General features: G+C 53.1%; 52 protein-coding genes, 1 tRNA gene and 1 other RNA gene (1 of these 54 cut by a window edge). 30 read left to right on the top strand and 24 right to left on the bottom strand.

All coding sequences use genetic code 11. The annotated features are described in order from the left end of the window. The 5 genes from AC1EKS_RS00005 to tcuA form a co-directional block, all read right to left on the bottom strand. Positions 1-526, bottom strand: a 526-nt coding sequence (locus AC1EKS_RS00005) for a leucine-rich repeat domain-containing protein (protein ID WP_481008223.1), incomplete at its 3' end; no start/stop codon positions are given. 506 nt (positions 527-1,032) lie between these two features. Further along, positions 1,033-2,673, bottom strand: coding sequence for a leucine-rich repeat domain-containing protein (locus tag AC1EKS_RS00010; protein ID WP_481008224.1), 1,641 nt, complete (start codon positions 2,671-2,673; stop codon positions 1,033-1,035). A gap of 885 nt (positions 2,674-3,558) precedes the next feature. Then, positions 3,559-3,937, bottom strand: a transfer-messenger RNA (tmRNA) gene (gene ssrA / locus AC1EKS_RS00015). A gap of 277 nt (positions 3,938-4,214) precedes the next feature. Next, the gene (gene tcuB / locus AC1EKS_RS00020; RefSeq protein ID WP_481008225.1) at positions 4,215-5,351 is read right to left on the bottom strand and encodes a tricarballylate utilization 4Fe-4S protein TcuB; all 1,137 of its coding nucleotides are present in this window, start codon (positions 5,349-5,351) and stop codon (positions 4,215-4,217) included. Continuing rightward, positions 5,338-6,762 carry an FAD-dependent tricarballylate dehydrogenase TcuA gene (gene tcuA, locus AC1EKS_RS00025; RefSeq protein ID WP_481008226.1) on the bottom strand — a complete coding sequence of 475 codons (1,425 nt, stop codon included), beginning with the start codon at positions 6,760-6,762 and terminating at the stop codon, positions 5,338-5,340. Before tcuA ends, tcuB begins: the two co-directional genes overlap by 14 nt. 207 nt (positions 6,763-6,969) lie before the next feature. Between tcuA and AC1EKS_RS00030 the strand changes: the two genes are divergently transcribed. Continuing rightward, complete coding sequence (locus AC1EKS_RS00030; protein WP_481008227.1) at positions 6,970-8,508, top strand: GntP family permease; 1,539 nt, start codon at positions 6,970-6,972, stop codon at positions 8,506-8,508. Between the two features lie 102 nt (positions 8,509-8,610). After that, positions 8,611-8,925: a DUF3039 domain-containing protein gene (locus tag AC1EKS_RS00035; protein ID WP_481008228.1), complete on the top strand. Its 315-nt coding sequence runs from the start codon at positions 8,611-8,613 to the stop codon at positions 8,923-8,925. A gap of 146 nt (positions 8,926-9,071) precedes the next feature. Here the strand turns inward: AC1EKS_RS00035 and AC1EKS_RS00040 are convergent, their stop codons facing one another. After that, complete coding sequence (locus tag AC1EKS_RS00040; RefSeq protein ID WP_481008229.1) at positions 9,072-10,466, bottom strand: nicotinate phosphoribosyltransferase; 1,395 nt, start codon at positions 10,464-10,466, stop codon at positions 9,072-9,074. A 144-nt stretch (positions 10,467-10,610) separates the two neighbouring features. Between AC1EKS_RS00040 and AC1EKS_RS00045 the strand changes: the two genes are divergently transcribed. Genes AC1EKS_RS00045 through AC1EKS_RS00060 form a run of 4 tightly spaced genes read left to right on the top strand, consistent with a single transcriptional unit; the run spans position 10,611 to position 13,101 of the window. After that, the gene (locus AC1EKS_RS00045; RefSeq protein WP_481008230.1) at positions 10,611-10,907 is read left to right on the top strand and encodes an ATP-dependent Clp protease adaptor ClpS; all 297 of its coding nucleotides are present in this window, start codon (positions 10,611-10,613) and stop codon (positions 10,905-10,907) included. Further along, on the top strand, positions 10,904-11,494 hold the full coding sequence (locus AC1EKS_RS00050) for a DUF2017 family protein (RefSeq protein WP_481008231.1): 591 nt from the start codon (positions 10,904-10,906) through the stop codon (positions 11,492-11,494). The genes AC1EKS_RS00045 and AC1EKS_RS00050 overlap by 4 nt, the downstream gene beginning before the upstream one ends. 9 nt (positions 11,495-11,503) lie before the next feature. Further along, on the top strand, positions 11,504-12,319 hold the full coding sequence (gene murI, locus AC1EKS_RS00055) for a glutamate racemase (protein WP_481008232.1): 816 nt from the start codon (positions 11,504-11,506) through the stop codon (positions 12,317-12,319). After that, positions 12,316-13,101 (top strand): MBL fold metallo-hydrolase, encoded by a 786-nt coding sequence (locus AC1EKS_RS00060; protein WP_481008233.1) that lies wholly within the window; start codon positions 12,316-12,318, stop codon positions 13,099-13,101. Before murI ends, AC1EKS_RS00060 begins: the two co-directional genes overlap by 4 nt. A gap of 10 nt (positions 13,102-13,111) precedes the next feature. Here AC1EKS_RS00060 and rdgB read toward each other — a convergent pair whose 3' ends face one another. Both rdgB and rph read right to left on the bottom strand, forming a co-directional pair. Then, a complete protein-coding gene (gene rdgB, locus AC1EKS_RS00065; RefSeq protein ID WP_481008234.1) occupies positions 13,112-13,771 on the bottom strand; it encodes an RdgB/HAM1 family non-canonical purine NTP pyrophosphatase in 660 nt (219 codons plus the stop codon). Next, positions 13,768-14,454 carry a ribonuclease PH gene (gene rph / locus AC1EKS_RS00070; RefSeq protein ID WP_481008496.1) on the bottom strand — a complete coding sequence of 229 codons (687 nt, stop codon included), beginning with the start codon at positions 14,452-14,454 and terminating at the stop codon, positions 13,768-13,770. The genes rdgB and rph overlap by 4 nt, the downstream gene beginning before the upstream one ends. Before the next feature lie 143 nt (positions 14,455-14,597). Between rph and nudC the strand changes: the two genes are divergently transcribed. Then, a complete protein-coding gene (gene nudC / locus AC1EKS_RS00075) occupies positions 14,598-15,617 on the top strand; it encodes an NAD(+) diphosphatase (protein WP_481008235.1) in 1,020 nt (339 codons plus the stop codon). Positions 15,618-15,627: 10 nt separating this feature from the next. Further along, on the top strand, positions 15,628-17,673 hold the full coding sequence (locus AC1EKS_RS00080) for an ATP-dependent DNA helicase UvrD2 (RefSeq protein WP_481008236.1): 2,046 nt from the start codon (positions 15,628-15,630) through the stop codon (positions 17,671-17,673). Here the strand turns inward: AC1EKS_RS00080 and AC1EKS_RS00085 are convergent. Both AC1EKS_RS00085 and AC1EKS_RS00090 read right to left on the bottom strand, forming a co-directional pair. Then, positions 17,670-18,611, bottom strand: coding sequence for a hypothetical protein (locus AC1EKS_RS00085; RefSeq protein ID WP_481008237.1), 942 nt, complete (start codon positions 18,609-18,611; stop codon positions 17,670-17,672). The two genes, AC1EKS_RS00080 and AC1EKS_RS00085, sit on opposite strands and share 4 nt — an antisense overlap. 73 nt (positions 18,612-18,684) lie before the next feature. Beyond that, positions 18,685-20,346 carry a zinc-dependent metalloprotease gene (locus AC1EKS_RS00090; RefSeq protein WP_481008238.1) on the bottom strand — a complete coding sequence of 554 codons (1,662 nt, stop codon included), beginning with the start codon at positions 20,344-20,346 and terminating at the stop codon, positions 18,685-18,687. A 92-nt stretch (positions 20,347-20,438) separates the two neighbouring features. Between AC1EKS_RS00090 and AC1EKS_RS00095 the strand changes: the two genes are divergently transcribed. After that, entirely contained in the window at positions 20,439-21,530 is a 1,092-nt protein-coding gene (locus tag AC1EKS_RS00095; protein WP_481008239.1) for a YlbL family protein, read from the top strand. Here the strand turns inward: AC1EKS_RS00095 and AC1EKS_RS00100 are convergent. Continuing rightward, the gene (locus AC1EKS_RS00100; protein ID WP_481008240.1) at positions 21,520-22,107 is read right to left on the bottom strand and encodes a PPA1309 family protein; all 588 of its coding nucleotides are present in this window, start codon (positions 22,105-22,107) and stop codon (positions 21,520-21,522) included. The genes AC1EKS_RS00095 and AC1EKS_RS00100 overlap by 11 nt on opposite strands. 140 nt (positions 22,108-22,247) lie before the next feature. Between AC1EKS_RS00100 and AC1EKS_RS00105 the strand changes: the two genes are divergently transcribed. Continuing rightward, entirely contained in the window at positions 22,248-25,358 is a 3,111-nt protein-coding gene (locus AC1EKS_RS00105; protein WP_481008241.1) for a UPF0182 family membrane protein, read from the top strand. A gap of 114 nt (positions 25,359-25,472) precedes the next feature. Here the strand turns inward: AC1EKS_RS00105 and ilvA are convergent, their stop codons facing one another. Further along, positions 25,473-26,720, bottom strand: coding sequence for a threonine ammonia-lyase IlvA (ilvA, locus tag AC1EKS_RS00110; protein ID WP_481008242.1), 1,248 nt, complete (start codon positions 26,718-26,720; stop codon positions 25,473-25,475). A gap of 105 nt (positions 26,721-26,825) precedes the next feature. On the opposite strand from ilvA, the gene orn reads away from it, so the two are divergent. Next, a complete protein-coding gene (orn, locus tag AC1EKS_RS00115; RefSeq protein WP_481008243.1) occupies positions 26,826-27,452 on the top strand; it encodes an oligoribonuclease in 627 nt (208 codons plus the stop codon). A gap of 105 nt (positions 27,453-27,557) precedes the next feature. Here orn and AC1EKS_RS00120 read toward each other — a convergent pair. Further along, a tRNA-Arg gene (locus AC1EKS_RS00120) sits at positions 27,558-27,633 on the bottom strand. A 155-nt stretch (positions 27,634-27,788) separates the two neighbouring features. Between AC1EKS_RS00120 and AC1EKS_RS00125 the strand changes: the two genes are divergently transcribed. The 3 genes from AC1EKS_RS00125 to malQ all read left to right on the top strand — a co-directional run bounded on the left by AC1EKS_RS00125 (position 27,789) and on the right by malQ (position 32,487). Next, entirely contained in the window at positions 27,789-28,487 is a 699-nt protein-coding gene (locus AC1EKS_RS00125) for a single-stranded DNA-binding protein (protein WP_481008244.1), read from the top strand. A gap of 92 nt (positions 28,488-28,579) precedes the next feature. After that, positions 28,580-30,262: an energy-dependent translational throttle protein EttA gene (gene ettA, locus AC1EKS_RS00130; RefSeq protein ID WP_481008245.1), complete on the top strand. Its 1,683-nt coding sequence runs from the start codon at positions 28,580-28,582 to the stop codon at positions 30,260-30,262. Between the two features lie 47 nt (positions 30,263-30,309). Beyond that, positions 30,310-32,487, top strand: coding sequence for a 4-alpha-glucanotransferase (gene malQ, locus AC1EKS_RS00135; protein ID WP_481008246.1), 2,178 nt, complete (start codon positions 30,310-30,312; stop codon positions 32,485-32,487). A gap of 29 nt (positions 32,488-32,516) precedes the next feature. On the opposite strand, the gene AC1EKS_RS00140 is transcribed toward malQ, so the two are convergent. Together AC1EKS_RS00140 and AC1EKS_RS00145 are read right to left on the bottom strand one after the other, a co-directional pair. Beyond that, a complete protein-coding gene (locus AC1EKS_RS00140) occupies positions 32,517-33,251 on the bottom strand; it encodes an HAD family hydrolase (protein ID WP_481008247.1) in 735 nt (244 codons plus the stop codon). Between the two features lie 13 nt (positions 33,252-33,264). Beyond that, positions 33,265-33,495: a PTS sugar transporter subunit IIB gene (locus AC1EKS_RS00145; RefSeq protein ID WP_481008248.1), complete on the bottom strand. Its 231-nt coding sequence runs from the start codon at positions 33,493-33,495 to the stop codon at positions 33,265-33,267. A 174-nt stretch (positions 33,496-33,669) separates the two neighbouring features. Between AC1EKS_RS00145 and AC1EKS_RS00150 the strand changes: the two genes are divergently transcribed. Then, positions 33,670-36,906, top strand: a complete 3,237-nt coding sequence (locus tag AC1EKS_RS00150; protein WP_481008249.1) for an InlB B-repeat-containing protein — start codon at positions 33,670-33,672, stop codon at positions 36,904-36,906. 287 nt (positions 36,907-37,193) lie between these two features. After that, positions 37,194-37,562: a hypothetical protein gene (locus AC1EKS_RS00155; protein WP_481008250.1), complete on the top strand. Its 369-nt coding sequence runs from the start codon at positions 37,194-37,196 to the stop codon at positions 37,560-37,562. 18 nt (positions 37,563-37,580) lie between these two features. Here the strand turns inward: AC1EKS_RS00155 and AC1EKS_RS00160 are convergent, their stop codons facing one another. Next, positions 37,581-38,081 (bottom strand): transposase, encoded by a 501-nt coding sequence (locus AC1EKS_RS00160; RefSeq protein ID WP_481008251.1) that lies wholly within the window; start codon positions 38,079-38,081, stop codon positions 37,581-37,583. A gap of 736 nt (positions 38,082-38,817) precedes the next feature. On the opposite strand from AC1EKS_RS00160, the gene AC1EKS_RS00165 reads away from it, so the two are divergent. From AC1EKS_RS00165 to AC1EKS_RS00175, 3 genes are all read left to right on the top strand, one after another. Further along, on the top strand, positions 38,818-39,030 hold the full coding sequence (locus tag AC1EKS_RS00165) for a hypothetical protein (RefSeq protein ID WP_481008252.1): 213 nt from the start codon (positions 38,818-38,820) through the stop codon (positions 39,028-39,030). Positions 39,031-39,332: 302 nt separating this feature from the next. Further along, the gene (locus AC1EKS_RS00170) at positions 39,333-39,539 is read left to right on the top strand and encodes a hypothetical protein (protein ID WP_481008253.1); all 207 of its coding nucleotides are present in this window, start codon (positions 39,333-39,335) and stop codon (positions 39,537-39,539) included. 8 nt (positions 39,540-39,547) lie between these two features. Further along, a complete protein-coding gene (locus AC1EKS_RS00175; RefSeq protein ID WP_481008254.1) occupies positions 39,548-40,123 on the top strand; it encodes a methylated-DNA--[protein]-cysteine S-methyltransferase in 576 nt (191 codons plus the stop codon). A 62-nt stretch (positions 40,124-40,185) separates the two neighbouring features. On the opposite strand, the gene AC1EKS_RS00180 is transcribed toward AC1EKS_RS00175, so the two are convergent. Continuing rightward, positions 40,186-40,947 (bottom strand): NADPH-dependent oxidoreductase, encoded by a 762-nt coding sequence (locus tag AC1EKS_RS00180; protein ID WP_288817156.1) that lies wholly within the window; start codon positions 40,945-40,947, stop codon positions 40,186-40,188. Between the two features lie 139 nt (positions 40,948-41,086). Here AC1EKS_RS00180 and AC1EKS_RS00185 point away from each other — a divergent pair, with 139 nt between their 5' ends. From AC1EKS_RS00185 to AC1EKS_RS00195, 3 genes are all read left to right on the top strand, one after another. Next, a complete protein-coding gene (locus AC1EKS_RS00185) occupies positions 41,087-42,643 on the top strand; it encodes a class I adenylate-forming enzyme family protein (protein ID WP_481008255.1) in 1,557 nt (518 codons plus the stop codon). A 194-nt stretch (positions 42,644-42,837) separates the two neighbouring features. Then, complete coding sequence (locus AC1EKS_RS00190) at positions 42,838-43,641, top strand: methyltransferase domain-containing protein (protein ID WP_481008256.1); 804 nt, start codon at positions 42,838-42,840, stop codon at positions 43,639-43,641. A gap of 33 nt (positions 43,642-43,674) precedes the next feature. Further along, positions 43,675-44,022 (top strand): cupin domain-containing protein, encoded by a 348-nt coding sequence (locus AC1EKS_RS00195; protein ID WP_481008257.1) that lies wholly within the window; start codon positions 43,675-43,677, stop codon positions 44,020-44,022. A gap of 513 nt (positions 44,023-44,535) precedes the next feature. Here the strand turns inward: AC1EKS_RS00195 and lipA are convergent. The 4 genes from lipA to AC1EKS_RS00215 are packed head-to-tail and all read right to left on the bottom strand — an operon-like array spanning position 44,536 to position 48,795. Then, entirely contained in the window at positions 44,536-45,552 is a 1,017-nt protein-coding gene (gene lipA, locus AC1EKS_RS00200) for a lipoyl synthase (RefSeq protein ID WP_481008258.1), read from the bottom strand. Next, positions 45,536-46,210 carry a lipoyl(octanoyl) transferase LipB gene (gene lipB, locus AC1EKS_RS00205; protein WP_481008259.1) on the bottom strand — a complete coding sequence of 225 codons (675 nt, stop codon included), beginning with the start codon at positions 46,208-46,210 and terminating at the stop codon, positions 45,536-45,538. Before lipB ends, lipA begins: the two co-directional genes overlap by 17 nt. A gap of 60 nt (positions 46,211-46,270) precedes the next feature. Continuing rightward, the gene (gene metX / locus AC1EKS_RS00210; RefSeq protein WP_481008260.1) at positions 46,271-47,458 is read right to left on the bottom strand and encodes a homoserine O-acetyltransferase MetX; all 1,188 of its coding nucleotides are present in this window, start codon (positions 47,456-47,458) and stop codon (positions 46,271-46,273) included. A 44-nt stretch (positions 47,459-47,502) separates the two neighbouring features. Continuing rightward, entirely contained in the window at positions 47,503-48,795 is a 1,293-nt protein-coding gene (locus tag AC1EKS_RS00215; RefSeq protein ID WP_481008261.1) for an O-acetylhomoserine aminocarboxypropyltransferase/cysteine synthase family protein, read from the bottom strand. A gap of 360 nt (positions 48,796-49,155) precedes the next feature. Here AC1EKS_RS00215 and AC1EKS_RS00220 point away from each other — a divergent pair, with 360 nt between their 5' ends. Then, entirely contained in the window at positions 49,156-50,385 is a 1,230-nt protein-coding gene (locus AC1EKS_RS00220) for a hypothetical protein (protein WP_481008262.1), read from the top strand. 106 nt (positions 50,386-50,491) lie between these two features. On the opposite strand, the gene AC1EKS_RS00225 is transcribed toward AC1EKS_RS00220, so the two are convergent. Beyond that, positions 50,492-51,760, bottom strand: coding sequence for a YihY/virulence factor BrkB family protein (locus AC1EKS_RS00225; RefSeq protein ID WP_481008263.1), 1,269 nt, complete (start codon positions 51,758-51,760; stop codon positions 50,492-50,494). A 129-nt stretch (positions 51,761-51,889) separates the two neighbouring features. Between AC1EKS_RS00225 and AC1EKS_RS00230 the strand changes: the two genes are divergently transcribed. Genes AC1EKS_RS00230 through AC1EKS_RS00240 form a run of 3 tightly spaced genes read left to right on the top strand, consistent with a single transcriptional unit; the run spans position 51,890 to position 55,019 of the window. Continuing rightward, positions 51,890-52,681, top strand: a complete 792-nt coding sequence (locus AC1EKS_RS00230; protein ID WP_481008264.1) for a DeoR/GlpR family DNA-binding transcription regulator — start codon at positions 51,890-51,892, stop codon at positions 52,679-52,681. 32 nt (positions 52,682-52,713) lie between these two features. Continuing rightward, the gene (locus AC1EKS_RS00235) at positions 52,714-53,811 is read left to right on the top strand and encodes a mannose-1-phosphate guanylyltransferase (RefSeq protein WP_481008497.1); all 1,098 of its coding nucleotides are present in this window, start codon (positions 52,714-52,716) and stop codon (positions 53,809-53,811) included. Next, complete coding sequence (locus AC1EKS_RS00240) at positions 53,808-55,019, top strand: BMP family lipoprotein (protein ID WP_481008265.1); 1,212 nt, start codon at positions 53,808-53,810, stop codon at positions 55,017-55,019. Before AC1EKS_RS00235 ends, AC1EKS_RS00240 begins: the two co-directional genes overlap by 4 nt. Positions 55,020-55,095: 76 nt before the next feature. Here the strand turns inward: AC1EKS_RS00240 and AC1EKS_RS00245 are convergent, their stop codons facing one another. Further along, positions 55,096-55,290 (bottom strand): DUF3117 domain-containing protein, encoded by a 195-nt coding sequence (locus AC1EKS_RS00245; RefSeq protein ID WP_481008266.1) that lies wholly within the window; start codon positions 55,288-55,290, stop codon positions 55,096-55,098. Positions 55,291-55,477: 187 nt separating this feature from the next. Between AC1EKS_RS00245 and AC1EKS_RS00250 the strand changes: the two genes are divergently transcribed. Genes AC1EKS_RS00250 through AC1EKS_RS00265 form a run of 4 tightly spaced genes read left to right on the top strand, consistent with a single transcriptional unit; the run spans position 55,478 to position 56,623 of the window. Beyond that, the gene (locus AC1EKS_RS00250) at positions 55,478-55,624 is read left to right on the top strand and encodes a hypothetical protein (RefSeq protein ID WP_481008267.1); all 147 of its coding nucleotides are present in this window, start codon (positions 55,478-55,480) and stop codon (positions 55,622-55,624) included. Positions 55,625-55,629: 5 nt separating this feature from the next. Further along, positions 55,630-55,977 carry a hypothetical protein gene (locus tag AC1EKS_RS00255; RefSeq protein ID WP_481008268.1) on the top strand — a complete coding sequence of 116 codons (348 nt, stop codon included), beginning with the start codon at positions 55,630-55,632 and terminating at the stop codon, positions 55,975-55,977. Between the two features lie 30 nt (positions 55,978-56,007). After that, complete coding sequence (locus AC1EKS_RS00260) at positions 56,008-56,400, top strand: SH3 domain-containing protein (RefSeq protein WP_481008269.1); 393 nt, start codon at positions 56,008-56,010, stop codon at positions 56,398-56,400. After that, positions 56,390-56,623, top strand: a complete 234-nt coding sequence (locus AC1EKS_RS00265) for a hypothetical protein (protein WP_481008270.1) — start codon at positions 56,390-56,392, stop codon at positions 56,621-56,623. The genes AC1EKS_RS00260 and AC1EKS_RS00265 overlap by 11 nt, the downstream gene beginning before the upstream one ends. Before the next feature lie 55 nt (positions 56,624-56,678). On the opposite strand, the gene AC1EKS_RS00270 is transcribed toward AC1EKS_RS00265, so the two are convergent. Then, positions 56,679-57,253, bottom strand: partial view of an LOG family protein gene (locus AC1EKS_RS00270; RefSeq protein ID WP_481008498.1) — the 3' portion only. Its footprint extends 121 nt past the window's final position; 575 of the gene's 696 nt are visible here — the last part of the coding sequence; its start codon lies beyond the right edge, outside the window; its stop codon occupies positions 56,679-56,681.

A 57,253-nucleotide genomic window follows, 5' to 3' on the forward strand; every position in this document is an offset into this window, starting at 1 on the left:
TCAGTTTAGTGTTGGCCTTCAAATCAACAGCTGTCAATTGATTAAAGCCTAAATCAAGCTTTGTCAGTTTAGTGTTGGCCTTCAAATCAACAGCTGTCAATTGATTAAAGCCTAAATCAAGCTCTGTCAGTTTAGTGTTGGCCTTCAAATCAACAGCTGTCAATTGATTAAAGCCTAAATCAAGCTTTGTCAGTTTAGTGTTGTGCGACAAATCAACAGCTGTCAACTTATTCATGCCTGCGTAAAGCGATTTTAGGTTGGTGAAGTGCTCCACCCCTTGCAAGCTCGTGATTGACTCGAGAGTAACATTGATTTCAGTGACGGCGTCTGCTTCATCCTGCTGCAAGATGCCATCACCACTAGTGTCAAACGTAGCTACGTAGGTACGGAAGTTAGCGTCTGGGAAGTTAGTAGCGTCTATAGTCACATTGGCAGCGTAGGCGGCGGTAGGGAACTGGAACGCCAGCGCCAGCCCAGCTAAAACAGCCACTATCCCCCCAAAAAATCGGCGTCCTACAGCAGACATCACCATCATCTCCTCATCACAATTAACCTAAAGGTGTCCCCCAACGAACCAAAAACCCCAGAAACAGGACAAACACATTGTTTCATGCCGGGGGGGCGTCAAGGCGCATACCAATATCCAAGATCAAAAACCTGAAACCGACCCTAATAGGATCAGCGCGGATAACCCCGCCCCAAACCAAGGCCCAAACAACCAAAACCAGGCCCGAAACTATGGGACAGCGCCATCGACTACAACCCCAAATACCAAGACGGATTCCTACACATCCGCAAAGGCTGGGCAGGCCACTAAACCACCCCGGCACGCCCGGAAAAAGACACACAATTCGGGCATTAGCCCGCAAAATGCGCCCAGCTATTACGCGCGTGACATCAAACAAATAGTAGGCTAATGCCCATTTGGGTATTGACCCCAGTTTTCGATATCCTCTATGAATGTCGTTAAAGGTGTCTCATAGACTATGACCGCTTTTCGGCGGCCATAGTCTATGTATTAAGAGTTCTGACTTAGATCGTGTCTTTCTTTCTGCGGCGGGCTTTAAGTCCGAGCAGTACCGCTGCTCCGATCATCATGAGGACGATCGACGTTCCGAGAGGAAAAGCAGCTCCTGTCGGAGGAAGGGCATTGTTGTCCTTCTTGTTTGCTGCCGGTTTGTTTTCGTCCTTCTGTATGGTCACGGTCGCTTCCGCGAAGATCTCTCCGTTCGCATTCGATGTTGCCCTTACTTTGAGCGTCTTTGCGTTCTCATCTTTAGCTACCGTAAGCGTTCCGTCCGCCGCGATCGACGTTCCTGCGCCTCCGCCGATAACGCTCCACGTAACCGTCTTATCGAAGTTTCCCGTTCCTTTTACATCAGCCGTAAACTTTTGCGTCTTCCCCTGTTTTACGGTCGCATTCTTAGGTGTTACGGTTATTCCTGTTACGCCGGTCACCGCTGTAGGTTCCTTTACGGTCACCGTAGCTTCTCCGAAGATCTTGTTGTTCACATTGGATGTTGCTCTTACTTTGAGCGTCTTTGCCGTTTCGTTCTTTCCTACTGTAAGCAGTCCGTTTGCATCGACGGAAGTTCCTGCGCCTCCGCCGATAACGCTCCACGTAACCGTCCTGTCAAACTCGCCCTGCCCTACGACATTGGCTGTGAACTGCTGCGTCTTGCCCTTTTCTACGGTCGCAGCTTCGGGAGTTACCATTACGCCTTTCAGGCTCACGATATTTATTTTACCGTTGAAGTGAACGTAGACTTCGCCCCAATATTCATGGGCATCGGCAGCAAATTCAACAGAGCCCGGCTTGTTCGGGTCGATCAGCTCGAACTCGTTCCCGTTCAATCTGACGTTAACGAAGTTTTTCAGGTGCTGCTCATCGTTAAGCAAAGTGCCGTCGTAGTCTTTTATGATGCTGGATACTTTGCCGTTCTTTGCAAATCTCGTGATAGTTTGATTTTGTGCCTGGTAGAAATACGGCGAGATCGGGAGACTATTATGTCTATTGATATTTCCCACCCCGGAGAGATCGCTTATATGATTTCCCGTCAATATGAAGTTCTCCACATTCTTCATGTGATTGAATACGCTCGGGTCGGTGATGTCGTTATTCGATACGTCGATATTGTTGATGTTCATGTCGCTGAACACGGCGATATCTTGATCGGTAAGATGGTTGCCGGAAGCGCTTAAGTACTCCCACTCCGTGCGCTTTTTGAGCGGTGAAAGATCTCTTATACCCGTATTGTTGATTTCGAGGTCAATCAAATCAATTTCCCCGTTTTTGATGAACGAGAGATCCTTGATCTTTGCTCCGTTGAGGTTGAGCCTTTTTAAATTTTTAAGGTTGGACAAAGCTGACGCATCCTCTATAGGGTTCCCCGCAAAATTCGCCCCTTTCAAATTCGTGCAATACTGCAGACCTTCGAGAGTGCGTATGCCTTTATTCATCCAGTAGTCACCGGTATATTCTATACGCGAAAGTTCCTGAGGGGAAAGGTTGTAATCCGCCGGTTTACCATAACGTTTATTCATCAGCTCTCGCAAAATAGGATCTTTGATCGTATACCCCTCCGCGAAAGCCTTTTGGCAATTCAGCGTCGGCGCCATCATCACGAACGCCATGATCACCGCAAAGATGATCGAAAAATGCTTTCTTTTCATATGCGCGCCCTCTTTGGTTTATAAATAATTCCGGATAGGTATCGTTCGGGAAAAAGTATTTGTAAAAGAAGACCCGAACAATTGTAGTTTGACACAATAAGCATATATATGTATATGTATATGCGCAACACGTCGGCGTACCTAACTGAAGCGTACTTGTGTGAGCTAGTTTTTCGGACCCGAGGACTTTGAGTGTGTATTCCCGTGCTAGACACCTGCGGAGTAGGAAGATGGGAAGGCGTGAAGATGTAAGAAACACATTCCTGAGCAGATTGTGGTCAGGTCGGAGCGATCCACGAGAATACGAACTAAAGATCACATCTCCACAACTGGGATCAGCATGAGCTACCAACGGATTGCAAATAAGGCCCAAGCCAACATCTAATGAAGCCCGTACTTTTTAGCGCCAGTAAGACTTTTTAGCGTCTCCGCACAGGTACGCGTCCGTGAGCTAAAACCAGCCTCAGGCGCATCATCTCGGCGACCCTCGCAGACGCATATAGACAAGCGAATAAAATCCAGAAACCTGCGCTGACAAGCCAAACCGCCCCTCCGCGCAACATAAAAATAGGACGCTCACTTTGTGTCAAAATGAGCGTCCTAATGGTGCTAGTAATCCCTGACGGGATTACGCACTATTTCGTCGTCCTTACTAATGAAAAAGCCCGAAGGCTTTTTCACCGTTCGGACTTCTCATAGTGGAGCCGCGGGGAATCGGCGGTGCTGCGCACCAGCAAGGGTTTTCGGAGCACAGCCTCCGAAAACCACTGGCGCGGGCGAACGCTCAGCCCGCGTTCGCGACCTTCCCGCGCCAGCCCTCACGGGTTCGATTCCCGGGCTTAAAATATATGCAGGCCCCAGGATAAACCTGAGACCTGCATATATTAGTGGAGCCGCGGGGAATCGAACCCCGGTCCAACTGGTACTCCTGCATTCTTCTCCGTGCGCAGTTTGCCTGAGCTTTTTCTCAGCCTGAATCTACTTGGCAAACTAGAGATTCTATAGGCTCAGTCACTGTAAAGTGTCGCTGCAATCCCATTGACGAAAACTGCAGCCAGTGGCTCCTGAAAAACGACGCCAGGAACCGAGGTAGAAGCACCCCCGGAGCTGACGGACTTTTAAAGGCTCTGCTTAAGCAGCTAGAGCGAAGTCAGTGCGGTTATGTTTAGCACTTATTGTTTTGTGAAGGACGTTAGCGAGATGACTCCACATTCTCGGCACGCTTCTCTGCAACCAATACCAGCTGTCGAAACCGATCGGCCCCTATTAAGTTGAAAAACAACCGGCGCGAACGCCGCCTTTCATTCTCAAAGATTTTTCTCCAATAGTCAATAGGTGCGGTGATACTTCACCTTCTTGAGGATGAGCGCCGCAAAGCTCGCGGAGGCCAGGAAATCAATCTTCGCTTACACTCCCAGGCTTTTCGACGTGAGCGACGCATTATCCACACAGTTACCAGGGCGCAGCAACCCCGGCTGCGTCCTAAAGCCAGTCCATCGGCGGCTGATAGTCAGCTTGAAGCCGCGCAGCTTATAGCGGTTCTAGCCTTTCTTTGCTTGCAAAGACTTTAGGTGCGCGCGGGATTCCAAGTTATCTTGATAAATGGACAGGGCGCGGAAGAACAGGTGCAAGAACTTGGTGCGTGGGAATACTAAGAACGCGGTGGCCACCATGGCTAAATGCAAAATCAGTACGGAGGGGAACACTGCACCGCCCCGAAATACCGTCACCAAGAAGCCGCTGAGCATCAGCGCCATTAGTCCGCCCAACAGCGAGTGGTCAGCTTGCCACATGCGTTCGGTGGTTTCTTTGCGATCTGATTTTGGCTTCAGCGCCATTAGCATGATGGCTCCTGCCATCGCCGCCAGACCTCCGATAGACCCCAGAATCACCGGTACTGAAAGTAGTGAATAAGGTGGCATCATTCCCAGCACGTACTGCATAAAAGCCGCGCTAACCGTAGCCAGAAAAGTGCCGATAAAACCGTACATTAGCAAGTGGTGTCCTACTTTGCGTTTGCGAGACGGCTCCCCGCCCACATAGGAACAGCCCTCTTGTCCGCCGCTCATATGGCGCAGCACCAAAATATCGCTAACGGTCTTTCCCCAGTTAGAGAAGCTGAAGAAAGTCGAATTTTCCGTGCGGATTGCCCGCCAAAAGCGCGCCATTCCCGCGATGGTGACCACTAAACCGTAAATCAAACACGCTGACATAAACAGCACTAAGGCGATATGCCCGAACACGTCGTAGATTTGCCCGCTGGAGGTAGTCAACCAATCCTCGGTACCAAAGAAATATCCGATACCGCACAGCGCCAGCAAACAGAGAATAAAAATCAGCGCCAGACCGCGAACTCCCGAGATAATCCGCGGCAGCTTATACGGGAAAATATAGCGTTCGTAGGTTTCTTGGCGTATTTCCGCAAATAATTTAGGCGGGTTAAGACCGAACTCGTGCGGGGGAGTGTACATGCAGGCGGTGTAGCAATCTCGGCAGTCGTGGCACAGGTTCGCCAGTTGCTCCATTTCCTCGCGTGAGGGCGAAGGGTGGCGTTCCATAGCCGGCCAAACCGGGCAGTAACCCGCACAGTAACGGCAGGCATTACAAATCGCTAGCTGCCGTCGTCCTTCAGCGAAAATTGCTCCGCCCTTACCGGTACTAACTTCACTTGTTGCCATTTTGCGCTGCCTCCCTACCTGAGATCCGTCCCCAAACGGTTCCGATTGCCATCCCGAATCCGGCCATATAGCCGCTGGATAATACGTTTCCTGACATGATTTCACCGGCCGCAAACAGGTTGGTGAACTCCCCGCCATCGGTCATTTGAATCCGGCCATGGGTATTAACTTTTACCCCCATGTAGGTGAAGGTAATCCCCGGTGCCATCTTGATTCCGTAGAAAGGACCGATATCGAGGGCGCGCGCCCAGTTAGTTTTCTCGGGATCTAGTCCTGAAGTTCCGACCCCATCTTTTTGTGAGGGATCAAAACGTTCATTAGCATCGGGAGAAATCCCCGCGTTGAAGCGACGAACCGCTTCCTCGGCGCGCGGGCCCTCCAATCCCATCTGCTCGGCTACGCCAGCGATAGTTTCGGATTTGAAAACCCCGTACATGGGGGGCATGAATAGTCCCTTGGCTTTGGAATCCCAGAACGCGTAGGCTACCTGATCTGGCTGTTGAGCGATATTGCGTCCCCAAATGGCATAACGTTTCGGCCAGATTTCTTCGCCTTCATTGTAAAAGCGTTGGTAGTCGCGATTTAGTACCATCCCGAAGGGAATGCAGTCCAGGCGGGTGGCGATCCCTCCATCAAACATGGGGCTGCGGGCATCGACCGCCACCGCGTGGAAGCCTTTAGGCTGGCCAGCCCGGTCAGCTCCCGCATCCAGCAACAGTCGCAAGATGGTGCCGTCATTAGTTTTCGGTCCGCGGATATGGTAGTTATAGGCGGCTGGCCCCCAATATTTGGCTAACCAGTCCACATTGGCTTCAAATCCGCCGGCGGCACACACATAAGAATTGGCTTTTACCTGGTAGCTTTGGCCTTTGTGGTTCACGGTCAAACCGGTGCAGGTGTTGCCGTCAAAGTCCATATGTTCCACACTGGATTCATAGAGCACCGGAATCCGGCGCGAACGCAGCGAACGGTAGTAGTTGTTGATTAGAGCTTTTCCTCCGCCCAGGAAGAAAGTGTTGGTACGCCCTAGGTGCAAGGTTCCCGCCAGAGGCGGCTGGAAGAGGGCGCCATGATCCATCATCCATTGCGGCACAGTTCTAGTTTCTTCTACCGTCAAGGCAGCTATTTCTTCATCGGAAGGTCCCGTCCCCACCGAACAAAGGTCTTTCCAAAGCTCTTCTTTGGTGTAAGCACCAGTGTTGTAGGGGAAATCTGCATCGTGGATACAGCGGATATTGCGGGTGTGCCGGGAGTTTCCTCCGCGGAAAGTCTTATTTGCCCTTTCTAAAATCAAAACTTTTGCGCCTTGATCTTGAGCGGACATGGCGGAAACGACTGCCGCGTTTCCCCCTCCGATAACTATCACGTCCCAAGGTTGGGTGAGTAGCTCGGTGGCGTTAGGCTGCTGCATATTTTCTCTCCCAGGTGGATAACAAACGGAGATTAACACTTTTTGTGACCCAGTTCGCGCAATGTTCACCTAAAATTAGTTTACCTTAATTTTACTTTAAATAAATTAGCTGTTCAGCACCCTATTATTATGACACTTAGTCACCCCATCGGTGACACGTTTCACAGAGTGTCTTTTTTCTTTCTTTTTAGCGTCTATACTCCCGGTATGGACGGACACACAATTTATCTTCTTGGAGTCCTATTTGGTGCCATAGTTCTCTTAGTAGTTTTGATTAACTGGCGCACCAAAATGCACCCCTTCCTAGCTCTCTATATCGTTGCTTTCCTAACTGCCCTCGCCGCGGGAGAACCGATAAAAGAAATTCCCGACACCCTGATGGCCGGGTCAGGAAAGATTCTGGGAAATACCGGCGTCCTAGTTTTCTTAGGTGCCATGCTGGGTAAACTGCTGGCGGACTCGGGCGCAGTTTCAAATATTGCAGACTTCGTCCTCGACCATGCGTCCCCGAAAGCAGCCCCCTGGGTGATAACCGGGGTGGCCTTCATCCTGGGGATCCCCATGTTCTTCGAGGTAGGTCTGGTGGTGCTAATGCCAGTAATCTACGCGGTAGCGCTCCGCCTCGAGGTGCGATCCGGACGGCCGCAACAGTGGTATCTGCGCACTTTGATTCCGGCGATTGCCGCCCTTTGTTGCCTGCACGGCATGGTTCCCCCGCACCCTGGTCCCATTATTGGGGTGCAGGCTCTGAACGCCGATATGGGACTAACTATCCTTTTAGGTCTGCTGTGTGCGATTCCTACTGTGATTTTGGCGGGCCCCATATACGGCAACTTCATTGCTCCAAGAATCAAACTCGAGCCTCCCGCTTCTCTAGTCACCCAATACGCGGGCACCACCTATGAGGAAGCAGAAAAGATTTATAAGGAAACCGGGTCCTTTGCCGAGCTGGCCCGCGATCACACCGAAATCCCGGATGCTTTTGGCGCTCCCAAAGAGGCTCCCACTCAGCGACCCGGGGCTTGGTCGCAAACTACGGCTACCGCAAAAACTGGTTTGACCAGCCCGCCTCGTCGCTCGGGAATTTCCACGCCCATGGCTTTTTGCTGCGTGCTATTGCCAGTGGTACTGATGCTAATTCAGGCAGTGGTGAAAATTGTGGCTCCCAAGAGCCATTTTGAAACTTTCGCCGGGGTAGTGGGGCAACCAAATATCGCGATGTTAATCGGGGTGTTATTTACTGGCGCGGTGATTATGATCCAAGAGAAATGGGATGGGGATCGCTTGCGTGAATCGGTGACCAAATCCCTGGCGGCGGTGGCAACCGTGGTAATGATTATTGCGGGAGGGGGCGCCTTTAACGCGGCCTTGAAAGACTCTGATCTGGGGAATGCAATCGCCAGTGCAGCGGGCTCTATCCATATGAACCTAATAATTCTCGGTTGGTTAATCGGGCTGCTGCTGTCGTTTTGTACCGGCTCAGCTACAGTCGGAATCGTATCTGCTACCGGGATCTTAGCTCCGCTGGTAATCGGCTATTCTGCACCCTATGTGTCCTTGATTGTAATTGCGATTGGTTCTGGCTCCATTGGGCTGAACTGGGTTAACCACTCCGGATTCTGGTTCGTGAAGGAATGTTTCGGGATGACCTTGGGGCAAGCTACTAAAACCCACATGATCGTGCAAACTATTGTGTCGGTGCTGGGATTGATTTTTACCTTCCTGCTTTCGCTCTTGTTTGCCTAAAACAGCTGCGCACTTTCGCGGTCAGCAAATATTCGCCCGCGCTTGCCCTTAAATCTACAGCTACTGATAATTTTTGCTTCTCGAGCCGCTAGGATTGAGGTTATGGAAATGCATAACGGCTTATCAGATCCAGACGGCGTACAGAGTGAGGGCGGCCTAGGAGTTCTGGAGCGTCCAGAAACTCGTCGGCAAGAGCCCGGGGACAAAGACCGTTATGCGCATTATGTTTCGGCGCATCGCCTGGCTGCTTCCCGGCTTACCGGACAGCCCGTAGTTGCCCTTTGCGGCAAGGTCTGGGTTCCTACTCGCGAGGTGCGAAACCACCCTATCTGTCCGCGTTGCGTAGAAATCAAGAAAGAGATGGATGCTTCCGGCGGTCCCGACTGGCCATTTCGCGGTCCCGGAGGGTCGCGCTAAGACCTGATTGGTCGGTGCTCCCACGCGCTACCGGCCCAGAAAACGCCGGCTAAGGAGCCTTAAACAGGGAGGGCGCAGCTAGCACGCAGCTAGCAAACTAGCAGCAGCGTCCTGACTGATCTAGCTAATGACCAGCTAAAGCTCTTTTAGCGACGAGGCTCTGGTTTGCTGCTAGGAGCCTCGACTTCGTCCTCACGCTCAGTTACATGAATAATCTCGGTAGGAATCGCGGCCTCTCCGGCCGATAGCCTCCAGCCGGGGTAGGGGAGTTCGTTGCGCGCCTTCACGTGGTGATCTTGGGCATCCTGCAAAGCTTGCTTGCCAACGTAACGCGGATTGGGCTCTCCATCAGTAACCAAATCCACTAACAGCGGACGGGCGTTGCGGCGCTCAAACTCCACCTCAGCCTGCTGGGCGTTATCGGCCACTACTACCAACTCTGCATTAGCGTAGCCATCTTCGCCACGGGCACGCCCCGCGAACTTGCGCCCTCCCAAAGTGGATTTAGAGGTCGAACGCTTGGCGACATCGTGAATAGAGCCGTCCTCATTCACCCGCTGCACCAGTTTATAAACCAAAGCGGCAGTCGGAATGCCAGAACCAGTCACCATCTTGGTGCCCACCCCATAGGAATCCACCGGAGCGGCGCCGAGAGCCGCAATCGCGTATTCGTCCAGGTCATTCGTAACCGTAATCTTGGTGCTGTGGGCATCCAAGGAATCCAGCAGCGCCCGGACTTTGAATGCCTCCGCCACCAGGTCCCCAGAATCCAAGCGTACGCATCCCAGTTCGCCACCGGCTTCCCGGGCTAGTTTTACCCCGAGCTCGACTGCGCGGGCCACATCATAGGTGTCCACCAGCAAAGTGGTTCCTGGCCCCAAGCTGGCCAGTTGCGCCCGGAAGGCATCCTCTTCGGAGTCGTGAATCAAAGTGAAAGAGTGCGCCGCGGTTCCGATAGTGGGAATCCCATAACGCTTACCGGCCTCCAGACAGGAAGTTCCCCTAAAACCAGCGATATAGGAGGCACGCGCGGCAGAGACCGCACTGCGCTCATGGGTGCGCCGGGCGCCCATATCCACACATGGCCTCCCGTGAGCTGCGATAGTCATCCTGGAGGCCGCGCTAGCGACCGCACAATCGTGATTTAAAATCGACAGCAGCAGGGTTTCCAAGAGAACACACTCGGCAAAAGTACCTTCTACCTGCAGTAGCGGGGAGGACTCGAAATAGCATTCCCCTTCGGTATAGCCGAAAATATTACCTTTGAATTTATAGGTTTTCAGGTAATCCAGACAGTCATCGCTAACTATTTTTTCCCTTGATAAGTAGTCAATCTCGTCAGCTGAAAATTCGAAACGCTCTAAGGCTTCGATTACGCGGGCATTGCCGGCCATCACCCCGAAACGACGCGCTGCTGGCAGTCGCCGACCGAATAGTTCAAAAATGGAGCCGCGATTCCAGGTGCCAGATTTCAAGGCGGCATCCACCATGGTCAGCTCATACATATCGGTCAACAAAGAAGTGGTTACTGAAGAACTCATATTTTTAGCATACTCAAAAATGACTGACAATCCAGTTTTCGCCTTGCGGGCGAAAACAAAAATATTGGGAAGGAAGTGACCGCGCCAATAAAATCATCTTCCAAAACAGCCCCTTGTCGGCATCCTTTTTAATACCCTGAATATATGGTTAATCATCTGGCTTCTGACCCGGGTACTCCTGCGTATTCGGGCAGTACTCGCCTGCAGCAATGGCGGGTTACTATCTCGCGAGATCCGGTTAACCAGCCGCGCTACGTGGAACAAGTTTTAGCCCACCAGTTTTCCATGTCTTCAGAAGAAGCCAGGCGCACCCGGCAAGAGATCTTCAACCAGGGGAAGACCGAGGTAGCTGCGGGTACCCGCGAAAGAATGGAAGCCTTAGTGCAGGCACTGCACGCTTATGGTTTGCGTGCCACCCTGGATGGACCGGACGTAAAATGAACGCTTTTTATCCCGTCCCCGGGGGATGGGAATGTCCCATTGGGGAAGTTGAGCGCGACCTCTTCCTAAAAGCAATTTCAGAAGTGCGCACCCTGCTGGATCCTCCGGTGTTACCTTTTGAAATCACCACTATGCTCGGGGAGAGTGAAGACGAATCCGGCTCGGATATTCATTTCGATAATGCCTCATTGGATCGGCTGCTGCCTCCGGGATCCGTCGATGAGAGAACCGCACAAACTATGCGGGACTTGACGGATTCGCAGTTACGAACCCAGAAAGCTGAGCGACTTGACCGGCTCTACCAAATGCTTTCCGAGCAGACCGGTTCGGTCTTGGTGATTAAAAGCGGACAAGAATGGGATTGGCTTGGCGGAACAAATGATGTGCGTCTGGCCATATCCGGCAAACTCAGTCCCGGAGACTCCAGCTTTGATCCCCTAGAAAAAAGACAGGTATCTTCGCAGATAAACCCGAAAACAAGGGATGAAAAATTTGAGGAAGTCCTGGTGTCATCCTTCTATGAATGGCTCTCTGGGTGGCAAGATTCACTCTTGCAGGCGATAGATAGCTGGCCGCACCCTAGTTAGGCTGTTTTTGTGACTAATGAACATGCTATCGGTATTTTCGACTCGGGGGTCGGTGGCCTAACGGTTGCGCGCGCAGTTCTGAATGTTTTGCCGCGCGAAGAAATCCGTTATGTGGGGGACACCGCCCATACTCCTTACGGGGAAAAAGATTTGGAAACCGTGCGCGGCTACTCCCTGTCTATTATGGATTCCCTGGTGGAGTCGGGAGTGAAAATGCTGGTTATCGCCTGTAATACTGCCTCGTGTGCAGTGCTCGATGAGGCGCGACGCCGCTACCAGGAGGAACAGGGGATTCCGGTCGTGGAAGTGGTGCAACCGGCAGTTGAACACGCGGTAACCCGTTCTCGAAACGGCAAGATCGGAGTTATCGGTACCCGAGCCACGATTGAATCCGGCGTTTATCAGCGTAAACTCTCTCGCATGGGGGCGGAGGTTTTTACTCAAGCTTGCCCCCGTTTCGTAGAATTTGCGGAGGAAGGGATCACCGCCTCCCAGGAATTATTTGACGTTACCGAAGAATATCTAACCCCCCTAAAAGAAGCGGGAGTAGATACCTTAGTTCTCGGTTGTACCCACTATCCGCTGCTCGAAGGACCGATCTCCTATTTCATGGGTGAAAACGTGTCCCTGATTTCTTCATCTTCGGCAGCGGCACGAAAAGTTTATGGCGAGCTGGTGGAAGAAAAAATGTTGCGTCCCTTCGGGGCAAAAAAAGCCGATCACCATTTTATTTGTACCGAAGCTAAAGATTCTTTTACCGCCCTGGCCTCCCGAATAATGGGAGCAAACTTCAATGGAATCAAAGAGGAGGTCATCACCAAATGAAAGTGACAGTGGTGGGGGTAACCGGCTCTATGTCTGGGCCCGCCTCCCCGGCGTCTTGCTATCTTTTGCAAGCAGAAGGAACCGATTCTCTAGGGCTTCCCCACACCTATTCGGTGGTTTTTGATTTAGGGCCTGGCTCTTTCGGGCAGCTGTGGAACTATACGGATCCTACGAAGCTAGATGCGGTGGTACTTTCGCACCTGCACGCTGATCACTGTTCAGATATTGTCTCTATGCAGGTACATAGGCGTTGGCATCCGCGCGGCGCCCTCGGCCCCATCCCGGTGTATGCCCCTAAGGGGATCAAGGACCGGGTGCGCGGCTTGGATGGTTTTAGCCCGCGCGATGACTTCAGCGGAGAGTTTGAATTTCACCATATAAAGCAAGGACTAGCTTTTAATATCGGCCCTATACAGATTAAACCTTTCGCCGCCTGGCACTCGGTTCCCGCGTTTTCTTTCCGAGTAATCGGCCCCGGTAAAAACGGCGAGGCAGTTTTTACTTACTCAGGGGATTCTGACGAGTGCGATACTTTAGTGCAAGCTGCTGCCAACTCGGATTTATTCCTCTCTGAATGTGGTTTTACCAGCGAGGACGAAGTCCGCGGGATTCACATGTCGGGGGAACGCGCCGGTCGGGTAGCCCAAAACTCGGGCACCAAGAAATTGGTGCTTACCCATATCCAGCCTTGGACCGACCCCGAAGTACCGCTTAGGGAAGCGAAAACTACCTGGCGGGGCGAACTGGAAATCGCTCGCTCGGGTATGTGCTTCGAGATTTAGCTTTAGTGCTTTAGGGGCGTGCCTGATCAGGGGTAACGTTACCTCCCAGCTCAATAGTGGCCGCGATCGTGGGGGCGAGGGCGCGGAAGGCTTTCCCTCGATGAGAAAGGGCGTTCTTTTCTTTAGGGGTTAACTCTGCGTTAGTGCATTCTTGCCCCTCGGCTAGGAAAATCGGATCGTATCCAAAGCCACCATCACCCCGCGGGGCATAAAGTAGCTTTCCACTCATTTTTCCGAGGCAGTGTCGTTCTAAGCCCGCCGGGGAAACTAATACCGCCGCACACACGAAGCTGGCGCCGCGATTTTCGGCGGGCACGTCTGCCAATTGGTTCAGCAGTAGTTCCAGATTGGCGCGGTCATCACCGTGATGTCCGCACCAGCGGGCCGAGAAAATCCCGGGCGCGCCTCCTAAAATATCGACGCATAGTCCCGAGTCGTCGGCGACTGTCGGCAGCCCGGTTCTTTGTGCCACCAAACGGGCCTTAATCAGTGCATTTTCAGTAAAACTTACCCCATCCTCGACGGGTTCTTCGATTCCTAATCCGCCTGCTCCCACAATCATTTCCGGGGAAAAACCGGCGATTAAAGGGGAGAGGATATCGGATAGTTCTCGCACTTTATGGGGATTATGGGTGGCGAGAATCAAACGCGCAGCAGGTGGTATCTTCACGCCAGTGCCTCCGCCTGGAGAGCAGAAATTTCCCCAATCCCTTTATCGGCCAGATCCAGCAGCTCATTCAGCTGGGTACGATCGAAAGTCTGTCCCTCGGCGGTGCCTTGGATTTCTACAAACTTACCGGAACCAGTCGCCACGATATTCATATCAACATCGGCGCGCGAATCCTCTTCGTAAGGTAGATCTAGCAGCGCGTTTCTCTCGATAAAACCAACTGAGACTGCGCATAGGGAATCCGAGAGTACCTTGCCGGGCCGTATCCACCCTTTTTCCTGCCCCACTTTAATCGCATCTACCAAAGCCACATAGGCACCGGTAATCGAGGTAGTGCGGGTGCCGCCGTCAGCGCTGAGTACGTCGCAGTCCAGCACAATCGTGTTTTCCCCTAGGGCACTCATATCTACGATTGAGCGCAGGGAGCGGCCGATTAAACGCGAGATTTCATGGGTGCGGCCTCCGATTTTTCCCCTTACCGATTCGCGTCCCGAACGGGTAGAGGTGGCGCGCGGAAGCATCGCATACTCGGCAGTTACCCATCCCAGACCGGAATCTTGCCGCCAACGCGGCACCCCCTGGGTCAGGGAAGCATTGCAGAGCACGCGGGTATTTCCGCAGTCAATCAGCACCGAGCCTTCGGCCTGTTTGGCCCAGTCACGGGTAATTTTTAGCGGTCGCATCTGGTCAAAAGCACGCCCATCGGCGCGCACAAACTTTTCTTTACTCACGCTACTGATTATAGAGGACCGCTGTTTTCCTCAGCATTCGATATTTTCTCTTCCCCCGGATGCCGCTTGCGCTTAAAACGGATAGGTTAGAGATTATGGATAGTCCTGCTCTTTCGCGCTGCCGCATCGATCTGGATACTGGCGCTCGCCAGTTCGTGCATGTACCTAGCCTGCTACGAGAGGGAGCTACGGAGGTTTTTGCGGTTGCCGATCGGCGGCGGGTGCTGTTGCCACTAACTCCCGGAGTCAGGGTGGGCCCGGAAATGGCGGCTTCCCGCTCTCACGTAGTTGCTCCTTTGGGTACGGGCAGTCTTTACCGGCTCTCTAGCGCGCAGCGGCAATTTTTGGGGCAAATCCAGTCCTGGGACGAGCGCTACCAAGCAGGTAAAGCCTGGTATTTGGGCAGAGTCGGTGCCTCCTGCCGCGTCGCCCTATTTATTACTGACGACGAACTGGCGGGGATAGCTGAGCATAGCGAAAACTCCCTGGGGTTGATTCCTTTGCGACAGGTGGGAGCATTTTTAAACGGTGAGGACGCGGCAATTGCCACCCATGCCGCTTGCTTGGCGGTGTGGCACGGCGACACCAACTATTGTTCGCGCTGCGGCACTAGGCTAGAAATCGCTGCTGCCGGCTGGGAGCTGCACTGTCCGCGGTGTAGCAATATTGTTTATCCCCGGCAAGACCCCTCGGTTATCGTGGCTATCCGGGACGAGGCAGACCGGCTACTTTTGGCACATAACACCGCCTGGAAGAGTGATTTTTATTCGGTGATTGCCGGCTATGTAGAAACCGGGGAATCTCTAGAGGGGGCGGTTCACCGCGAAGTCGGAGAAGAAGTCGGTCTCGAGGTCGATGAAGTCCGCTATCTTACCTCCCAGCCTTGGCCCTACCCCCGCTCGCTGATGTTGGGATTTTCTGCCCGCGCGCGCACCCCCTATTTTATTTTGGATGAAACCGAGATCGACCGGGCCTTATGGGTAACCCGCGCAGAGTTTGCTGAGCTAGTGGCAAGTCGAGAAATTAGTCCTCCGGGGCCGTCCACAATCGCATCAAACTTGATTGCAAACTGGTTGGGTTACCCGATTATTCGCCCGGAAGCTAACAACCTTTAAGCTGATTGACGTGGAGCAAGCAGAAGAACTTTTAAAACATTTAGACCCCGATCAAGCGAAGGCTGCCCGGGCTTTGCGGGGGCCAGTGTGTATTCGGGCGGGTGCAGGTACCGGTAAAACCCGGGCGATCACCTACCGCATTGCCTATGGGGTTCGCACCGGGGTCTACCACCCCTACTCAGTTTTAGCGGTGACTTTCACCGTGCGGGCTGCCGCCGAAATGGGGGCACGTTTGCGGTTACTGGGGGTTGAGGGGGTACAAGCACGCACTTTTCACTCTGCAGCTTTGCGACAGCTGAGGTATTTTTGGCCCACCGCCATCGGCGGACAGCTCCCCAAACTAATAGAAAACAAGTCTTCGCTAGTCGGCGCGGTAGCTTCCCGTTTGGGGTTGCCCAAAGATCGGGTGGCAGTGCGCGACTACTGCGCTGCTATTGAAACGGCGGCAGTGAGCATGGTTTCCCCCGACAACTATGGAAAGTGGGCAAAAAGTGGAGGGGTGCTGCCCCCAGCGGGTATCTCCACCTACGATATGGCTGATATTCTGCGCGGATACCTCGAGGCCAAAAGAGAACGAGCCGTTATTGATTTCGAAGACGTACTTGCTTTGACCTGTGGAATGATCGAGGAACGTCCCGATATTGCCCAGCAGATTCGTTCCCAATATCGCTTCTTCGTAGTTGATGAATATCAAGACATTTCTCCGCTGCAAAAACACCTCCTAGATCTGTGGCTCGGAGAGAGGAACCGCGATCTTTGCGTGGTCGGGGATGCGGCGCAAACCATTTATTCTTTCGCCGGAGCCAGCCCGGAATATTTAGTGAACTTTGCCCAGGAATATCCCGGGGCAAATACCATTACTCTCTCTCGAGATTATCGCTCCACCCCGCAGATAGTTTCTTTGGCAAATGGCCTGGTTAACCGGGATAAGGAAACCAAGAAACAGGCGGTTAAGCTCACGTCGATGCGCGAGTCCGGTAGCGCGGTTCATTTTACTCGCTACCCAGATGATGAGGCGGAGGCCAGCGCCATCGCAAAAATGATTAAGGAAAAAATCGACGCGGGTACTCCCGCTGGCGAAATTGCGGTTTTATTCCGCACTAACGCGCAGTCGAGCATGTTTGAGGCGGCTTTAGCGCATCTAGAAGTGAAATATTGTGTGCGCGGGGCAGAAGGCTTCTTCAAACGTCCCGAAGTGTCTGCCCTGCTAAAACAGGCCAGTATAATCGCCGGGCGCGGGGCTAAAGGAGACATCGGAGAAATCGTAGCGGAACTAGCCCGCCCTCTCGGATGGTCTCCCAAAGCTCCCTCTACTCAAGGGGCAATCCTTGATCGTTGGGAGGCCCTCAACACCTTGGTGGCCCAGGCGCAGCTTAAGCAGGTGGCCGGATTATCACTGGCGTCCTTAGTGCAAGAATGGCAAGAACTCGCTCAGGCACAGCTTGATCCTTCTGGCGGTGGCGTCACCTTGGCTTCTTTTCATTCCGCCAAAGGTTTGGAATGGAAAATAGTGTTTCTAGTGGGAGTTAGCGAGGGGTTGCTACCGATTACCCAAGCAAAATCACCAAAGGAACTGACGGAAGAACGCCGCTTGGCCTATGTAGCGGTAACCAGGGCCCGCGATGAGTTATTCCTCAGTTACGCTAAGAAACGTTCCCTGGACCGTAAGGCCACTCGTTCCTGTTCCCGCTTTTTCTCTCCGCTCTGGCCGCGGGAGGAGTCGGCGGTAAAAACCGTGCGCACCCCCAGCGCCCGCCAAGACACTAAACGGTTCTTAAACGAAGCCAGCCAGGAAGAACAAGAGCTTTTTGAGCATTTGCGCCTATGGCGACGAGAAGTATCCCAGGGGCAAGGGAAACCAGCATATACCGTGCTTTCCGATACCACCTTACGCGATATCGCTACTGCGGCCCCCCAGACCCTGAAGCAACTGTCGCTACTGAGAGGAATTGGTCCGGTTAAGTTAGAAAAGTTTGGGGCGGCGGTATTAAAAATATTGCGAGGCGCAGATCCCACGCAGGTCGCGCAAGAAAATCTACAAGCCTTGAACGATTAAACCTTCACACATCCGCACTGGGGGTGGGGCTGCCATTGCCTGACTTGAGGCAGGGGATCGGCGGGATTAAAAATCCAAGATGCGCCCGTGAGGGAGATTGGTAGACCAGACAAATAGTTTAAGATTTCTCGGACTGCAAAAGCGCTGGCATATTCGGCCAGGGAAGTATCCGCCATTACCGGATCAGCGCAGGCCAATTGGGCAGCTAGCTGCGGCCACTCCGGATCGGCTTCACATTTGGATAGATGTTGACAGTGTAGGCAACAGGTGCGTCCGGGAATAAACAGGGGCCCGACTTCAATCTCGGTTTCCCGCTTAATCAGGGGCAGGTGTGGCAGTCCTTTCTTAATACAGGCCTTTGCCCAGGCAGGATTAGTTAAGTACGAGCTAATCGCAATCTCGATACTAACCGGTTGGTTGGGGAGCTGCTTGTTTACTCCCAATACCAAAGGAGCTACGTCTTGTCGGACGGCCCCCAAGTAGGTGTCTTTGTAAACGCATAGATCGCGAGTTTTTACTTTTCCTTGGTCCCGCAATATCAAGGTTTTAATCCCGCAGGATACTAGTTTGCGGGTTAAGGTGATTCCCAAAGGGCCCAGACCGCTGATGCCGACTAATGCCTGCTGGCGAGTTTTAACTGCGGAATCCGATCCGTAGAGGTGAAAGGCGCAAGCACGATCCCCGTCCGGCACCTGTTGCTTGGCCGCTAGACCTCCATCAGCAAGTATCTGGAGAATTTCTTTAATTTCCTTTTTATTTTCGGGAAATCTGCGTTCCAAATGGGAGTTATACCAGTTTTGTTTTTCAAAAAGCCACTTGAGAATAGCGGTATGAACCGGAGTGAGTCCCTTGACTAGGAAGCCGTTGCGTCCCCCGGTACCAAATTGGGCCTTCCCCCCGGAACGAAGAAGCATTACCGATCCGTTTATTAATCTCATGCTTTAACCATCCCTTAGGAAAAGCACTGACACTAGAGGGACCTTAAAACTGTGGATGCCTAAATTTGAAGCTTTATTTACCTGTATCTGAATGTGGGGAATCGTTTTCAGGTGAGTCATTCCCCAAGTCCGAATCTTCCCCGCTTTGATCCGCGGAGGGTGGCTTCTCGTCAGCTTCTGCCGTGAGATTGTTTCCCACTAATTGATCTCCCTGGGAATCCACCTCGGGGGTTAGCCCTTGCGCCCAGCCTAAAGTACCGGAAAGCAGAGAATCTAGGTCCTTATCTACCTGGTCTTTTTCTGGTTCTTTCCCGCTGCGAGCAATAAAGTTCTCCGGGTCGGTTAAATCCTGTAGCGTCGGAATCATATCTGGATGTGACCAGAGCTGATCCCGTTTCTGCATGCCGCGCTCATCCAATAGCAGCGACCATAATGAAGCTGCTTGCCGAGAATACTTCGGACTAAGCTCCATGCCGATCAGCGGTTTTAAGACTTTTTCAATCGGGGAAGTAGTTGCCCGCCGCCGGCGCATCAACTCGCGCAACTGGATTACATGTGCCAGGTTGGGCATACATGCGCGGGTGGAAACCTCGTCCACCCAACCTTCAATCAGCGCCAGTACGGTTTGCAGATCTTCCATCGCTTGCCGTTGGGTAGCGGTTTCCTCGCTGGCAAAAATATCCACCGGTAACCCCAGCTCCAAATTGGCGGGATCGACTTTCCCTAAAGGCAGGCCGATTAAACCTTCCTGGTCCCCAAATTGTTCTTGCAAACGGTCTTGCAGATCGCGCACGGACCGGTCTATAGCTTCCGGATCGATACGAATTTCTTGTGCATACCGGGCGATCAGCTGCGATAACTTATGACGCAGCCAAGGTACGGAATGGAAAAGACGCGCATGGGCGGCTTCCCGGACCGCAATATATTGGCCCACTTCCGCCTCAGTGATCTCTAAATCTTGGGCGAAGTGAGCGATATTTACTGGCACCAATCCCATTATTTTTTCTTTCGCCAAGGGGATGCCAATATCGGTGGAACCAAAAGCAGCCTGGGCTATCTGTCCCATGGCTTGCCCGATCTGGACTGCAAATAACCCGGCCGCAAGATTCTTTAGTAAGGAATCGGGATCCATGGGGCCCAGAATCTGTCCCACCCCCGGAATCGCTGCCGAGGCTTTCATCTCTTCCGGGTCGATTCCTTGCCGCTCAAACTGTTCCCCGATGGCCTCGGTAAATGCTCGCACCACATTGGCAATCACCGGTTCCGTCAAGCGTTGCCAGGCAGGCAAAGTCGCCTGAATCCATTCCCGGGGCGTCCAAGCTATCCGTTCACTAGCGATTGGGGTCAAAGTGGTTGCCGTGTCCAGCCACAAATCTGCCACCGAGAGTTGCTCGCGAATAGTTTGAGCCTGAGCAGCGCTAGTAGGGGGACAGTTGGGCAGGCGAGAGGCGGCAACTTCGGTGGCTGCCTCCCAGTTTACGGCGCTTTCTCGGGGAGTGAAGAACTGTTTTATATGGCTGGCTCCGGAGCGAGAACCGCCGGGGAATGGGAAAGGCATTGCCCCACTGGCTAGCTCCTCGGGGTCGATTCCATTTGCCCTCAGCTGCTGGAAGGCGTCTTCAGCACCCTCTTCCCCGATTATTTCCTTGAGTATCTCAAACCATTCCGGTCGCTGCTCACCGCCGTTTTGATCCTCCAAGAGCTGCACACCCCCCAAAAAATAGACTACTGTCATTAAGGGTATCGGTATTGGAAGCCAGGGACTAGGCAAGTGAGCTAGTTTCGCCTTGGGCAAAGCCGATTTTGCATTTTTACGAAGGAGGAGGCGTGACAGCTAAGCGCTCTGAAAAGTCTCGTCGGCAGGGGCGGATTGGGAAAGCCATGATGACACTGTCGGTAATAGGTTTCCTGATACTGGGTTTCGCTATCCGCGCTCCCTTCGTAATTGAGTCTCCCGGCCCAACTTTCAACGTTCTCGGGTCTCAGTCAGGCCAGGGCGAGATTATTAAAGTCGTGGGGGCGAAAACTTATCCCACCAAAGGGCAGCTGCGAATGGTAACGGTTTCCATGCGAGGCGGCCCGGGAACCCACGTTACCTATGCGGAAGTTTTGCTGGCGAAAATACGATCAGATAGTGAAGTATTACCCGAATCTTCGGTGTATCCCGCTGGCGCGACTGCCAAGCAAGTGGAGCAGGTCTCGCAGGCACAAATGCAAGATTCTCAGCTTAGTGCCAAAGTGGCGGCACTTAGCGAATTGGGTTACCAAGTTCCGGCGGAGTTTAAAGTTACCGGGGTGGCTGAGGACTCCGATTTTGCGGGAAAGCTTAAAGAAAATGATATTTTGCGAACGGTTACTGTCCGGGGAAAGACTCGGGAGCTAAGCGGGGCGAATGCGCTTTTCGATATTTTAGAGGGTGTGGCCCCGGGAACTTCCCTCGCCTTCAGTGTTCAGCGGGCAGAAAAAACCCTGTCTGTGAGTGGAAAAACCCGTAAACCTAGTGATGGGCGCACCGGTTCGCAGTTGGGAATTTATTTAGATCCCCAGGCCAAATTGCCGGTGGATATTAAAATCGCCCTCCAAGAAGTGGGAGGACCGTCGGCGGGAACCATGTTTGCGCTCGGCATCATTGATCGGATGACTGCGCAGTCTTTGACCGGCGGCAAAGAGATCTCAGGAACTGGCGCTATTTCTTACGGGGGACAGGTGCTGGCGATTTCGGGGATACCCCAGAAAATGGCAGGTGCCAAAAAAGATGGCGCTCATTGGTTCTTATTGCCGCGAGCTAATTGCCCGCAGGTGGAACCGATGGAGGGAATCCGCGCGGTTCCGGTGCAAGATCTACATCAGGCACGGCAAGTCAGCGCGCAGATCGCGGCTAATAATCTTAAGAATTTGCCGCGTTGTCCTACTCGCTAGCTAGCTGGGCTAGTTCCTCATCGCTAACTAGCATGGCTTTTAATACTTCCAGCAGCTCGGGCACGATATTTTCTCCTTGCGCTACCATATCGTCGCTATCTTCGCTGCGGGCGCGGCTTGCGCACCAAGTGTTGCCATCACGGGTAGCCGCGGCTACGATCCTTACGTCTTGGCGGGAAGGGTGAGAAAGAAAGAACTTTTCGCGCTCCCGCGGATCCGCAGGCGCCGCGGCTTCGGCTTGGGGTGAAACCAGGAAACGTTCCATCGCCACCGCGACTCCGGCTACGTCCTCGCCGAAAACTAGATGCCCCAGGGTTTCCATTAAATCTGCCGGAGGCAGGTGGTCTTGGAGGACGGCAGTCAGGTGGAGGGGATTTTCAAGCAGTGCCGCTTGTAACTGCTTAGCCTGGTCGGGATCCATCTCTGCCTCTAGCTGGGGAAAAATTGACTGGGTATAAACCAGAGCGAAGAGACTAGGGGAGTGATCCCACCCCAGCTGAGCCACGTCTTTTTCTAAAGAGGAAATCGCTAGGCGCAGTGATAGCTGTGCCTTAGATAGATCTGGTGAAGTATCCATGGTGTTATGTTGCCATTTTCTCTAGGGGCGCGGCTAGTTCGCTTTTAGGGGCGCGGCTAGTTTGCTTGTGGGGGTGAGTAAAAACCGCAAACGTGAAAGAATGCGTTAAGGAAAATATTGAGCAGTACCCGGAGGGGCTCGTGAGTAACGATTTATTTGGAAATCTAGGCTTTGGCGGCGGCAAAGGCGGTGGCTTTCCCGGCTTTCCCGGTGGATTCGGAGCTGGAAGAGGCGGCGGGAATGGCCGCGGTAGCTCTAGGGGAGCGAGCGGCGGCGCAAATCTGCCGTTACCGAAAATAAAGTTTAAGAAACCCGGGCCGCTAGGTATCGCTATTGGCGTAATCGTGGCACTGGTAGTGCTACTTTTGGTGGCCTCAACGGTGTGGACCGAGATTCTCTGGTATCGCCAGACCGGATATTTGCGGGTGCTACTTACCCAGTGGATTGCTGCGGGGGGAATGTTCCTGGCATCCTTCTTGATTGCCTGGGCAGTTGTGGCACTCAACTTGCAGATTGCCTATCGGAACCGCCCGGAGATGGGGACCATAGCCTCCTCTATAAGGTCTTACCGTTCCACTATCACCCGGCATCCGCGGGCAATCTTCCTGGGGATTCCCGCCCTGATTGCTCTGTTTTTGGCAACCGGGATGGCTGCCAGTTGGCGTCAGGTACTGGTAGCGATTACGGGCGGATCTTTCGGAAAGAAAGACCCCCAATTCGGTTTCGATATTTCTTTCTTTGTGTTCCGCCTGCCCCTAATCGATATGGCGGTAACTTTCTTGCTCACCTTGCTAGGAATTTCTTTGGTGGCCTGCTTGGTTGCCTACTACCTATTGGGGGCAATGACAGTAATGCCCAAAGCCAGAGCTACTCGTGGCGCCCGTATCCATATGGGAGTGTTACTGGCGATCTCTTCGGTTATGGTCGGCATAACTTATGTTATTGACCGCTGGACCATGGTTTATGGGCAAAATTCGCCGACTGATGGCGCCATGTATACCGATGTGCACGCGATTATTCCGGCACGTACGATTTTGGCGGTTATTGCCCTGATTGTGGCGGCGTTGTTCGTTTTTGCTGCCTTTAGAGGCGGTTGGTATCTGCCAGCAGCAGGCATTGCGGTTACTGTGGTGTCTGCCTTGGTGATTGGCGCCGGGTACCCGTTTATTATTCAACAGTTCCGGGTACGCCCTAACGAGCGGGAACTGGAGAGTCAATATATTGACCGCAACATCAAGGCAACTTTAGATGCTTTCGGGATGAAGGATCTGGATCTGATTTCCTACGACCAGGTCACTAATGAAACCAGCGCCAACCAGTTGCGTAAGGACGCGGACTCGACTCAGCAGATTCGTCTACTTGATCCCGAGGTTATTTCCCCGGCGGTACGGCAGATGAAACAGTCACGTCCTTACTATTCCTTCCCGGATCAGTTCGCGGTTGACCGCTATAACTTCCCAGATAAACAGGGAGGGACGGAAAAACGCGACACCGTAATCGCGGTACGCGATATTAACTTGAACGGTTTGGCTAATTCTCAGCGTAACTGGGTAAATGACCATACGGTTTACACTCACGGTTTCGGGGTGGTGGCCGCCTACGGTAACCAGGTAACTTCCGAGGGGTTGCCTTCCTATTGGGAATCTTCCCTCTCGGCTAAGGAATATGGGGAGATCGGAGATTACGAGAAACGAATCTATTTCTCGCAGGCTTCGCCAGAGTATTCCATCGTGGGGGCGCCTAAGGGGTCTGATCCGAAAGAGCTGGATTACCAGGATGCCAAGAATAACCAGCAGGTATACACCACTTTCGATGGTGACGGCGGTCCCCAGGTCGGAAACTTCTTCAATAAGGTACTTTTTGCCTTGAAGTTCCGTTCCACCGATCTGTTCTTCTCTGACCAGATCAACAGCAAATCTCAAATCCTTTATGACCGCGATCCGGCGCTGCGGGTAGCGAAAGTTGCCCCCTATTTAACCCTGGATTCGCGTGCCTATCCCGCAATCGTGGATATGGATGCCAAGAAGGGTGCGAAGAAACGGCTGGTGTGGATCGTTGATGCCTACACCACCACCGATTCTTATCCCTATTCCCAGCATATTAACCTCACCGATGCCACCGCAGATACTGCGACTGCTAAAACAGCTCAGTTCGCGGTGCAAAACAACGTGAACTATATGCGTAACTCGGTTAAGGCTGTGGTGGATGCCTACGATGGCTCGGTGCAGCTGTACCAGTGGGATAAAGGGGATCCGATTTTGAAGGCTTGGCAAAAGATTTATCCCGGCCAGATAAAGCCCATGTCTGAGATCAGCGGGGATTTGATGAGCCACTTGCGCTATCCCGAGGATTATTTCAAGGCCCAGCGCGCGCTATTGGCGAACTACCACGTCACCAACCCCTCAGAGTTCTACACCGGTGGTGACCAGTGGAAACTCTCTGAAGACCCCACGGCTACTTCTCGTGACCTAGAGGGATCTGGCAAATTGCAGCCGCCCTACTACCTGACGATGAAGATGCCTACCGGAAAAAACACTGATCAAGGCAGTGCCGAGTTCTCCTTGACCTCAGTATTTATTCCTGGCGGTGAGGGCCGAAGGGCGGCTATGGCCGGCTTCCTAGCGGTTGACTCTGAAACCGGTAACCAGAAAGGTAAAGTTCGCAAAGGCTACGGCAAGATGCGACTTTTGGCTTTGCCTTCGGACACCACCGTGCCCGGCCCGGGACAGGTGCAAAACACTTTCAACTCTGATCCAGAAGTTAACCGCGAGCTTAACCTGCAGGACCAGCAAGGATCCCGGGTTATTCGCGGTAACCTGCTGACTTTGCCGGTCGGTGGCGGCCTGCTCTATGTGCAGCCGGTATATGTACAATCCACGGGTACCACCCAATATCCGCAGCTTAGAAGCGTATTGGTTGGCTTCGGCGATAAGGTCGGGTTCGCGCCTACCCTGAAAGAAGCCCTAGATCAGGTCTTTGGCGGAGATTCCGGGGCGGTTACTGCCTCGAATGATGGCAATAAGAAAGCCCCGGCTGCTAAAGGTAAAGCGGGAGAACCTGCCGCTAAAGCCCCCAGTGCGCAAGAGAAACTGAACACCGCTTTACAAGACGCCAAGAAAGCGATGGCGGATTCAGATAGCGCTATGAAGGCGGGCGACTGGACGAAGTACGGCCAGGCCCAAAAGTCCCTAAATGATGCCATTTCGCGGGCGGTATCTGCTCAGGACGAGGGAGCTAAGGCAGCCAAATAACTGCCAGTAGCGCGAAAGCGTAATAGTTAGGGGGCTAGGTAGCCAGGTAAAGCTGGCAGCCTAGCCCCCTAAACCTATGCCTAAAGCGGGATTTACTTAGCGCTTTACTTATCCCTAAACCAGGATCTTGAAGATCTGGGAGGAAGGATCAATCTCTTGCACTTGCAGGGGAGAGGCCGCCATCCGCCGCCGCAGCCCTTTGATATCGGTGGGATCCGGCAGCTCAATCCCCACCAGCGCTGGCCCGGTGTCACGGTTATTCTTCTTGGTGTACTGGAAGTAAATAATGTCTTCGCCTTCACTGAGCACGTCATTTAGAAATGCGCGCAAAGCCCCCGGCTCCTGATTGAAAGTAACCAGGAAGTAGTGGCGCAAACCTTCGTAACGCCCCGAACGCTCGGTCACCTCCGCGTAGCGCGAGAGATCATTATTGCCGCCAGAGACCAGGCAGACCACTGAGCCGTTGGGAATTTGCGGTAAGAAGTTACGCGCCGCCGCAGAGGCCAGCGCTCCGGCCGGCTCTGCAATCACCCCTTCGGAATGGTAAAGGTCGAGCATTTCGGTACAAACCGCGCCCTCAGGCACCACCACCAGGTCATCGACCAAATCCCGCACAATCTGGTAGGTTAAATCTCCGGCTCTGCCTACGGCGGTACCATCTACGAAAGAATCTACGTGTTCTAAGGAAACCGGATTCCCGGCCTGAACCGCCGCTTTCATCGAGGCTGCGCCTTCAGATTCCACCCCTACAATCCGGATACCGGGGCGATGGGCTTTGAGCCAAGTCGCCATCCCGGCAATCAAACCGCCGCCTCCCACCGGAATCAAAATCATATCGGTGTCATCTGGCAGCTGGGAATCTAAATCCACCGCAATACTGCCTTGACCAGCAATCGTATAGGGGTCATCGTAGGGGTGCACATATACTTTCCCCCCATCCTTAGCCGCCGCCGCGGCCACCCGATTAGCTTCATCGAAATCCCCGCCTACAATCACCGGTTCTACCCATTTGCCGCCGATAGTGGCGATCCGTTTGCGCTTTTGCCGGGGAGTGGAGGCTGGCAAGAAAATCGTGCCTTGTATTCCTAGATGCGCGCAGGCATAGGCAACTCCTTGGGCATGGTTACCCGCCGATGCGCACACTACCCCGGCAGCGCGTTCATCCTCATCCATGGCTGCCATCCGCACATAGGCGCCCCGCACTTTAAACGAGCGGCAAATCTGCAGATCTTCACGTTTGAGATAAACCGGACGGCCTACTTCTGCGCTCAAACGCTCACTTTTTTGCAGCGGAGTTTTGGTAGCTACCTTGGCTAATACCCCGGCAGCCACCTCTATATCCTTCGCGGTAACTGTGCTCATTGCTCCTCCAAAAAATCGATAGTTAATAACCTATCGGGATTTTTCTAAGGGATGCGTCGCCCTTTCGCTATCTGGCATCGAAAGCCGATGGACTAGGCTAAAGGTATGACTAATAACCTGAAAGATCCTTTAGTGTGGATCGATTGCGAAATGACCGGCCTGGATTTAGAGCAGGATTGCCTGGTAGAGGTGGCAGTGATTATCACTGACGGACAAACCAATATCGTGGACGAGGGGATCGACCTGCTGATTAAACCTAGAGCGGGCGCCTTGGAAAATATGGGCGATTTTGTGCGCGAGATGCACACCAAGTCCGGTTTGCTGGCGGAACTGGAAACTCCGGCGGCGCTCGAGCTGGAGGAGGCCGAAAAACAGGTTTTGGAATATATTAAGCGTTTTGTGCCTGGAAAGGGACAGGCGCTGCTGGCCGGGAACTCGGTCGGTACCGATAAACAGTTCCTGGAAAAGGAAATGCCACAGGTAATCTCGCATTTGCATTACCGCTTAGTGGATGTTTCTTCAGTAAAAGAGCTAGCGAAACGTTGGTATCCGCGCGCCTTTTATCACGCCCCCGAAAAGCACGGAGGCCACCGCGCTCTCGCCGATATTCGCGAATCTATTCAGGAGCTGCGTTACTACCGCAAGGCACTTTGGCCTGCCGGGGAGGGGCCAAGCAGTGAGGAATGTGAGGCGGCTGCGAAAGAGGTATTGGCGCAAGGGCTAGGTGCCTAGCCGATATCGAAGGCTGAAAATTTCAGCTGCCCCGTGCTTAAAAGTTTAGGGATCGGAAATTGGTCCGCTTATATCTGCGCGGATAAACCGGGTTTACCGGCAGTTTGGCGCCCCCGACAGGAATCGAACCTGCAACCTCGGGATTAGAAGGCCCTTGCTCTATCCTTTGAGCTACGGGGGCTGCTTGTTCCTTAAGTTTAGCTGGAAATCTCTCGCGTGCTAATTCCTTGTCCCCAGGGGTAAATAATCCTCCTTTTTCCTGGTGATGCAGATTTTTTCTAGAAAATCTCGCTCCTGCTTTGCACCATGGTGAGGTAACCAACACTAGGAGGAATCATGAGCAAAGCAAATATTGAGGTTACCTTTACCGGCTGGGTAGCAACCGCACCCACTTTTCACCGCCCCGACCCCACAAAACCGGAAAAAGCGTTAAGCACTTTCCGGGTGATGCACACCCCGTACTCTCGTGATAGCCAGGGAAACTGGCATCAGGGAGAGTCGCTCGCGGTCAGGGTAAAAGTCTGGGGGTGGGGTGCGCACTATGTTTCTCGCTCCATTCGGGTGGGGGACCCGATTATTGCAAGCGGGCGCTTAATCCGTTCTAAATGGCAGGACAACGATAACGTTACGCACTACGGACTAGAGCTAACCGCCTCTTCTTTAGGACATGACCTAACCATGGGGGAGTCTAACTTTGTGCGGATGGTAGGAGCGCTCCCTAAACGGGGAAATTTTGCTGCCCCGGGTAAAGAGGGTACCGGGTCGCTGGCCGATCCCGAGGGCGAGTTTGAGACTTCCTCGGGAACAGAGCCAGCAGGGAAACAAGCTGCCGAGGGCGAGGCAGCTGCGGCAGCGGTCGATTCGGAAACCGGGAAAATCAGAGCTGATGAGAGCCTTGAAGGCACCGCTGATGGGGCAAAAACTGTCTCCGGGAACAATCCGTCTGCGTCCTCGGAAGAAGGCGCCGCAGAAAGCGCCCTCGACCCTCAGGGGGAGTATATTTTAGAGACTACTTTCGCCGGAGAGGCTGCCTAGTCGCCACCTAGTCGCGCGGGGGTTCGCTTTGCGTTTTTAACTCCACTATTCTGGGTATTAGAACAATACCCATCTGGCAGAAAGTGGCAGCAGTGGCAGAATTCATTTACCAAATGATCCGCACCCGTAAAGCTCTAGGTGACAAGGTCATTTTGGACGATGTAACTATGGCTTTCCTTCCGGGAGCCAAAATCGGAATGGTCGGCCCTAACGGAGCCGGTAAATCCTCGATCCTGAAAATTATGGCGGGTCTAGATGAGCCCTCCAACGGAGAGGCGCGGCTTACCCCCGGCTATACCGTTGGGATTTTGATGCAAGAGCCCGAGTTGGACGATGATCTCACGGTTAAAGAAAACGTGGAGCAAGGAGTCGGCCCCCTAAAGGCCAAACTCGACCGCTTCAACGAGATCTCTGCGCAAATGGCGGATCCGGATGCCGACTTCGATGCCCTCATGGAGGAAATGGGGACTCTGCAGGCAGAGATTGATGCCGCCGATGGCTGGGATGTGGATTCCCAACTGGAGCAGGCAATGGATGCCCTGCGTTGCCCGCCCCCGGAAACTCCGGTTTCGGTGCTGTCTGGGGGGGAGCGCCGCCGGGTTGCCCTCTGCCAGCTGCTACTAAAAGCACCTGACCTGCTGTTACTGGATGAGCCTACTAACCATCTGGATGCGGAATCCATCCTGTGGCTAGAAAAGCATCTGCACTCCTATAAGGGGGCAGTTATCGCTATTACCCACGACCGTTACTTCCTGGATCACGTGGCGGAATGGATTGCGGAAGTTGATCGCGGGCGTCTCTATCCTTACGAGGGCAACTATTCGACCTATCTGGAAAAGAAACGCGAACGCCTAGAAATTCAGGGACGCAAGGACGCGAAACTGGCTAAGCGCTTAAAAGAGGAATTGCAGTGGGTGCGTTCTTCGGCCAAAGGGCGCCAAGCGAAATCGAAGGCACGTTTGCAGCGCTACGAAGAAATGCAGGCAGAGGCGAAACGCACTAAGAAACTGGACTTTGAAGAAATCCAGATTCCGCCCGGCCCCCGCCTAGGAACCGTGGTTTTGCGTGCCGATAAACTCTGTAAAGGCTTTGGGGATCGCGAGCTTATCAAGGATTTATCCTTCAACCTGCCGCCGAACGGAATTGTGGGGATTATCGGCCCCAACGGGGTCGGGAAAACCACTTTGTTCAAGACAATTGTGGGGTTAGAGGAACTCGATTCGGGCACTCTCGATATTGGGGAGACCGTGAAAGTCAGTTATGTGGATCAGAACCGTGCCGGCATTGATCCCGATAAGACCTTGTGGGAAGTAGTTTCGGATGGTCTGGACTTCTTGGACGTGGGGGGAGTGACTATTCCTTCTCGCGCCTATGTGGCCTCCTTCGGTTTTAAAGGCCCGGATCAGCAAAAACCTGCCGGGGTGCTTTCTGGTGGGGAGCGTAACCGTTTGAATCTGGCGCTTACCTTAAAGCAGGGCGGAAACCTGCTGCTGCTGGATGAGCCCACTAACGACCTGGATGTGGAAACTTTAGCTAGCCTAGAAAATGCGCTACTAGAGTTCCCAGGTTGTGCGGTGGTAATCACGCACGACCGCTGGTTCCTCGACCGGGTAGCCACCCATATCTTGGCGTGGGAAGGAACCGAAGAAAATCCGGCGAACTGGTACTGGTTTGAGGGTAACTTTGAGTCCTATGAAAAGAATAAAGTTGACCGCTTGGGGGCGGAGGCGGCGCGTCCGCATCGGGTAACTCACCGCCGTTTGCGCCGCGCCTAGCGGATGGGAACCTGCCGCTATAAGACCTACAAGAACAGGGATAGCAAATGAGCGATAGCCGAGATCAGCTGCAAGAACTGGCAAATGCCTGTGGGGTTGCCATTGACTATTGGGATTATTCCGGAGTTCACCGCATGGTTTCCGATGAAACTCTGCGCGCGGTCCTGAAGGCGATGGATATTGACGCCGATACGCCCGCGCAGGTGGCGGCCTCGCTAAATATGGTTGAGGAGCGGCCTTGGCGGCGGGTTCTTCCCGAATGTATCGTTACCCGCAACGATGACAACTATTGGGTGCGGGTACACGTTCCGCATGGCAAAGCGGTAACCGTAACCATGCATTTTGAGGAGGGCGGGTCTTGGGATCTGCCCCAACTTGATGTCCTAGTGGCTCCCCGGGAAATCAATGGGGTGCTAACCGGGGAAGCAACTTTCAATATTCCTCCCGGGCAACCTTTGGGCTGGCATCGGTTAACTGCCCAGGTAGAAGGGGATGAACGTCCCTATACCTGTCCGGTAGCGGTTACTCCCGCGCGTCTGGGAATGCCGAATTTGCGTGATGGGCGTGCCTGGGGAGTGATGAGCCAGTTCTATGCCAACCCCTCGCGTGATTCTTGGGGGATCGGGGACGCAGCGGATTTGGCAACTATCTGTAAGTGGGTGGCCTCCAAGGGGGCGGATTTCTTACTGATTAACCCAGTGCATGCCTCGCAAGTCTCTTCTCCCTTAGAGAACTCTCCCTATCTTCCCTGTTCTCGCCGTTTTTGGAATCCGATTTATATTCGCCCCGATGCGATTGCTGAAGCTAAGGAACTCCCGAAGAAGAAGCAGGAAAAGCTGGGGGAGTTGCGGCGGAAAGCCCAACGCTCCCTCAGTGAAGCGATGCCGGCTGATCATCCGGGAGTTTGCGGAGCCGGAGCCCACTTCTTTAGTGGTGATTTAATCAAACGCGATCCCGTCTGGAAACAGAAACTGCGCGCCCTCGAAATTATTTATCAGGTTCCGCGCTCAGATGAGCGAGAAGCAGATTATCAGCAGTTCTTGGAAGAGCAAGGACCGGCTTTGGAACAGTTTGCAACCTGGTGTGCTTTGACCGAAAAATATGGTTTAGAGCTGCCCGAAAAGTGGCAAAGTCCAGATGCTGTCCAGTTTGAAAAATGCGGGGAGAAGCTACGAAAGCGAGCCGAATTTTTCAAATGGTTGCAATGGCTTTGCTACCGGCAGCTGCGGCAGGCTCACCAGGTGGCCGTGGAATCGGGTATGAAGATTGGGGTCATGCACGATCTGGCGGTAGGGGTACACCAATTGGGTGCTGACCACTGGAGCGATTCGGAAGTTTACGCGCAGGGCATCTCGGTGGGTGCGCCTGCCGATATGTATAACCAGTTGGGGCAGAACTGGTCGCAGCCGCCTTGGCGCCCGGATCGCTTAGAACAGCAAGCCTATGAACCTTTACGGCGTACGGTAGAGGCTGCCGCCAAAATGGGGGGCGCGCTGCGTATCGACCATATTATGGGGCTGCTACGGCTGTGGTGGATTCCCAAAGGCATGCTCCCGAAAGATGGCACCTACGTGCGCTATAACCATCAAGCAATGGTGGGGGTGCTGCTGCTTGAGGCTTACCGAAATAATCTGGTGGTAGTGGGCGAAGATTTGGGTACCGTAGAGCCTTGGGTGCGCGACTATCTGCGCTATCGGGGGATTTTAGGTACCGGGGTGCTGTTCTTTGAGTTCGATGCGCCGGACCATTTGGTACCGCCCGCGGATTATCGGCGAGAGCAATTGGCGGCGGTGAATACCCATGATATGCCGCCAGTGGCGGGCTATCTTACCGGCGAAGACTTGCGGGTACGCGAATCTTTGGATCTTTTGGATTCTTCGCGCGCAGAGGCTGAAGCCAATCAGGAGCGGGTATTTGGGGCGGTACGCCGCGCCCTGGTCGAGCATGCGGGTCTGGCGGAAGATGAGACCGATATGGGCGAGATGATTCGCGCCCTCTACCGTTATATCGCCGCTACCCCCGCGCAGCTGGTGGTCTTGACCCTGGCGGATGCAGTGCAAGAACAGCTAACCGAAAATCAGCCCGGTACCGAGTATGAATACCCGAACTGGTGCGTACCTTTGCGTGACCAAGAGGGGAAAACTAGGTTCTTAGAGAACGTTACCGCTGATCAGTTCGCTAATCAGCTTTTGGAGATGCTAGAGAAAGCAGTACACCCCAGTTAGGGTAGCGTCTGCGCGCTCGCAAGCAGCTGTTAGGACGAGGTTTCGCCGCCGAGGTAGGGCAGTAGCTCCTCTAGGCTACCAGTTACTAGATCGGCTCCGGCGCTTTGCAGTACTTCACGGCTTTGACTGGTGGTAACCGCATAGATTCTTCCGGCTCCGGCCTCGCGAGCAGAGATAACTCCACTGGTAGTGTCTTCGATGACGATGCAGGAGGACGCGGGCAGCTTCAGGGTTTTCGCTCCCACCAGGTAGGGTTCCGGGTCGGGTTTTCCGGTACGAATATCTTCTTGGCTAATCACTTTCAGGCTAGCCGGGGCTTTGAGTAGCTGGGCAGCTAACTGCGCCCACTGCCTCCAGGCGGAAGTAACTAAACATTTCGGCATCTCAAGTTGCATGATGTCGCGGGCGCCAGCAAATATCCGTGGGGGGTCGCGCCGGGTATCAACGTAGGAGCGAGCCTCCAGGCCGAGAGCTTCCGGGTCAAGACCGCGCCAAGGGCCGGGTTCGCTTTGGAACACTTCCGGGCCAGGGCGACCTTTGAAAATCTCCATTTTTTCCTCTGCAACCCGCCATCCTTTCGCCGCAAACATGCGCCGATAGGCCGCCAGGTGGGTGTGTTCAGAGTCAATTAGAGTGCCATCCAGGTCGAGCAGTAATCCTTTACGATAAGTGCTTTTACCAGGAGTAGGGCTTGCCTGCTCCTCAGCGGGGGAGGATAAGGTCGGAGTTTGGGGGGCGTTAGGGGCGTTTTCGAGAGGATACATACTGTCGGTGATTTTAACGCAGTTTTTCCATGTCTGCGGCTAGCTCATCGGCGACCGGTCCCACTACCACCTGAATAGTATGACCGATTTTCACGATTCCAAAAGCCCCACAACTGGTGAGCACTTCCTCGTCAACTTTTTGCGGATCCTCGACCTCTACTCGCAGGCGGGTAATACACGGTTCAATCTCGGTGATATTTTCGGCTCCCCCCAGCCCGGCCACCAGCTGCTCTGCATCTTCCATAGTGCCCTCCCCGCCTCTAAAACCTCTATGAACTCGTCGTGCAGTAGTGAGATTACCATCAATCTGCAAGGGTCACAGAGAAATACCTGGTAGACGGGTTGCTGGCTGCTGCGGTCGAAAATTTCCTGTCTAGGAGATTTGCAGTGAAAATGATACGATTGTTAAGCAATAGTCATGAGTAACCGCAAGTTACGGGAAGGTTCTATGCTTAACTTCAATAATCAACCTGGCACCTTGTCAGCAGAGAAAACTGGTGGCGCGATTCAGCAGTCTGCCAGTTTTCTTAAGAGGCTGCTGATCGTCGCCCTTTTCTGTGCCTTGAGCTTTATGCTCTCAGCGCCTTCCTTGGTGCAGGCCGAGGATTTGCAGGAGGGGACGCCGGCGGAGCAACCAAGCACTAATGTGCAGCCAGTAGACACCGCAGCCCCTGCCAAGCTTATAACCAGTGCAGCACCGGAAAACCAGGCACCTGCCAAAGCGAATACCCAGGCGGACGATGGCCTAGAGATAGGGGCGGAGATTGGTGGCGGGGCGGTTACACGGGGTACTATACCGGCACCGACCATTGGCAAAGTCTTTTACGATGCCACAACTATTTCTGGCGCTAATGTACAACGAAAAAGAGTTGGCGGAAAGACTGTAAGGTCGACTGTATATGTGACCCTAAAAGATAAGGATGGTAACGTAAAAGCCACTGTTCACGTTACCCCTAAAAGCGGAACTAGTTGGACGGTAAATCTACCTGAAGGCGTTACTGTAGCAGCAGGCGACACCGTGACGGCCTATCAAACTTTTGATGGCGTTACTACCTCTGATGTGGTGACCGCAAACGCTGAGCCATCAATGGCAAGTGGTTATAAAGACAAAATCAAAATGCCAGTAGGAGAAATTTGGATTGAACACACGAACTCCAACCAGATAAATAACGATGAGCAAGCAGAAGCTATTGAAATGCTGAAGAACGCCAATCCGAACATTGCAAATGACATTGACTTTGACCCTAAAAAAACTAAATTCTCTATCGATGGCACGGAACACGCCTACTATGAAGTGACCTATACCGATGGATCAACCTCCGGAAAAATTGAAGCTCCGGACCTAAAAATCAGAACGGTAGTGGACCATTCTGAGGCTCCGACAATAGAGAAAGTCCAGGTAACAGACGGACAGATTATCGTTACATTTGCTAACGCGGTTGCCGCAGGTACGAAATTTCAATTTGTCAAAGAATTTAGGGATGGAGAGGACGGGAATTTTTCCCCAAATGGAAGCTGTATAGTGGACAAATCTGACTCAAAAGAGATGTCTCAAGCAGTAACCGTTAACGGCACAACAGTTACTTTCCCAATCACGGATAAGGTTAACGATTTAAAACTCGGAAGAGAGTTCGGTATCGTTGTAAAAGAGCCACATAAATTCCGTTCTTGCGGGAAGTCTGAGCCGGTAATAACAACCCCCGACAAAGTTGCCGTGAGAGATCCTCACAAATTAACGGATGCGGATAAACAAGCCATCGATAAAGCTATTCGAGATGCCAATACGGTAAATGGTAAGTCTAAACTCCCCGACGGAACGGGATATATACACGATCCTGCGTTTATCGAGTTTGATAAAGACGGAAACGTTACAATAATCAGTCCTAATGATGTGGAAATTGAGGGTTGGGATAGTAGTTACACCATTCCGAAATTTGCAAAAAATCCCGATGGAACCTATAAAGTAAAAGATGGAGCCAAAGTCACTAAATTCCCGGCGAAAGATCTGGTGAAGAATCTAAAACCTGATTCTCCCAAGATTGCTGTTAATACCGACGATGGCAAAGTCACCATTACTCCACCGGCTTATAAAGATCCCGGTGATGATACGGATTTGATATCCTATACGGTCAGTTACAATGATGACAAAGGGAATAAACATTCCGTTACTGCGACAAGAGATTTGAAAACTAATAAATGGAGCGGACCGGGTGTTGATGAGAACACCGGTGTGATAACGCTGAGTGTCGAAGACGTCAAAGTCGGGGGAACCATCACGGCAACCGCTAAGGATAATGGTGGCCTTGAGGGTGACACCGATAAGCTTGATTCGGATGAGAAAACCCAGACGCTCGAAACTGCCATTGTTAGCTACGCTGGCAACGGCGGCACCGGCGAAATGACAGGTAAGACCGTAAATAAGGGCACTGAGTATGAGATTCTGCCCAATGCGTTTACGGCTCCAGAGAATGAAAAGTTTAAGACCTGGCAGATTGGTACAACCGAACACAAAGCAGGAGAAAAAATCCGAGTTAAGGAAAACACCACTATAAAAGCCATTTGGCAGGACATCGAGGTGACGGTTTCCTATAAAGCTAATGGTGGCAGTGGCAGTATGGATTCTGCGACTATGAAGAAGGGCAGTAAATATACCCTGCTTGAAAGCACCTTCACTGCTCCGGATGATACCCAAGAGTTTAAAGCCTGGGAAGTTGACGGCAAAGAGGTCCCTGCGGGCACCGAGATCACCGTTGACAAGGACACCGAAGTGAAAGCCCTCTGGAAGAAAATCCAGGTGAAGGTCAGTTACGATGGTAACGGTGGCAAAGGAACTATGGAAGGTAAGACCCTAGACAAGGGCAGTAGCTACACGGTGTTGCCTAACGCTTTCACTGCTCCTGATGACACCCAAGAGTTTGATACTTGGGAAGTTAATGGCCAGAGGGTTGAACCCGGCACTGAAATCAAGCCTGACAAGGATACCGTTATCAAAGCCCTCTGGAAGAAGAAGATCCCGGTTACCGTTACTTACGACGGAAACGGTGGCAAAGGAACTATGAAAGAAGATAAGACCCTATACAAGGGGGACACCTACAAGGTGCTTGCTTCTACGTTCACTGCCCCGGAGAACCAAGAGTTTGATTACTGGGAAATTGACGGTAAAAAAGTTGCAGCGGATACCGAGATCACTCTCACCAAAGACACCGTTGTGAAAGCCATCTGGAAAGACATCATGGTTGACGTCAGCTTCGACGCAGGGGAAGGCTCCGGCACTATGGACAAGGAGACCGTTAAGAAAGGTAGCAAATTCAAGCTGCCTGCGAGCGGCTTTACCCCGCCAAGCGGCAAGGAATTCAATGGCTGGGAAATTAACGGGAAACCCTACAAGGCCGGTGACGAGATCACCATTGAAGGTGACGTGACGGTTAAAGCCCTCTGGAAGGACAAGCCAGTTCCTCCCTCGACTACTCCGGGTAATCAAAAGCCTGGAGACCAGGTGAAACCGCAGCCGAAACCGCAGAAACAGCACCCGACTGCAGCTGGGGAGCTGTCAAGGACCGGAGCTAACGGGATGTATTCCCTGTACTCCGCAATCATTATGCTGGCAGCCGGCAGTCTGTTCGTGATTAGCCGCCGGCGGCGCGCTCAGCGCTAATCCCAGCGAAACACCATAACTAAATAACTAAAAGCCGCTCATAAGCAAACCGCTTATGAGCGGCTTTTAGATTTTTCCTGAGATTTCTAGGAATTCTCAAAAACACTTACTTAAAAATATTCATCATGTACAGTGATTCTTGAATCCAGATGGATGGCCACGCTTTAAGCGTAATGTCCTTCGACAGGTCTCCAGGCAACCGGATCAATCGTAAGTCGGTGCCCTCGAAGGAAGATTCGCCCTCTCGGGAATGCCGGGTTGGGAACTACGATTTTTAGGAGGCCATCATGGCTCTTGATACGAATAACACTGTAACTGAGGTTCTCGCGCGCTTCGAGGCCTCGCGCAATCCGCTTCCTACCGAGGCTCCCACTCAGGCTCCTACTCCGGTAGAAGTCCCGGCGGAAGAATCTCCGATGGGGGATCCTTGGGAGATGGAACGCACCGGTATCCAGTGGTGCGACTGCGGGGAAGACCACGAGCTAGATCGCATCGATGCAGAAATCGACCTGGAAGAACTGGGATTCTTCGAGGGGGATCTGGTACCGCATCTCGCAGTCTGTGCAGAATGCCAGAAGATGTGGAACTACGTGGAGGTTTGCGAATTCTTCTACGATCACGTCGCCTATAGCGCGAAAGAGGTTGGAGTGGCCTAGGAATTAGGTCCAGGTGGTTTAAGCGTTGACCGTGTATTCTTGTCTCCGTTGTTCCGCATATTGTCGTGGGCTGAGGTAGCCCAGCGAGGAATGCGGATGGAAGTCATTGTAACGCCGTGACCACAGATTTACGAGCAGGCGAGCGTGCTCCAGGTTCTCGATACTGTTGTCCTCTAACAGCTCGTCTCTCATCCGGTTGTGGAACGATTCAACGAACCCGTTATGCCATGGCTGACCGGGCGGGATAAACGCTTGGATTGTCCCATCCTCGGTTGCCCACTCTTGCAGTGCGTGAGAGATGAATTCGGGGCCGTTATCCATCCGGATCACCCTGGGACGTCCACCATGCTCGAGGCAGGCAAGGTCGAGCAGTTCAATCACCGAAGCAGCATCAAGCTTCCTATCAACTACGAAAGCGACGTGTTCGCGGGTTTCAGACACTCCCAGATTATCCCGCAGACGATCCTCAACAAGCCTGACAGCCCGCTCCCCAAAAACTTTTATATAGTTCCTTGGCATGCGAAATCCTCTCACAAAAACCTCGGAACAAAACCCGGGATGCTTCAACGCCGAATCCTTGCTGTGCGGGGGGAACCTTGTGAGATACTAAATTATGACTATCGCTGAATGGATTGTGCTCGCGGTTCTCGTGCTAGTTGGATTTGCCATTTGGTGGCATTTCTCTCTGCGAAGGAGAATTGACAAGAGAATGCATGAAGCTCCGCCCGAAGAGCGTGAAGCTTTGATGAAAGTTCAACGAGATATTGATCGTGGCAAGGCGGCGAGCCAGGGATTCTTCTTCTAGGTACCGTAGACTGCGACTCGTCTACAAGGAATGTCTGATGACTGGGCTTGGCCAGGATCGCGCTAACCAGAGACCTGTGGCAGCCAAATTAGTTGATCCGTCTGTGTGAGTATTCGGTAGTCACGATAGGGCGCCCAACGCATGAACTTTGGGTTCGGACACGAGAGTTCTTCTCGGAGGTCTCTTGATACCCTAGTCTGCGCTCTGTGGGGATACTCGTTCGAGAACGAGATCCGGGTCAACGCCGGACGTACTCACTTCGATGAGTCTTTCACCACCCTCTCAGCACAATTGAATCGAGTAGTTCTTAGTGAGTGCTGGGATCTGTGAGGATCTGAGCCGTCGTCAATCCTGATTCCCTCAACTCCCGTGATTTGTCGAGCTTACGAACAATTTGTTCGGGCGTGTGCTTACTGAACTTTTTCACCATTGCTCCATTCTCCCCACCTAGTGGCGGGACATCAATGGACAACACTCAAGTCACCTGGACCCAAAAACCAAGGACACTCCAAGGTAAACGGCGAAGTCGCTGCCGCCTATCCTTACCCGGTGGCAGTCGACATTATCGGCTACTTTTACAAAACCTGGCAGGGGTGTCCCCGCGAGGTTTGCGAGGGTGGCTACGATCCGCTCAGTGACCTAGCAGGCGGCTTAGATTCCTGACTCTCGCCTCCTGCCTGCCGCAAGCGAGCAGGTAGAGTCGCGCAAAGTCTTTCCAGTAGCGTCTTTCGTGATTTTCCGCTCTGGAAGCCTGGGTGCTCTGGCTTGGCACCCGCCCTTGCAGCTCCCGCCACCACGCCCTTACAGACGGTGGCGGGAGCACCCCCTTCTCTATATAACCTTTTACTAACAAGAGTTCGCGCAGCTGTAGCATAGAGTGGTAACGAGGTGCTTATTTACCATGCTATGAACACGCCGACCAGGAAATTTACTCGAGAAATTCAGAATCTACAAAGGAGGAAATAATGGCTAAACCTGACGAGCTATTTACCGGTGCCCGTAGCGATGAAGAAGTTGTTTCCCGATTTGGAATGACTCTTGATGAGGTTGAATCAGAGGCAAAACAAGTTGAAGACGAAAACGTCGACGACGGTCTTACCGGAGTTTTCTACTACGGTTCTCCGTTAGACCGGCATGAAGCACTTTTTGGGCAGTTAAAGCGAGCATGCTAGGAGGGGCTTTGAGGCACACGGCTACGGACACCCTCATCCAGTTCTATGATTCTCCGCTGGGAAAACTTGCCATGCGCAGCGATGGCAGCGCGCTGATCGGGCTGGGGCTGGCGTCGCAACAGGCTGCGGTGTCAGCTATTGCGGGCACCCATCCTCAGGAAAAATCTTTGCCCATATTCCAAGAAACATCTCGTTGGTTAGATAGCTATTTTCGAGGACACGCGCCCTCGTTTACCCCAAAGCTAAAGCTCTCGGGTTCGGACTTTCAGAAACAGGTTTGCGAAATCATGCTCACCATCCCGTTCGGGGAAACCGTTACCTATGGGGAGATCGCTGCCCAGATAGCACGCGAGAGAGGTATCCCGCGAATGTCAGCGCAGGCAGTTGGGGGAGCGGTAGGAGCAAATCCGATTCTGATAATTGTTCCTTGCCACCGAGTAATCGGTGCGGGCGGAAACCTCACCGGCTACGGTGCCGGGATGGAGCGAAAAATCCAACTGCTAACCCTAGAAAAAGTCGATATGACCAATCTGTTTGTGCCAAAGAAACAGCCGCTACCAAAGAATCGGCGCCCTCGTCCCTAAATAAAATTCGTAGGCAGCCTTACATAGCTACCTCAAGCCAGGGTACTATCTACATTTAGCCTTTAGCGGGGCTGGAGGGCGAGATCAAAACCTTGGGCGCGCACCGTATTTAGCATTCCGCGGCGCAAAGGCGCATCCCGCAACATGATCCGGGTAAGGCTATCGGTGAAAGTATCCGAGCGTTTGCCATGTGCCCGAGTGTCATAGTAGGTAGTCATTTCCTGGTCGTAATCCGCGAACGCTTCCAGATACGAGTCTTCAAAGCAGTCATAGGAGTCCTCAAACATACGCAGTTCCAGAGGCATCCGCGGCTTTAACTGAGGTTGTTGCCCCGGGTAGCCAAACATTACCCCCAGGGCGGGAAAAGTCAGTTTCGGGAGCTGCAAAATCTCGATAATGCGCGCCGGGTCGTTCAAGATCGATCCTAAGAAACAGGTACCTAATCCCAGGGATTCAGCGGCATTCACCAGGTTTTGAGCCATCAGCACCGCATCGGTAAAGCCCTGGAAAAACCCGTCCATGCCGCGCACGCTAGCTTTATCCGCACCCTTTTCCTCAACTATCCGGTAGGAGCGGTACAGGTCGGTGAGGAATATCCACAGCTGCGGAGCCTCGGCAATGTAGTCCTGATTGGAAACTAAAGAAATCTGCCGCTTCTTTTCCGGATCATTCACCTGAATAATCGAAGCCATTTGCACCCCGCACGAGGTAGCGGTGCGCCGGGTAGCCTCTTTCAGCTGCGCTAATACCTCTGGCGAGATTGGTCGAGAATCAAAACGCCGCATAGAGCGGTGTGCTAACTGGTGTTCAATAGTTTCAGACATGAGTTCTCCTAAAATCTTCGCCAATGTTGCGTGCGGTTTAGCCGGTTTCTTGTCGTTAAGTTTAACCTACCTGCTGGTTAACTTGCAGAGGTGACCAGATGGGTAATATAGGCGAGGACGCTAACGGGAAGGGGGATTCATGATTAGACCAATAAGAAACTTTCAAAGAGCCGCTATCGATCATCCCCATGCGCAAAGCCTAGCCGGTCCCCGGGGACATTTTTCTGTGGCCGACACTTGGTCGCTATCGCAATATTTAATGCTTTACCTGCAAGAACAGGGAATAGTTAGCGGGGATCGGGTGGCGATTTGCAGTGCAAATAGCGAATATCATCTATTGCTTTGGCTCGCTTGTGACCAGATAGGAGCGGTATTCGTTCCCCTCGCCAAAGCCGCCGCGCCTGCCGATCTACGCCAGATGCTCGCCGACTGCGCCCCGCGGCTGCTCTTTAGCGACCAGGAAGAAGATCTGCCGTTAGCTGCCGACGCCCTCCCTGCCGCAGAAACCGCATCCTTACAGGGGAGTGCCCCAAGTAAACCGCTAGTCGTAAATCTCACTCACCTGCATGAACGTCTCTTGAATGCTCATAGGGAGCAACCGTTTTCTCCCGGGGAACTAGCTAGCGAGATTGCTCCGGTAGCCGAGGGTGAACTCGCGGCAATCATCTATACTTCCGGGACGTCTGGGCGCCCCCTGGGGGTGGAGCACTCCCGCGAAACCATGTATTGGGCGTGGGCGAACTATCGCGATGCTTTTGACTACCGCAACTCCGATACCGGGTTGGCGCTGGCGCCGCTGTCCCATATCGGCGGGTTTAACGGCACCACCAACGATATTTTCTGTCACGGCGGAAAAATAGTGGTGATTGCGGGATTTTCTCCGCTTACCGCCGCCCGAATTATTCGCGAAGAGCAAGTTACTATCGGTTTCGCGGTTCCTACCATGTTTACTGGGATGCTAGATGCTCTCGAAAAAGAGGCGGGGGAGGAACTTACGGAAAATCCCTTTCCGCATTGGCGCCGTCCTCTGATTGGAGGCGCGCCCCTACCGGCAGCCTTAGCCGGGCGGATGGAAAAACTTGAGCTGCGTCCTATCCAAGTATGGGGAATGACCGAAACCGGAGGTGCGGGCTGCTACCTGGGAATAAACGAATCTTTGCAGCACCCCGAGGCCGCCGGGCGCCCCTTCACCTATTCTCAGGTGGCGGTACGCGATCAGGAAGGCAAGGTGTTACCCGCAGGTAGCCAAGGGCAAATCACTATCGGCGGCCCGCATGTATGCACAACTAACTATCCGGGCAAAGTCATCAGTGCTATCGAGGGGCAAATCGAAACCGGAGATATTGGCTTTATCGGTGAAGACGGGTTGCTGCGCCTATCCGGGCGGGCAAGCGACCTAATCATCAGCGGCGGGGAACATGTATTTCCCGCGCAGGTCGAGGACGCGCTCTCAACTTTCCCCGGCATCGGGCAGGTCGCAGTAATCGGCCTGGAGGATGAGTATTGGGGTCAGCGGGTCTGTGCAGTAATCACCGGAACCGCCACCCTCGAGGATCTTAAACCGTTCCTAGCAGGTAAAATAGCCGCCTACAAGATTCCCAAGCAAATAATCCAAGTAAGCGCGCTACCCCTAAACAGCGCCGGAAAAGTATCCCGCCAAACCCTCCGCCAATCACTAGCAGCGAGCAGGGAGTAAGTTTTTGCTCCCTGCGATACCCAGGTATTTAACCCGGATTTCGGGGCGTGAGGTAAAAACTGCCCCATTGTTCCGTTCGTATCCCCAAACGTAACTTAAACCCCGGGAAAACTGTGGTGGTTCGGTGCGGCCGGTACAAATTTGAAAGCTACTAATGATTGACTAAGGTAGGCCTTACTTGTTAGGATTTTGGTATGGAAAATGCGTCTTCTTTGCCTCAATCTGATCGTTCAACCAGTACCGCGGCCGGGCATTGGGTGCTCGCTCGTGCCGGTAAGCGAGTGCTTCGCCCCGGCGGGTTGAAGCTGACGAAACGGATGTTGAGTGCAGCCAATATGCAGGGAAAGAAAATCGTGGAGTTCGCTCCCGGGCTGGGTCGTACTGCCCAATTAATCGTGAGCGAAGGCGTAGCCTCTTATGTTGGTGTTGATCAGGATCCGGCGGCAGTCGCCCGGGTGGAAGCCATAGTCAAACCCCACGGCGGAACAGTCATTAATGCTAAAGCGCAAGACACCGGGTTGAGTAGTGAAAGCGCCGAGGTAGTGGTTGGTGAAGCGATGCTAACCATGCAAGGTGAGAAAGCTAAGGCCGAAATCGCTGCCGAGGCATTTCGTCTCCTCAAACCAGGGGGTCGTTACGCCATCCACGAGCTAGGGCTCACCCCAAATAATATTGACCCAGAGTTGGCTGATGGGTTACGCAAGCAATTAGCCCGGACGATTCGAGTTAACGCGCGCCCGCTGACCGAGAATGAATGGCGTGCGGTACTCACGAATGCAGGTTTTGAGGTGGAATGGAGAGGTTTTGCGCCGATGGCATTACTATCGCCCAGGCGTAACCTGGCTGATGAAGGTATCTTGGGGGTTGCCCGGATTATCCGTAACCTAATCCGGGATAAAGACCTACGAGCCCGGGTCCTTCAGATGCGATCCACTTTCAACAAATACCGCGATCACCTGAACGGAATCGCTATAGTAGCTAAGAAACCATCCAACTAAATTATCTCCCTAATCACCTGAAAGGTAACCGTTATGAGCGCTGAAACTCCAGCATCCCCAGCCCTAGGCTTTATTAACAATCTAGCTAATGAAATCGAATACGCGTCAGGCTCAACTGTCTCCAAAACCTTGCTGCGCGCAGAGGGCGTCAACGTCGTGCTATTTTCCTTCGATGCCGGCGAGGAACTTTCCGAGCACACGGCTGCAATGCCGGTGCTCGTCGAAACCCTAGAAGGGGAGCTCGAAATCACCGCCGAAGGTAAAACGGTGACCCTACTACCTGGTGGTTTAGTCCATTTCACCACCAGATTGCCGCATGCCGTTAAAGCCATTAAGCCATCAAAAATGGTGCTCTACATGCTGGCAAGACCGCAAAACTAATCTCGACGGATAAGAGTCGCAGGGAGTAAGTTTTTCCTCCCGCCCAAGAATTCGGAAAAAGACTGCAGGCATTTTCCGAATTCTTATGCCCACCGCGCCCACTCGGATAAAACTTACTCCCCGCGACCACCCAGGTGCGCGCAACTGAAAAAGTTATTCTCACGCGTCAGAGCCCAACCGCATAGGAACGGTTACTCTATAGAGAAATCACATATTTTACTTTTATCTTTCGGGCCGGGTAGCTCCCCGCTAAACAAGCTGCAACATCAGCATGGGGAAAGTTATCGCTGGGAGAAGTGAGAAGTATCCACCCAGCAGGATAGGGCTCAGAAAGACAAGTCTTCCGGGAACGTGCGAGCTGTGATGCCGAACAGGGGCTGGGAGAATAGGTTTTATCCGAGTAGGTTAGGTGGGCATAAGTCGGGTTAAATCTCTAGGATTTAACCCGACTTGGGCGGGAGGAAAAACCTATTCTCCCAGCCTAAATAACACGAACAGATTTTCCGGAAACGGTCACTTAGTACGAGACGCTAGCAGGGCGGAGGCTTCTTGGCGCGCGGTGCCTTCCTCCGCTAGTTGCGCCAGATTAGCGGGCAACTCCCGGCCTTTCGCCTGCATGGCCCGCGCCCACAGCCGCCCTGCCCGGTAGGAAGAACGTACCAAGGGGCCTGCCATTACCGCCGAAAATCCCAGTTCATAAGCATATTTTGAGAGTTCCACGAATTCCGCGGGCTTGACCCAGCGATCGATGGGGTGATGTAGAGGGGAGGGCCGCAGGTATTGGGTGATGGTCATAATATCGACTTTGGCATCTTTCAAGGCGCGCAGGGCGGCCTCGATTTCTTCGCGAGTTTCTCCCATCCCTAAAATCAGGTTCGATTTGGTAATCAAACCGGCATCTGAGGCGGCCTCTAAGACCTGTAGGGAACGCTCATAACGGAAGGCGGGACGAATCTGCCGGAAAATCCGGGGTACGGTTTCTAGGTTGTGTCCGAATACTTCGGGTCGAGACGAGAACACTTCCTCTAGCGCGCCTTGGTGTCCCCGAAAATCATCTACCAGCAGCTCTACCCCGGTATTGGGGGATTTGGCGTGAATCTGGCGAGCAGTTTCTGCATACAGCCAGGAGGCTCCATCGGGCAGGTCATCGCGGGAAACTCCAGTGACCGTCGCGTACCGCAGACCCAATTCGGCAACCGAGTCCGCGACTCGGCTCGGTTCCTCACGGTCATATTCGCTGGGGCGCCCAGTAGCGATATCGCAAAAGTCGCAGCGCCGAGTACAGACCGCTCCGCCAATCAGGAAGGTGGCTTCTCGATCCTGCCAACATTCGTAGATATTGGGACAATTGGCTTCCGCACAGACGGTGTTTAGCCCGGAGCGGCGCACCAAGTGCCGCATATCCATATAGTTCTTACCGGAAACTACCTTGGTTTTTATCCAGTCTGGCTTGTTTTCGATGGGGCTAAGGGCGTTCCGTGCCTCTACCCGCAATAGCTTGCGGTCTCCCACTTCAGGAAGTGTAGACATTTTTGCCCTCCCCACGTTGTTCTTCACCTCTAAAGTAAGGGGTGTCTAAGTTGCGATGCAAACTAGCTATCACCGGGGCGCGCATGGAGGCCACGGTTTCCTGGCAGCCTTGTTCGCTCATAGAAGTTACCCAAGCATCGGCGAGACCGCAGGGAATAATCCGAGCGAAATCACTAAAAGTAGGGTTCACGTTGAGGGCGAAACCGTGCATGGAAGCACCGCGAGCGGTATGAATCCCGATGGCAGCAATCTTCTTATCGATTTCACCGGGCTGCACAATCCAGGCACCTGCCCGCCCCTTAATCCGCTGCGCCTGAATCCCGTAGGGCTCCAAGGTATCGATAACTACCTGTTCCACGGCGCGAATAAAGCGAATAACATCCAGAGGCTGCGGTAACTTCACTATCGGATAGCAAACCAATTGCCCCGGGCCATGCCAAGTAACGGAACCACCCCGATTCACCTCGATCACCGGCACATCTTTATTAGGCACATCTTCCGGTTTGGTATTGCGCCCCACGGTGAAGGTAGGGGAGTACTGCACCAGCAGAGCAGTATTTTCTCGCGTTCCTGCTGCTACCTCGCCGTGCACCTGTTTATGCAGTTTATCCAGGCGGCGGTAGTCCTGAAGTTCGGCGGTTAAATCCAAAATTTGCACGCCTTACAGCCTACCTGCTTTAGGTAGATCCGGTCGCCTCAAATAGGGTTTTCGGAGGTGCTATAAGCTAGCAATGAAATCAGCCAGGATTTCTTCTACCTGTCGGGTTTCCACCAAGAAGCCGTCATGACCGGAGGAGGAAGTAACTTGCCGGTACTGGGCTCCGGGAATCTGGCGTGCCAGTTCCGCGCATTCTGCTACCGGGAATAGGCGGTCGGAATCGACCCCGATAACTAGGGTAAGCGCGGAGATAGAGCCGGCGGCGCGGCGGGTGCCGCCGCGCCCGCGCCCGATATCGTGAGTTATCATCGCGCGAGTTAGCGTCCGATAAGAACCGGGATCAAAACGCTGCGTCAGTTTTTTCCCGTGATAATCCAGGTAGGACTCCACCGCATAACGCCCGCCCGCCAGGGGATTTTCACCGCATTGGGGATCATTGCCAAAACGGGCATTTAACTCGCCGGCGGTGCGATAGGTGGCGTGCGCGATTTGCCGCGCCAGCGCCATACCGGGGTTACCCGCTTCTTTATCGGCCGCTAAATAGTAGTCGCCACCATCAAAGGTGGGATCTAGCTCTTGGGCACGCACCTGCATATGCGCCCAACCGGTCTGGTCAGCGCTGGTCGCTGCGGCGGTAGCGACCAGCGCCAAGGCCCGTACTCGGCGCGGATATAGGCACGCCCACTCCAGGGCACGGAATCCTCCTGCCGAAGGCCCGACTATCAATGCCCACGACAACACCCCCAGATGTACCCGCAGCTTGTTTTCGGCGCGCACCTGGTCACGAGTAGTGATTTCTGGAAACCGCGAAGCCCAGGGTAGACCATCGGGGGCGGGCCAGGCCGGACCGGTTGACCCCTGGCATCCCCCTAGACAATTGGGAGCGACCACAAAGTAGCGATCAGTATCAATCGGTTTACCTGGCCCGACTACCCGTTCCCACCATCCGGCAGTGGGATGCGCCGCGGTTTGCGCCCCGCTGACATGAGAATCGCCAGTTAGGGCGTGTTCAATCAAGATCGCATTGGAGCCATCTGCATTCAGTTTCCCCCAGGTCTCATACGCCAGATATGCGCCTGGAAGGCTGCCCCCATTTTCTAAGGGCAGTTCCCCCAGGGAAACAAACTGGCGGTCACCAGGGTCATCACCGGGTAGCCAGGCGGGATTACTTGCCCAGTTGGTGCCGGGGTATTGCTGGCGGGGATTAATTTTAATGCCCTGAACACTGCTTTTTATAGCCGTTTGCATTTTGATTCCTCTCCCAAGTCTTATCTGGATCTTGTTGAAGATCGCTATTTTTTAATTGCCGTGAATCCGGCCTCGAGATCGTTAATAATGTCGTCTACGTCCTCTAACCCGACAGATACCCGGATAGTGGATTGGCTGATTCCCGCCGCCGCTAACTCTTGTTCATTAGCTTGCGAATGGGTCGTGGACGCGGGGTGGATAACTTGGGAACGCAAATCTCCCAGATTCGCCACGTTGGTCAGTAAAGTTAAGGTATCGACGAAAGCCTCCCCATCAGCGCGGTCGCCCTTGAGATCGAACGCCAAAACCGCGCCGGCACCGCCGGGGGCATACTTTTGCTGCAAACCATGGGTGGGAGAAGACTTCAGACCCGAATAGTTTACCGATGCTACCTGCGGGTGTGCCTCCAAGAACTCTGCCACTTTCTGAGCGTTCTCTACGTGGCGTTGTACCCGCAGCGAGAGGGTTTCAATCCCAATATTCACTAGGAAAGAGTTAAAGGGGCTGGCCGCAAAACCAAAGTCCCGCAGCCCCTGCACCCGGGCTTTCACAATGAACGCGGCCTGCCCCAAGTCTTTATAAACCAAGCCGTGATAGGAGGGATCCGGCTGGTTGAACTGGGGGAAACGTTCCGGGTCAGCGCCCCAATCAAAAGAACCCCCATCAACGATTGCCCCTTGGATAGAGTTTCCATGTCCGCACAGATATTTCGAGGCCGAATGCACCACAATATCGGCTCCCCACTCTAGGGGGCGGGTCAAATAGGGAGTAGCTACCGTGTTATCCACGATAAAAGGAACCCCGACGCGGTGCGCCGCCTGCGCCACGGCCTCAATATCGAGAAAATCATTCTTCGGGTTGGGAATGGTTTCTCCAAAGAACGCAATCGTGCGGTCATTGGCGGCCGCCTCCCACTGCGCTGCATCCGTAGGGTCGGCAACAAAAGTGGTGGTGATGCCATAACGCGGAAGGTTATTGGCCAGGAACGCGATGGTGCCTCCGTATAGCGAAGGGGAGGCAACGATATTGTCCCCAGCCTCAGCAATCGTCAAAATAGTTAGGGCAATCGCAGCGGCCCCCGAAGAAGTCGAAAGCGCTCCCACTCCGCCCTCTAAGGAGTTAACTCGCTCCTCGAAAACCTCATTGGTGGGGTTATTGAGGCGAGTGTAGATGGGGCCGGGTTCTTTCAAAGCGAAGCGATCCGCTCCCTGTTTCGCGTCCTTAAACACGTAGCCGTTGGTTTGATAGAGGGGAGGAACCGGAGATCCTACTTCTTTATCGGGTCGGTATCCGGCGTGAATCTGGCGGGTATTGAAACCCCAGTTTTGCTTAGTCATTTTCTTTTATCCTTTTAAAAAGTAGATTTGGGTTTTTATAAAACGTTTGCCAATAGTCCACTTCGGATAAAGAAAAAGCCCGGCAAGGCAGTCCAAAGGGACTTTCTTTGCACGGGCAAACGCGTCGCCGCCTAGGGGCGGACTGAGAAGAGCTGACCGTGCGGGTCAGCTGAACATTCGACGTGTCATGCCCCTAAGATAACCCAGGGTTCCCCGGCGAATGCAAGCCCGTATTAACATGTGAGAACTAAGTCACTATTTCGGTACGCGAAATTTTTGGAATTCTAAGCTGTCTAATAGCTGAAAAACCGCCCCTCAGCGGTTAATCTGGAGGTAAGAGTAATCCTAAAAGGAGAAAACATGAGCGAAGACAGCTTGCCCAGTGTAGAAACCAATGCTGACCCGGTGGTTACCTGGACTGTTCAAGAAGGAGCGATGGTAGCTGCCAAGCTCGATCCCAGTGCGGTCTGCCAGTTCTTCCAGGAACAAAACATCGTCGCGGAGGCAGACTGGTTTCCGGATACTCCCCACTTGCTGGGGGTAAATATGCTGCGTAACCAAGCCGATGGTCTGGCTTCTTTGGATGAGGCGGGCGAACCCCTGCGGGTAGGGGCAGCGCTTCCAGAAGTGGTAGAGAAACTGGCAAAAAAGTTTGAGGCCGATGTTTCAATTGGCGAATACCATGCCAATAAACTGCCTGCAGACAAACCCATACCTTCCCGTGCCGGTGATCGCAGCCAACCGGTGCGCGTGGTAGAGATTTCGCGGATGCCGGTTTCTTCGGTTCCATTTTGCGCGGCTGCGGAAGGAAAAACTCTCGGTTGCGTGACCCTTACGGAGGGTCGCATCGCCCTGTGCTATGAAACCATTCGCGCAGACATTGTCGAGGGTTCTTTGATCTCCCGGATTCCTGCCATCGGACTCTATGTATCAGACCATGATCAGCGGGTAGTGGCAGTAACCTCCGATGAAAGCGCAGATCCAGAGAAACTAGCGATTCACTCTTGGCTGTTGCAAACTCAGGTGGTGCCGGGGGCAGTAGAAAATCCCGATCCGGCGCTAAAGGAGCAGATCCGCGAATATTTGGGGCACTCTTCCTCACCCAAAAATATTGCCGAAACTGCCGGCTGTGATGCCAAGCAATTGGCAGAAACCTTTAAAATAGCCGGTCAGGACGGCATGGTGCGGGCGATTGAAGTCATGGGGCTACCTGCTGAGGTCGCCGCCTTCCTCTACGGGCGTCTCGATTTAGAAGATGTGCCTGGTATCGAGATCTTCCATGAACCCGGCTGGGCGCGCGCCATGGGCCACAGCGTAGATATGCGAATTTTGCACTCTGATGAGGACGCGAAAACTCCTTTTGGAATCTTGCGGAAGTGGGAGGTAGAGCATCCCACCCTAATGAAAGTCGCAAATATTGCACAGTTGGCGGTAGGAATCGGACTGATGGGAGCAGGTCTGATTGGTCTAGCCGGTAAGAAACGTTTCTCGAAACTGTCCCTGCTGGGCGGAGTGATGCTGGGGATAGATGGCGGATTACGTTCTTCAGTGGTTTACCACATGAAAAACCGGATAGTGGGCGATCTTTAAACAGTCAGTTCCCGGATGCCCCAACAAGAAAACTTGAGGTTATAGAACTGCAAGTTTTATGGAGCTGAAACTTTGCCCTGGATAAGTCGTATTATCGCGCACTTGTTTAGTGAGGATCCCGGCGCGCATTTTTGAGGCCGCGCAGGAAGGCAATTCGTTTTTCATGACGCGCAATCATTCGGTCAATCCCCGCCGCGACTTTTCCGCGCCAAGGTTTGCCGCTTTGGGTCGCTAGCCGGGAACGCCATTTTCGCGCCTGGCCAAGAGGAGACTGTTCAGGTAGGGAAGCATCATCCGGAGCATCTAGATCTACCGCTCCGCTGAGTTTATGGTGTGCCCAATCCAAGGTGAGAGGGTCCGAGAGCGAAACATAATTGGGGCATTCGGTACCGTGTACGTCCTCGGCTTCGCTAATTGTCAGCACTTTTGGAGGATTAGCGATAAATGCACAGGTTACCAGCATTACGCGCGACAGCAAGTTAATCCAGAGTAGCAAAGTAGCGATAGCGGCAAAGGAAGCTAGGAGAGGATTGTTAACCGAGCCCACCACGGAGGTTCCCAGGGATCTGATCAGGGTTGAAATCACGCCAAAAATCGCTAAACCGCAGAGTAAATCCTTTTTTGGTACCCGAATTAGTGCTACGAAACGAATCAAAACCCACAGGATTAATCCATCAATCGCGGCGCTGATAAGAAAAGATCCGATGTGAATAGCCGTAGACGTAACGGTAGATTCCATCCCAATTGTCGAAAGTATCTGCCGGCCAATAAGGGAGTTTGCCAAGGTTAATATCCCGGTGGCGCCTACTCCCAAAGCGATAGCCAAAAAACCGAGCAGATCGCGTAACTGCTCCATGGCGGCTCCCGAAGATACCTGATCAATTCCGAACATGGCGCGGATGGAAGATTTCATGGCGCGCATGACCCCGGTAGCCGAAAATAGCAGCACCACCACTGCCACCAGGCCAGTTAGCGAAAAAGAGGTTGAAATCACCAGGTCGGAGGGGTCAATGATTCCCGAGGACCCCTTCCAATCCAGTACCCCTGGCAAAGAAGATGAAATTGATGAAAATACGGCATCTTGCAATTGCGGACTACGTCCCAGTAATCCTAAGAGCAGCGTGATCCCGATAGTTAGGGCGGCAGCCAGCGAAAAAATCGCGGAATAGGCGATCCCGCCGGCTAGGAGGGCGCCGCGACCGTTACTGTAACGCGTGAGGGAGCGCAAAATGCGCAAACGCTGCAGCCAGGACACAAAAAGCCTGGTTTTTTCTTTTAGCCCTGTTTCTGCTTTCACCTCTGCAAACTTAGGTGAAAATTGCTCGGGATGGCGGGAGCGAACAGAAAGCTGGGCAGAGGTACCGGTAGGTTTCATACTATTAATCTAGCGGTTTTACGCAGCGAAAGCAGCTCGCAAACGAACAAAAACGCGCTCAAAAAAGACAAATAAAAACATTTAGGGTAGTCTAAGAAAAATGGTTTTCCCCGACCGATGGAGAGACTCATGTTAGCGCACCAGCGGCACGATGAGATTTTGCGGCAAGTAAATGAGAGTGGGTCTGTGCGGGTAACCGACCTGGTCACCCAGCTGAAAGTCTCAGAGATGACGGTACGGCGCGATATTCGGGTGCTGGCTGCTCGCGGGCTTTTAGAACGCGTTCACGGGGGAGCAATTAAGATTGAACGCGAAGAGCAACCGGGAAAATCCGCGGTCGCTGTCTCCAGTGAAGAACAAAAAGCCTTAGCCGAAGCAGCAATGGAAACTATTCGCCCTGGATCAGCGGTTTTTATTGGGGCTGGTGGGTGCGCTAGCGCCCTCGCGAAGCAAATCATTGAGAGTGAATTCTTTTCCTCCCTCACGGTAGTAACTAACTTTTTACCCGTAGCCAAAATGCTTGATCACGCCCAACAACGCCAACGCGACCAGGGTGTAATCCCTGCTCAAGTGGTTATCTTCGGGGGACAGCCCGACGGTCATGAAAACTTGGGGCCCCTAACGCTAGTTGATGCTCATAGCTTCCATCTGCATTCGGTGTTTATCGAAGCGGAAGGCTTAGACGCAGAAACTGGCTTGAGCTGCCAGAGCCTGGAAAGGGCGGCCTTACATCGGGTGCTCATTCGCAACTGTGATTTTGCTACCGTGATGGTGCCTAGCGGGGCCTGGGAGCGCTCAGCGTTAAACATAGTATGTCCCGTAAATAAACTTTCGCGAGTGATAGCCGGCAGCGAGCCGCCCCCGGAAATAGCTGCCGCTATGCAACAGGCGCAAATAATGGTGGAAGTGTGTGAGTCCTAAGCGGTGCGCACCCCGATAGTATTTTATTAGTGATGAAGCTACACGTAATCGTCCCCGCCGGAGGACCCGGAAGTCGCCTCTGGCCGCTTTCTCGGGCAGGAAAACCCAAGTTTTTACTGGATTTGCTAGGGGAGGGGCGCACCCTATTACAGGCAACCGTTGACCGGCTTTCCCCCTTGGCAGCGTCGCTAACGATAGTAACTGGTGCTGATCACGCCGCGGCTGTAGCCTCCCAAAATCTAGCTGAACGCCTAGAATCGGACGCGAACAGCCGTTATGTGATCTTGGAAGAGCCCAGTCGAAAAAACTCTCTGGGAGCGATTGCTTGGGCGGCGGCGAGGCTCCAGCATGAATATGGGCCCGTGATTGCCGGGTCTTTTGCCGCTGATCACGCGATCAAAGACGAAGCTGCATTTCGCAGGGCAGTAACCGCTGCAGTAGAAACCGCCGAAAGCGGAAAAATCGTAACTATTGGGATAGCTCCCGCCTCTCCCTCTACTGCTTACGGCTATATCTGCGCTTCCGATACCGTTCTGGGCCCTGAAAGAGGCGGGCCTCCAGTTTTACTAGCCGAAAGTTTTAAAGAAAAGCCCTCCGAGCCGCAGGCCAAAAGTTATCTGGAAGCCGGAGGCTACTTTTGGAACGCCGGAATGTTCGTTTTCAGCACTGAAATATTTCTCTCTCACCTGCAAAAGCTGCTTCCTAGTTACTATGAAACCATCCAAAAAATCTTGTGCTTTAACCCGGGGACGCCGGAGTTCTTAGCACTATGGGAATCGCTCCCTTCCTACCCCATAGATACTGCGATAGCAGAACCAGTAGCCGCCAGCGGGGGAGTAGCAGTGGTAGCTGCCGAAGACTTCGGTTGGTCAGATGTGGGGGATTTTCGTTCCTTACGCCAGGCTATTGCCGGGGATGATTTGGAAACCCCGATAGTGCGAGGGATAGGACAAACCCAGCTGCTGGCAAGCCCGGGAGCCTTTGTCGACCACGAGGGGGAGGAAAAATTGGTGGTGCTGGGAGTACCTAACGCGGTCGTGATTCGCCGCGGGGACGTCACCTTGGTGACCACCGCCGAAAATGCCCAAAAAATAGGAGAAGCGGCGGAAAAACAAGGGGACTTGCGGTGAGACTGGCGCGAGCGCTGATAACAGCGTTGGGAGTAACTTTGGCGCTAGCAGGTTGCGCGGGAACCAACGTGGCCCCCACAGGTTATATAAATGCCGCAGATTTTCGCACCTGCCTGCTCACTTTGGGAAAAGGGGAAGCCGGTTCGATTAACGCTAGCGCCGTATCTGCGTTAAACGACGGAAAGAAACGACTAGGAGTAGCCACGCGGCACCGTACCCTTGATTCGCCCGCAAAGATTGAAAAGGCTATCACCGGCGATATTTCTGCCAACTGTTCCCTGATCATCGGGGTGGGAGAGGCCTTCGTTGAACCCCTGATGAAACAGGCCAAGTACCACCGGGCGCGCCATTTCGCCCTGCTACTTCCGCCGGGAACTACTGCCCAAGCTACCCGCGAAAATGTAGCCATCGTAAGCTACGATCTGAGCCAACCTGCCTATGTAGCCGGGTTCATTGCAGCGGGAACTTCCGCAAGTGGCCAGGTGGGGGCGGTTGCCGGTGAAAACAATCAGACTAATAAAACCTTGATATCCGCGTTCACTCAAGGGGTTGCCCGCTATAACTTGGAACAGGAAAAGACCAATAATGAAGCAGTAAAAGTTGGAGTCTTGCCGGGAGGTAACAAATTCTATCTCGGCGCCAATGCCGATGGGAATAAGGTAAAAACCCAGACAGAGTCGCTAATAAAGCAAGGGGCGGATGTTATCTTTTTCGCTGAGGGCGCGCAAAGCCCCGGCGCATTAGAGGCGATTACTAAGGCAAATACCGATAAGGAAATGGCCGCTAAAGCTGCGGCAGCGGCGGCCGCAGAGGCCGCTAAGCGCGCTGCTACCCAAAGCGCGAGTCCTACTCCCGCGCCAAGTTCTACTACTCCCACCGCCAGCACCAAAGAAAGTGATGCGGTCGGGACTATCACCGCGATCTGGTATCTAACTGATGGACATGAAACCCAGAACGGGGTGGCGGGAGGAAAACCGCCAATTTTGACTTCGATAGTCCCCGATGTATCTAAGGCGATGACTTCCCTAATCGAAGAGGCACGTAAAGATCGTTACGCCTCGAACTCCACCCAGATTCTGGGAACCTATAAGAACGGATGGGTGGGGCTTACCCCGTTTTATGAATACGGGTCTACGGTGCCCAATAAGGTGAAGAATAATTCGCAAATTATTGAGGAAGAATTCCGGCAGGGAACCTTGAAGCTATAGCTGCCTTGCAGGAGAAACCTGGAAGAAAATAGCTGGAATTACGAATTACTCGGTGGATAACTGCTGCTACCGGCCTTTAAGCTTCCTCAGGATAAAGCTGATGAATAGCGGCCGCTAAATCGATGACTTCTTTTTTACTCATCTCGATAACTAGGCGTCCGCCCCCTAATGCCGGCAGTCGCAACACTACTTCCCGGCCTTCTTCTGTACGAGCCCCGTCCTCGGCTACTTCTAACGGACCATCTCCGGTTCGTGGTTTCATTGCTGCCATGCTGACCCCCAGAGAGCTAAATAATTATGACTAAAATAGCAATTACTTAGCTAATTATAGCAGATGGAAAACTTTGGTTTAGAGCAGGTTTCTGTCACTTTGCTTCGCTCACAGAGGTTACCGCTAATTTTTCAGGAGGAGCTCAAAACCGATAATTTCCAAATAGCGGAGATGCTAATGTGAACAGGTGGATGTGAAACTTTTCCCCAGTTTTGCCGGATTTTTCCCCACTTTGTTCTGGGGTACCGGGCATCTAGTTTCTGCGGTCACTTTGATTGTTTTGACGGTTGTTATCGCGGTGCTGCTGCTCGCTGAGGGACAATTCAAAGAATAGGGCGTATGTACTATTTTTTATATGTATTAGCGCTCTCCTTGGTGATGAACCTCTTGATCACCTGGTGTTTTGAGCTGGTGGTAGCGCTCATTTGGGGGCTGCGCACCTGGCGTGCCCTGTTCATAGTAGCTTTGGTAAACGCGGCCACTAATCCGCCGCTATCGGCGTTGATGGTTTTTCTCAGTTTCACTCCCCTCGGACGCAGTAGCCTGTGGCTATTGCTAGTGTTCGAGCCCCTGATCGTACTGATTGAAGGTTGGATTTATCAGCGCACCCTGCCGCAGCTAGCTCGGCCCTATTTATTCTCATTCGTGGCAAATTTGGCCTCGGGAGGGTTAGGGATGTTGATATGATTAGGAAGCCCAATCCCCAAGGAGCAAGATATGTCTAATTCCCCTTCAATCCTGCATAAGTTCCAAATCTTTATCGTCGCGTTATTCCTGGCGGCACTATCGTTAATGGTTGCCCCCAGTTCCGCCAGGGGAGATGATGCTAAGCCCTGGAGTGACTTTACCGCCGAAGATTATTACGTAATCGTGTCTGCCTGGGACGGGGTAAATATCCGAGAATTCCCCGGTGTCAACTACCAAAAATTGGCGTTTGCGCCTCAGGGAACCCGACTACACGTAACTGGATCCGCAAAAAACGAGAATGGCAAGCCCTGGCTGAGCATAGAATCTCCTTCCGGATGGGCAGCCGCCAGTGAGGTCACGAACGAACGCTATTATCGCCCCCCCGGCTCGGACCACTACTCAACCTTCTCCGGTGGCTCCTAAAACTACGCCCACACAAACCACCACTACGACTGTCACTGCCACCGCGAAAGCCCCGGATGCGGAGCAATCTGCTCAAAAGTCAGGTATTAGTAAGGGATGGGTTATTGCCCTAGTAGCGATGGTGGCTCTTATCAGCATTATTTCGATGCTGTTACTTTACTTGTTATTTATAAGAGGAAAGAAAAACCAACCGGTACCGATATCTCCCGGGCCGCGCTGGTAAACCCGGTCAGGATCAACCAAGAGGTTAGAAGAAAAAAGTAAGTAGAGTTGAACTGCTAGGAAGTTTCGGGCGCTTTACCGATAATCTCTAGAGCCTGGGCGGGAGTATCAACCAGTTGCACCGCCGCTAATTCTGCCTCGGTAATCATTCCTGCGGTCAATAGTTGATCTTTGAGCCAGGACAACAGTCCGCTCCAGTAGCTGCGCCCTACCAAGACAATGGGGAAAGATTTTATTTTTCCGGTTTCTGCCAAGGTCACGGCCTCGAAAAGTTCGTCTAAAGTACCGAATCCTCCCGGTAAAACCACGAATCCTTGTGCATATTTTACGAACATGGTTTTGCGAGCGAAAAAATACCGGAAATAAATCCCAAGCGATATCCAGTCGTTAAACAATTGCTCGTGGGGTAGCTCGATTCCTAACCCCACCGCGATTCCTCCGGCTTCGGTACAACCTTTGGAGGTCGCCTCCATTTGCCCCGGGCCTCCTCCGGTAATTACCGCCCAACCGGCCTCAGCCAGAAGTCTGCCAGTTTCTTCCCCCAGGGCGTACTCCGGGCTGTCTTGGGTAGTCCGGGCGGAACCGAAAACTGAAATTGCCGGCCCAAGTTCGGCAAGGGCTCCGAATCCCT

It is taken from the genome of Varibaculum sp. C0165D1 (assembly GCF_056590355.1).

Bases quoted from the DNA above. Each gene is read 5' to 3' on its own strand.
- AC1EKS_RS00010 (WP_481008224.1), bottom strand. From the start codon at position 2,673: ATGAAAAGAAAGCATTTTTCGATCATCTTTGCGGTGATCATGGCGTTC.
- tcuB (WP_481008225.1), bottom strand. From the start codon at position 5,351: ATGGCAACAAGTGAAGTTAGTACCGGTAAGGGCGGAGCAATTTTCGCT.
- tcuA (WP_481008226.1), bottom strand. From the start codon at position 6,762: ATGCAGCAGCCTAACGCCACCGAGCTACTCACCCAACCTTGGGACGTG.
- AC1EKS_RS00030 (WP_481008227.1), top strand. From the start codon at position 6,970: ATGGACGGACACACAATTTATCTTCTTGGAGTCCTATTTGGTGCCATA.
- AC1EKS_RS00035 (WP_481008228.1), top strand. From the start codon at position 8,611: ATGGAAATGCATAACGGCTTATCAGATCCAGACGGCGTACAGAGTGAG.
- AC1EKS_RS00040 (WP_481008229.1), bottom strand. From the start codon at position 10,466: ATGAGTTCTTCAGTAACCACTTCTTTGTTGACCGATATGTATGAGCTG.
- AC1EKS_RS00045 (WP_481008230.1), top strand. From the start codon at position 10,611: ATGGTTAATCATCTGGCTTCTGACCCGGGTACTCCTGCGTATTCGGGC.
- AC1EKS_RS00050 (WP_481008231.1), top strand. From the start codon at position 10,904: ATGAACGCTTTTTATCCCGTCCCCGGGGGATGGGAATGTCCCATTGGG.
- AC1EKS_RS00060 (WP_481008233.1), top strand. From the start codon at position 12,316: ATGAAAGTGACAGTGGTGGGGGTAACCGGCTCTATGTCTGGGCCCGCC.
- rph (WP_481008496.1), bottom strand. From the start codon at position 14,454: ATGCGACCGCTAAAAATTACCCGTGACTGGGCCAAACAGGCCGAAGGC.
- nudC (WP_481008235.1), top strand. From the start codon at position 14,598: ATGGATAGTCCTGCTCTTTCGCGCTGCCGCATCGATCTGGATACTGGC.
- AC1EKS_RS00085 (WP_481008237.1), bottom strand. From the start codon at position 18,611: ATGAGATTAATAAACGGATCGGTAATGCTTCTTCGTTCCGGGGGGAAG.
- AC1EKS_RS00090 (WP_481008238.1), bottom strand. From the start codon at position 20,346: ATGACAGTAGTCTATTTTTTGGGGGGTGTGCAGCTCTTGGAGGATCAA.
- AC1EKS_RS00100 (WP_481008240.1), bottom strand. From the start codon at position 22,107: ATGGATACTTCACCAGATCTATCTAAGGCACAGCTATCACTGCGCCTA.
- ilvA (WP_481008242.1), bottom strand. From the start codon at position 26,720: ATGAGCACAGTTACCGCGAAGGATATAGAGGTGGCTGCCGGGGTATTA.
- orn (WP_481008243.1), top strand. From the start codon at position 26,826: ATGACTAATAACCTGAAAGATCCTTTAGTGTGGATCGATTGCGAAATG.
- AC1EKS_RS00125 (WP_481008244.1), top strand. From the start codon at position 27,789: ATGAGCAAAGCAAATATTGAGGTTACCTTTACCGGCTGGGTAGCAACC.
- malQ (WP_481008246.1), top strand. From the start codon at position 30,310: ATGAGCGATAGCCGAGATCAGCTGCAAGAACTGGCAAATGCCTGTGGG.
- AC1EKS_RS00140 (WP_481008247.1), bottom strand. From the start codon at position 33,251: ATGTATCCTCTCGAAAACGCCCCTAACGCCCCCCAAACTCCGACCTTA.
- AC1EKS_RS00145 (WP_481008248.1), bottom strand. From the start codon at position 33,495: ATGGAAGATGCAGAGCAGCTGGTGGCCGGGCTGGGGGGAGCCGAAAAT.
- AC1EKS_RS00150 (WP_481008249.1), top strand. From the start codon at position 33,670: ATGAGTAACCGCAAGTTACGGGAAGGTTCTATGCTTAACTTCAATAAT.
- AC1EKS_RS00155 (WP_481008250.1), top strand. From the start codon at position 37,194: ATGGCTCTTGATACGAATAACACTGTAACTGAGGTTCTCGCGCGCTTC.
- AC1EKS_RS00160 (WP_481008251.1), bottom strand. From the start codon at position 38,081: ATGCCAAGGAACTATATAAAAGTTTTTGGGGAGCGGGCTGTCAGGCTT.
- AC1EKS_RS00170 (WP_481008253.1), top strand. From the start codon at position 39,333: ATGGCTAAACCTGACGAGCTATTTACCGGTGCCCGTAGCGATGAAGAA.
- AC1EKS_RS00180 (WP_288817156.1), bottom strand. From the start codon at position 40,947: ATGTCTGAAACTATTGAACACCAGTTAGCACACCGCTCTATGCGGCGT.
- AC1EKS_RS00185 (WP_481008255.1), top strand. From the start codon at position 41,087: ATGATTAGACCAATAAGAAACTTTCAAAGAGCCGCTATCGATCATCCC.
- AC1EKS_RS00190 (WP_481008256.1), top strand. From the start codon at position 42,838: ATGGAAAATGCGTCTTCTTTGCCTCAATCTGATCGTTCAACCAGTACC.
- AC1EKS_RS00195 (WP_481008257.1), top strand. From the start codon at position 43,675: ATGAGCGCTGAAACTCCAGCATCCCCAGCCCTAGGCTTTATTAACAAT.
- lipA (WP_481008258.1), bottom strand. From the start codon at position 45,552: ATGTCTACACTTCCTGAAGTGGGAGACCGCAAGCTATTGCGGGTAGAG.
- metX (WP_481008260.1), bottom strand. From the start codon at position 47,458: ATGCAAACGGCTATAAAAAGCAGTGTTCAGGGCATTAAAATTAATCCC.
- AC1EKS_RS00215 (WP_481008261.1), bottom strand. From the start codon at position 48,795: ATGACTAAGCAAAACTGGGGTTTCAATACCCGCCAGATTCACGCCGGA.
- AC1EKS_RS00220 (WP_481008262.1), top strand. From the start codon at position 49,156: ATGAGCGAAGACAGCTTGCCCAGTGTAGAAACCAATGCTGACCCGGTG.
- AC1EKS_RS00225 (WP_481008263.1), bottom strand. From the start codon at position 51,760: ATGAAACCTACCGGTACCTCTGCCCAGCTTTCTGTTCGCTCCCGCCAT.
- AC1EKS_RS00230 (WP_481008264.1), top strand. From the start codon at position 51,890: ATGTTAGCGCACCAGCGGCACGATGAGATTTTGCGGCAAGTAAATGAG.
- AC1EKS_RS00235 (WP_481008497.1), top strand. From the start codon at position 52,714: ATGAAGCTACACGTAATCGTCCCCGCCGGAGGACCCGGAAGTCGCCTC.
- AC1EKS_RS00245 (WP_481008266.1), bottom strand. From the start codon at position 55,290: ATGGCAGCAATGAAACCACGAACCGGAGATGGTCCGTTAGAAGTAGCC.
- AC1EKS_RS00255 (WP_481008268.1), top strand. From the start codon at position 55,630: ATGTACTATTTTTTATATGTATTAGCGCTCTCCTTGGTGATGAACCTC.
- AC1EKS_RS00260 (WP_481008269.1), top strand. From the start codon at position 56,008: ATGTCTAATTCCCCTTCAATCCTGCATAAGTTCCAAATCTTTATCGTC.